General features: G+C 42.8%; 48 protein-coding genes (2 of these 48 running past the window's edge). 31 read left to right on the top strand and 17 right to left on the bottom strand.

Annotated elements, in window-relative coordinates:
- A protein-coding gene (locus tag HUW51_RS20045) for a GNAT family N-acetyltransferase (protein ID WP_185271397.1) crosses the window boundary here: on the bottom strand, nucleotides 1-914 show its 5' portion. It extends 25 nt beyond the left edge of the window; only the first 914 of its 939 coding nucleotides appear in the window; it begins with the start codon at nucleotides 912-914; its stop codon lies beyond the left edge, outside the window.
- A gap of 173 nt (nucleotides 915-1,087) precedes the next feature.
- On the opposite strand from HUW51_RS20045, the gene HUW51_RS20040 reads away from it, so the two are divergent.
- Nucleotides 1,088-1,903, top strand: a complete 816-nt coding sequence (locus HUW51_RS20040) for a 2OG-Fe(II) oxygenase family protein (protein ID WP_185271396.1) — start codon at nucleotides 1,088-1,090, stop codon at nucleotides 1,901-1,903.
- A 7-nt stretch (nucleotides 1,904-1,910) separates the two neighbouring features.
- Here the strand turns inward: HUW51_RS20040 and HUW51_RS20035 are convergent, their stop codons facing one another.
- From HUW51_RS20035 to HUW51_RS20020, 4 genes are read right to left on the bottom strand one after another with little or no spacing between them, the layout of a single operon-like run.
- Nucleotides 1,911-2,873, bottom strand: coding sequence for a glycosyltransferase family 2 protein (locus HUW51_RS20035; RefSeq protein ID WP_185271395.1), 963 nt, complete (start codon nucleotides 2,871-2,873; stop codon nucleotides 1,911-1,913).
- The gene (locus HUW51_RS20030; protein WP_185271394.1) at nucleotides 2,870-4,111 is read right to left on the bottom strand and encodes an MATE family efflux transporter; all 1,242 of its coding nucleotides are present in this window, start codon (nucleotides 4,109-4,111) and stop codon (nucleotides 2,870-2,872) included. Before HUW51_RS20030 ends, HUW51_RS20035 begins: the two co-directional genes overlap by 4 nt.
- 31 nt (nucleotides 4,112-4,142) lie before the next feature.
- Nucleotides 4,143-5,102 (bottom strand): hypothetical protein, encoded by a 960-nt coding sequence (locus HUW51_RS20025; RefSeq protein ID WP_185271393.1) that lies wholly within the window; start codon nucleotides 5,100-5,102, stop codon nucleotides 4,143-4,145.
- A 2-nt stretch (nucleotides 5,103-5,104) separates the two neighbouring features.
- Nucleotides 5,105-5,533, bottom strand: coding sequence for a sugar 3,4-ketoisomerase (locus HUW51_RS20020; protein WP_185271392.1), 429 nt, complete (start codon nucleotides 5,531-5,533; stop codon nucleotides 5,105-5,107).
- A 147-nt stretch (nucleotides 5,534-5,680) separates the two neighbouring features.
- On the opposite strand from HUW51_RS20020, the gene HUW51_RS20015 reads away from it, so the two are divergent.
- Nucleotides 5,681-6,793 carry a DegT/DnrJ/EryC1/StrS family aminotransferase gene (locus tag HUW51_RS20015; protein ID WP_185271391.1) on the top strand — a complete coding sequence of 371 codons (1,113 nt, stop codon included), beginning with the start codon at nucleotides 5,681-5,683 and terminating at the stop codon, nucleotides 6,791-6,793.
- Between the two features lie 100 nt (nucleotides 6,794-6,893).
- Here the strand turns inward: HUW51_RS20015 and HUW51_RS20010 are convergent, their stop codons facing one another.
- Nucleotides 6,894-8,552 (bottom strand): LIC_10190 family membrane protein, encoded by a 1,659-nt coding sequence (locus HUW51_RS20010; RefSeq protein WP_185271390.1) that lies wholly within the window; start codon nucleotides 8,550-8,552, stop codon nucleotides 6,894-6,896.
- A gap of 68 nt (nucleotides 8,553-8,620) precedes the next feature.
- On the opposite strand from HUW51_RS20010, the gene HUW51_RS20005 reads away from it, so the two are divergent.
- Complete coding sequence (locus HUW51_RS20005) at nucleotides 8,621-9,223, top strand: YigZ family protein (RefSeq protein ID WP_185271389.1); 603 nt, start codon at nucleotides 8,621-8,623, stop codon at nucleotides 9,221-9,223.
- Between the two features lie 89 nt (nucleotides 9,224-9,312).
- Nucleotides 9,313-10,446: a magnesium/cobalt transporter CorA gene (gene corA, locus HUW51_RS20000; protein WP_185271388.1), complete on the top strand. Its 1,134-nt coding sequence runs from the start codon at nucleotides 9,313-9,315 to the stop codon at nucleotides 10,444-10,446.
- 3 nt (nucleotides 10,447-10,449) lie between these two features.
- Here the strand turns inward: corA and HUW51_RS19995 are convergent, their stop codons facing one another.
- The gene (locus HUW51_RS19995) at nucleotides 10,450-13,173 is read right to left on the bottom strand and encodes a hypothetical protein (RefSeq protein WP_185271387.1); all 2,724 of its coding nucleotides are present in this window, start codon (nucleotides 13,171-13,173) and stop codon (nucleotides 10,450-10,452) included.
- 215 nt (nucleotides 13,174-13,388) lie between these two features.
- Between HUW51_RS19995 and dtd the strand changes: the two genes are divergently transcribed.
- Nucleotides 13,389-13,841, top strand: a complete 453-nt coding sequence (gene dtd, locus HUW51_RS19990) for a D-aminoacyl-tRNA deacylase (protein ID WP_185271386.1) — start codon at nucleotides 13,389-13,391, stop codon at nucleotides 13,839-13,841.
- 117 nt (nucleotides 13,842-13,958) lie between these two features.
- Nucleotides 13,959-14,285 carry a nucleotide pyrophosphohydrolase gene (locus HUW51_RS19985; RefSeq protein WP_185271385.1) on the top strand — a complete coding sequence of 109 codons (327 nt, stop codon included), beginning with the start codon at nucleotides 13,959-13,961 and terminating at the stop codon, nucleotides 14,283-14,285.
- A 383-nt stretch (nucleotides 14,286-14,668) separates the two neighbouring features.
- Here the strand turns inward: HUW51_RS19985 and HUW51_RS19980 are convergent, their stop codons facing one another.
- Complete coding sequence (locus HUW51_RS19980) at nucleotides 14,669-15,400, bottom strand: 2-phosphosulfolactate phosphatase (protein ID WP_185271384.1); 732 nt, start codon at nucleotides 15,398-15,400, stop codon at nucleotides 14,669-14,671.
- An 84-nt stretch (nucleotides 15,401-15,484) separates the two neighbouring features.
- Entirely contained in the window at nucleotides 15,485-16,579 is a 1,095-nt protein-coding gene (gene gcvT, locus HUW51_RS19975) for a glycine cleavage system aminomethyltransferase GcvT (RefSeq protein WP_185271383.1), read from the bottom strand.
- 268 nt (nucleotides 16,580-16,847) lie between these two features.
- On the opposite strand from gcvT, the gene HUW51_RS19970 reads away from it, so the two are divergent.
- Together HUW51_RS19970 and HUW51_RS19965 are read left to right on the top strand one after the other, a co-directional pair.
- Entirely contained in the window at nucleotides 16,848-18,362 is a 1,515-nt protein-coding gene (locus tag HUW51_RS19970) for a sensor histidine kinase (RefSeq protein ID WP_185271382.1), read from the top strand.
- Nucleotides 18,363-18,413: 51 nt separating this feature from the next.
- Nucleotides 18,414-18,836 (top strand): response regulator, encoded by a 423-nt coding sequence (locus HUW51_RS19965; RefSeq protein WP_185271381.1) that lies wholly within the window; start codon nucleotides 18,414-18,416, stop codon nucleotides 18,834-18,836.
- 101 nt (nucleotides 18,837-18,937) lie between these two features.
- Here the strand turns inward: HUW51_RS19965 and HUW51_RS19960 are convergent, their stop codons facing one another.
- Nucleotides 18,938-19,525 (bottom strand): ribonuclease HII, encoded by a 588-nt coding sequence (locus tag HUW51_RS19960; RefSeq protein ID WP_185274602.1) that lies wholly within the window; start codon nucleotides 19,523-19,525, stop codon nucleotides 18,938-18,940.
- 223 nt (nucleotides 19,526-19,748) lie between these two features.
- Here HUW51_RS19960 and HUW51_RS19955 point away from each other — a divergent pair, with 223 nt between their 5' ends.
- The 13 genes from HUW51_RS19955 (at nucleotide 19,749) to HUW51_RS19895 (ending at nucleotide 31,970) form a co-directional block, all read left to right on the top strand.
- A complete protein-coding gene (locus HUW51_RS19955) occupies nucleotides 19,749-20,063 on the top strand; it encodes a DUF485 domain-containing protein (RefSeq protein WP_185271380.1) in 315 nt (104 codons plus the stop codon).
- A 7-nt stretch (nucleotides 20,064-20,070) separates the two neighbouring features.
- Nucleotides 20,071-21,651 (top strand): sodium:solute symporter family transporter, encoded by a 1,581-nt coding sequence (locus tag HUW51_RS19950; RefSeq protein ID WP_185271379.1) that lies wholly within the window; start codon nucleotides 20,071-20,073, stop codon nucleotides 21,649-21,651.
- A 171-nt stretch (nucleotides 21,652-21,822) separates the two neighbouring features.
- Nucleotides 21,823-22,587: a DUF2321 domain-containing protein gene (locus HUW51_RS19945; protein ID WP_228466775.1), complete on the top strand. Its 765-nt coding sequence runs from the start codon at nucleotides 21,823-21,825 to the stop codon at nucleotides 22,585-22,587.
- 595 nt (nucleotides 22,588-23,182) lie between these two features.
- Complete coding sequence (locus HUW51_RS19940) at nucleotides 23,183-23,485, top strand: hypothetical protein (protein WP_185271378.1); 303 nt, start codon at nucleotides 23,183-23,185, stop codon at nucleotides 23,483-23,485.
- Between the two features lies 1 nt (nucleotide 23,486).
- Nucleotides 23,487-24,020: a DUF1003 domain-containing protein gene (locus HUW51_RS19935; protein ID WP_185271377.1), complete on the top strand. Its 534-nt coding sequence runs from the start codon at nucleotides 23,487-23,489 to the stop codon at nucleotides 24,018-24,020.
- Between the two features lie 304 nt (nucleotides 24,021-24,324).
- Nucleotides 24,325-24,897, top strand: a complete 573-nt coding sequence (locus HUW51_RS19930; protein WP_185271376.1) for a dihydrofolate reductase family protein — start codon at nucleotides 24,325-24,327, stop codon at nucleotides 24,895-24,897.
- A gap of 70 nt (nucleotides 24,898-24,967) precedes the next feature.
- Nucleotides 24,968-25,435 carry an SRPBCC family protein gene (locus HUW51_RS19925; protein ID WP_185271375.1) on the top strand — a complete coding sequence of 156 codons (468 nt, stop codon included), beginning with the start codon at nucleotides 24,968-24,970 and terminating at the stop codon, nucleotides 25,433-25,435.
- Between the two features lie 195 nt (nucleotides 25,436-25,630).
- Nucleotides 25,631-25,903: a hypothetical protein gene (locus tag HUW51_RS19920; RefSeq protein WP_228466773.1), complete on the top strand. Its 273-nt coding sequence runs from the start codon at nucleotides 25,631-25,633 to the stop codon at nucleotides 25,901-25,903.
- A gap of 610 nt (nucleotides 25,904-26,513) precedes the next feature.
- Nucleotides 26,514-28,412 (top strand): acetate--CoA ligase, encoded by a 1,899-nt coding sequence (gene acs / locus HUW51_RS19915; protein WP_185271373.1) that lies wholly within the window; start codon nucleotides 26,514-26,516, stop codon nucleotides 28,410-28,412.
- Nucleotides 28,413-29,121: 709 nt separating this feature from the next.
- Nucleotides 29,122-29,364, top strand: coding sequence for a hypothetical protein (locus HUW51_RS19910; RefSeq protein WP_228466771.1), 243 nt, complete (start codon nucleotides 29,122-29,124; stop codon nucleotides 29,362-29,364).
- Nucleotides 29,365-29,481: 117 nt separating this feature from the next.
- Nucleotides 29,482-30,135 (top strand): hypothetical protein, encoded by a 654-nt coding sequence (locus HUW51_RS19905; RefSeq protein ID WP_185271372.1) that lies wholly within the window; start codon nucleotides 29,482-29,484, stop codon nucleotides 30,133-30,135.
- 346 nt (nucleotides 30,136-30,481) lie between these two features.
- On the top strand, nucleotides 30,482-31,360 hold the full coding sequence (locus tag HUW51_RS19900) for a sensor histidine kinase (protein ID WP_185271371.1): 879 nt from the start codon (nucleotides 30,482-30,484) through the stop codon (nucleotides 31,358-31,360).
- Nucleotides 31,329-31,970, top strand: coding sequence for a response regulator transcription factor (locus HUW51_RS19895; RefSeq protein WP_185271370.1), 642 nt, complete (start codon nucleotides 31,329-31,331; stop codon nucleotides 31,968-31,970). The genes HUW51_RS19900 and HUW51_RS19895 overlap by 32 nt, the downstream gene beginning before the upstream one ends.
- 266 nt (nucleotides 31,971-32,236) lie before the next feature.
- Here HUW51_RS19895 and HUW51_RS19890 read toward each other — a convergent pair whose 3' ends face one another.
- Together HUW51_RS19890 and HUW51_RS19885 are read right to left on the bottom strand one after the other, a co-directional pair.
- A complete protein-coding gene (locus HUW51_RS19890; RefSeq protein WP_185271369.1) occupies nucleotides 32,237-33,967 on the bottom strand; it encodes a M3 family oligoendopeptidase in 1,731 nt (576 codons plus the stop codon).
- Between the two features lie 318 nt (nucleotides 33,968-34,285).
- A complete protein-coding gene (locus HUW51_RS19885; protein ID WP_185271368.1) occupies nucleotides 34,286-35,461 on the bottom strand; it encodes a ferredoxin--NADP reductase in 1,176 nt (391 codons plus the stop codon).
- 118 nt (nucleotides 35,462-35,579) lie between these two features.
- Here HUW51_RS19885 and HUW51_RS19880 point away from each other — a divergent pair, with 118 nt between their 5' ends.
- Complete coding sequence (locus tag HUW51_RS19880; protein WP_185271367.1) at nucleotides 35,580-36,278, top strand: peptidoglycan DD-metalloendopeptidase family protein; 699 nt, start codon at nucleotides 35,580-35,582, stop codon at nucleotides 36,276-36,278.
- 64 nt (nucleotides 36,279-36,342) lie between these two features.
- The gene (locus HUW51_RS19875) at nucleotides 36,343-37,158 is read left to right on the top strand and encodes a mechanosensitive ion channel family protein (protein WP_185271366.1); all 816 of its coding nucleotides are present in this window, start codon (nucleotides 36,343-36,345) and stop codon (nucleotides 37,156-37,158) included.
- Between the two features lie 323 nt (nucleotides 37,159-37,481).
- On the opposite strand, the gene HUW51_RS19870 is transcribed toward HUW51_RS19875, so the two are convergent.
- Nucleotides 37,482-38,696, bottom strand: coding sequence for an ABC transporter permease (locus HUW51_RS19870; RefSeq protein WP_185271365.1), 1,215 nt, complete (start codon nucleotides 38,694-38,696; stop codon nucleotides 37,482-37,484).
- Nucleotides 38,697-39,219: 523 nt separating this feature from the next.
- Between HUW51_RS19870 and fmt the strand changes: the two genes are divergently transcribed.
- The 4 genes from fmt to HUW51_RS24985 all read left to right on the top strand — a co-directional run bounded on the left by fmt (nucleotide 39,220) and on the right by HUW51_RS24985 (nucleotide 42,674).
- Nucleotides 39,220-40,152, top strand: coding sequence for a methionyl-tRNA formyltransferase (fmt, locus tag HUW51_RS19865; protein ID WP_185271364.1), 933 nt, complete (start codon nucleotides 39,220-39,222; stop codon nucleotides 40,150-40,152).
- A 145-nt stretch (nucleotides 40,153-40,297) separates the two neighbouring features.
- The gene (locus HUW51_RS19860; RefSeq protein ID WP_185271363.1) at nucleotides 40,298-40,783 is read left to right on the top strand and encodes a dihydrofolate reductase; all 486 of its coding nucleotides are present in this window, start codon (nucleotides 40,298-40,300) and stop codon (nucleotides 40,781-40,783) included.
- Nucleotides 40,784-41,337: 554 nt separating this feature from the next.
- Nucleotides 41,338-41,769: a YsnF/AvaK domain-containing protein gene (locus tag HUW51_RS19855; RefSeq protein ID WP_185271362.1), complete on the top strand. Its 432-nt coding sequence runs from the start codon at nucleotides 41,338-41,340 to the stop codon at nucleotides 41,767-41,769.
- Between the two features lie 50 nt (nucleotides 41,770-41,819).
- The gene (locus HUW51_RS24985; RefSeq protein ID WP_185271361.1) at nucleotides 41,820-42,674 is read left to right on the top strand and encodes a YsnF/AvaK domain-containing protein; all 855 of its coding nucleotides are present in this window, start codon (nucleotides 41,820-41,822) and stop codon (nucleotides 42,672-42,674) included.
- 94 nt (nucleotides 42,675-42,768) lie between these two features.
- Here HUW51_RS24985 and porU2 read toward each other — a convergent pair whose 3' ends face one another.
- Together porU2 and HUW51_RS19840 are read right to left on the bottom strand one after the other, a co-directional pair.
- Nucleotides 42,769-47,784: a putative type IX secretion system sortase PorU2 gene (gene porU2, locus HUW51_RS19845; RefSeq protein WP_185271360.1), complete on the bottom strand. Its 5,016-nt coding sequence runs from the start codon at nucleotides 47,782-47,784 to the stop codon at nucleotides 42,769-42,771.
- Between the two features lie 19 nt (nucleotides 47,785-47,803).
- Entirely contained in the window at nucleotides 47,804-48,889 is a 1,086-nt protein-coding gene (locus HUW51_RS19840; protein WP_185271359.1) for a putative type IX sorting system protein PorV2, read from the bottom strand.
- A gap of 268 nt (nucleotides 48,890-49,157) precedes the next feature.
- Here HUW51_RS19840 and HUW51_RS19835 point away from each other — a divergent pair, with 268 nt between their 5' ends.
- From HUW51_RS19835 to HUW51_RS19825, 3 genes are all read left to right on the top strand, one after another.
- The gene (locus HUW51_RS19835; protein ID WP_185271358.1) at nucleotides 49,158-49,499 is read left to right on the top strand and encodes a PadR family transcriptional regulator; all 342 of its coding nucleotides are present in this window, start codon (nucleotides 49,158-49,160) and stop codon (nucleotides 49,497-49,499) included.
- Entirely contained in the window at nucleotides 49,496-52,072 is a 2,577-nt protein-coding gene (locus HUW51_RS19830) for a GIN domain-containing protein (protein ID WP_185271357.1), read from the top strand. The genes HUW51_RS19835 and HUW51_RS19830 overlap by 4 nt, the downstream gene beginning before the upstream one ends.
- A 226-nt stretch (nucleotides 52,073-52,298) precedes the next feature.
- Nucleotides 52,299-53,909 (top strand): ArnT family glycosyltransferase, encoded by a 1,611-nt coding sequence (locus HUW51_RS19825; protein ID WP_185271356.1) that lies wholly within the window; start codon nucleotides 52,299-52,301, stop codon nucleotides 53,907-53,909.
- 33 nt (nucleotides 53,910-53,942) lie between these two features.
- On the opposite strand, the gene HUW51_RS19820 is transcribed toward HUW51_RS19825, so the two are convergent.
- Together HUW51_RS19820 and HUW51_RS19815 are read right to left on the bottom strand one after the other, a co-directional pair.
- Nucleotides 53,943-55,361, bottom strand: coding sequence for a CCA tRNA nucleotidyltransferase (locus HUW51_RS19820; RefSeq protein WP_185271355.1), 1,419 nt, complete (start codon nucleotides 55,359-55,361; stop codon nucleotides 53,943-53,945).
- A gap of 1,290 nt (nucleotides 55,362-56,651) precedes the next feature.
- Nucleotides 56,652-56,969, bottom strand: a complete 318-nt coding sequence (locus tag HUW51_RS19815; protein WP_185271354.1) for a hypothetical protein — start codon at nucleotides 56,967-56,969, stop codon at nucleotides 56,652-56,654.
- 211 nt (nucleotides 56,970-57,180) lie between these two features.
- Here HUW51_RS19815 and HUW51_RS19810 point away from each other — a divergent pair, with 211 nt between their 5' ends.
- Nucleotides 57,181-57,671 carry the 5' portion of an Ig-like domain-containing protein gene (locus HUW51_RS19810; RefSeq protein ID WP_185271353.1) on the top strand. The gene runs 3,850 nt beyond the window's last position, so 491 of the gene's 4,341 nt are visible here — the first part of the coding sequence; it begins with the start codon at nucleotides 57,181-57,183; its stop codon lies beyond the right edge, outside the window.

Below are 57,671 nucleotides of genomic sequence, written 5' to 3'. Positions count from 1 at the left end.
TGTACTACGCCCCTGGCTCCGTAACTGCTTTTATTTTGTACTAAGCTTGTATTTAAATGATATGGTTCTCTTTCATCGTGCGAAGAGCCAAAGCTAAGGTATTTTACTTGGTTCTGGTATTTGGTAATAACGGCATGTACCAGTAAATCTAAAGCGTGTTTTTGTTTACCCACTGCCGACGAAGCAATGTATTGTAAATTTACTACCTGCCGGTGCTTAAAGAGCAACACCCCTCCTACCAATTCCTGCTCTGCGTAGGCCGCCATTAAACCTATGTTTTCCGGAAAAGCCTGCATTAAATATTTGATTTCGGCAACCGAGTGCGTAGGTGATTTAAGTTTAGACCGTTTGTGAACTTGCTGCACTAAGTGCATGAATGCTTCAATATCTTCTGAAAAACAAATAGTTAAATTTAATTCTTTAGCTCGCTTTAAACACCGTTGACGCAATTTAGAATAAGCAATTGGTTCCTTTAAATTTAACACCGAAATTAAATTCCGGTGCTGGAGTACTGCCTGGTGCTGGTACAAAGCAAATAAATCGTCCTGAGTAGGTTGGCCCAGATATACGGAGGGTGGCGCTTTATAAATTAAAGTAGTAAAGCCGTGTTGCACCGCATAAATTTTTAGATTTTCAAAAAGCTGCAACATCAAAAGCACATCTACCTTGGCCGAAATGATAAATCCGCCAAAACTCAGCCCTTGGTGCGACGAAATTACCGTGTTATCCTCGTGTAAAGGCAGCAAGGCAATTAACGAATTTTTATGATAAAATAGCAGGGAATGATCTGTGAAACGGGAGCCATGATATTCGATAAAAGTACGATTGAAGAAGAAAGTGCCGTTTACCGCTTGGCTATTAAACGCATTCCATATTTCTTTTAATCCCCGATGGTACCTTTGTACTTGAATCATTAGCTAACGTATTCTGCTAATTATTAAAAAATCGTTTCGTAAAATTAAACGGTTTATAGCGTAAGCCGAGCTACATTTGGTATAAATTAAAACTAGCAGCGAAGAATTATTTTAAACTTTTTATTCCGTATAGTTATACCAATAGCTTAAGCGAAAGCATTAATTTTTAAAAAATGAAATACCGGATTGATAATCAGGATGTACAAATGGAAGTAAACGGCGCGCGTTCCTTTGGAGAAGATGCCGTACTTTTTTTAGAAGATGATAATTTAATTGCGCATACTACCTGGAAAAAACAAGGATTTAGTTTAATTCCGCTATTAAAGCCAGTGGAGTTCGCCGCTTTGAATGCTGGTTTGCAAAGCTATTTAACGCATATAATTGGTAAATACGCCAGCAACTTGCCGCCTGATTTCACCATCGAAAAATACCACACGCTCATTGCCGGAAACCAAGCCTTGCACCTGGCCATAACCAACGAAGCAAAGCAAGTCGATTACCAGAACTTTCCCGTTCCCATTCAAACATTAATCGAACGGATTGAGCAGGAAGTTAAAATTCCATTAACAGTTTTAAACCCAAACACCCAGGAATATCATTTTAGTTACCGCATTGTGCGCCCCGGATTGTCGGATTTTAACCCTTTGCACCGCGATGCCTGGCACCCCGAACTGAAACATTGTTTAAATTTATATTTGCCGGTAGTAGGCAGTAACGAGCTATCGTCTTTAGGTTTAATTCCAGGAAGTCATTTCTGGCCCGAAAAAACGGTAGAACGCACGCTGGTCGGCGCGGTGATGAATGGCAGCCAATACACGGTGCCGGGCCTTACCGCCACCAGCAACGCGTTACAGCTTATGCGGCCTAACCCCATAAACCACCAGGCCTTGCTTTTTACACCGTATTTAATTCATGGGGGCGCAGCTAATTTAAACCCAGATACAACGCGGGTGTCCGTCGAAATTCGTTTTTGGCGACGGGCAGATTAGGCTGGAATTAAGGCTGGCGGTGCACTAACCAATAGTAAAACCGATGGATAAAGCTTAAGTTGACCCGGTAATTAATTAAAATTTTAAAAAATTTATTTTTTAGCGAAAATGGTTTTACTTGTTTTAAAAGCGCCAGTAAAGCTTCGGCTTCGGGATAATTCTGAGTAAAAAAAGCTTGCTGAGTTTCCCATTCTACGCGTTGAATTAAGGCTTGTTTATCTTGTTCGGTGCGGTTTAGCTTTAAAGCTTTGTAGCAAACCTGGATGGTAGATAATAATTGCTTATCTCCTACTTTATACCAACCAGCCGAAAGGGATTGCGAATGTTTTCGGCGTTTAGTAAGTATTTTATCCTGGAAGTAAAATTTGTACTCGCGGGCCGCCCGTACTAAAAAATCATAATCTTCGTAAGCCAGGCTGGAGTCGTAACCATTTAATCTATCCAGAACTACTTTCCGGAACATTAACGTTGGCGTACAAATAAAATAACGCGCCAATACATCAGCGTAAATCTCTCCGCTTACGGCTTTGGGCTTTAACGCACCAGCTTGGTTGCGACGGTAAAAATTACGGATATGCTGCGAGTCTTCATCGATCAATTCGGCATCGCTGTAAATAACCCCGTACTCCGGACTTAATTTTTCAAAACAAGTTACCTGTTCCGTTATTCTTTCGGGCAGCATAACATCGTCGGTGGCAAAATCAATGATATATGTTCCGGTAGCTTGTTTTAGGGCCAGGTTAAAAGCTGTGCAGTTGCCTACATTCTGCGTATTCCGGACAAACTTTATCTGGGGGTAGCGCTGGCAGTAATTTAAAATAATAGCTACACTTTGGTCGGTACTGGCATCATCCGCCACAATAATCTCGAGGTTGGGGTAGGTTTGCGCCAAAACCGAATCCAGTGCTTCCACCAAAAACTGTTCGTGGTTATAACATAAACAAATAACAGTTACTGAAGGATAGGTCATGCGGTAAACAGTTTTCGGAAATAAAACAGGTTTAACGCTAAAAACAGCCCGTAATGCCCGCAATGCGCCATGGTAGTACCCACTAAGCCATGTTTATCCGTGAAAAAGTAAAAACTACCCAGGTAAAATAAAGCGCTCACGGCCTCGAACACGAATATAATTTTAAAGTTAGCCTGCGCCACCAAAATGTTAGCGAGCAACCACGAAAGCAGTTTGCAAAAATCGCCGGCTAGTTGATAAGGTAAAAACTCTTGGGCCGCTTTAAAACGGCTGCTCAAAAGCCAGGTAAACAAATAATCTTGAGTAAGATAAATGAAAGTCAAACCCAGGATAATAACCGGAACCAGCAGTTTAAAAGCTTGTTGCACAAAGTTTTTTAATTTTTGAGCATCCGGGAGCATAACGGCTACTTTCGGGTAAAAAGCATAAGCCAGAACCGCCGTGTACAGCGCCGTGTAACTATCCGAAACCCGTACTACCCCCTGCCATAAACCGGTTTGCTCTACGGAATAATGCCGGAACAGATAATCGCGGATGTAGTATTCCAAGCCTTTAGAAAACAGCAAAACACTCGTGGCCATTAAAATAAATTTACATAAATGCCCCCAGGCGGTGGTAGAAATGCGCGGCGTAAACAGCTTGATTTTAGGCAAACCTTGTAAACTAAACGGCAACGCCACAATTCCCAATACTCCCATAACCAACAAATAACCGTTTAAAAAATCACTGATCGGCAATTTTACAGTGGCCAGCGCTACATAACTAATTACTCCCACAGCTACCAGGGTATTTACTAAAACCAGCAGCCCGTTTTTATGCCGAGCCATAAGTACCGCATTAAAAAAGCTTTGCAGTACCAGCAACAACGCGCCCCCTAAAAAAAGAACGAACCAGCTAAGCTGCGGCGGAAAGTAAGTTAAAAGGTACGAACGAGCCGCAAAGAGCAATCCGGCTGTTACTAAAAACACAAGCAGCGTTAAATAAAAACCCGATCTAAAATAAGAGCGAAAAGTAAAGGAGTCTTTATTACTCCCCGCCAGGTATTTAATCACGCCGCGGCTGACGCCATCATTCGGAACTAGCGTGAAAAAGGTAAGTAAATTTTGAAAGTGAGCCAATTGCGCAATACCTGCCGGTCCGAAGTAAAGTGCCACCATTTTGTTTAAAAAGAAACTGCTTACCAGCCGGGCCCCCACCGAAAACACACCCAAAAGAGAATTTTTTAAAAATGAAAACATGGCTGGTTGTAAATAAAGCTCTTGGGCGGCGTTACTTCTTATATTTTTTTAAAGCATAAAAGATTTTTAAAATTAGCGAAAAGTTATAGTTTTCCAGTATCCCATACACTTCCGGCTGGGCCCCGAAAGATTGATAGAAACGCGCTAAGCCTGGTTTAGAACTGCCTTCGAAATCCAATACTACCTCGGAGCCGGCAAATTGCTGGCAAACCTGGTCAATCAAGTACGTACTAGCACCTACTTTTTTACCTGATTTGGAGGCTGCGGGCAACAGGTAGGTGAGCCGGTTTTTGTAACAAATAAAAATGGCACCGGCTACTACTTGTTTGTTGGGTAACAAAACCACATACGTATAAGCTAAACCTTGTTTTATGGCCGCCTCTATTAATTGGGGAATAATTTTTAATAGAATAGTTTGCTGATTGGGTTTTAACCGCGGCAAAATGGTTTCCTGGTACAAACGGAATACATCGGGCCAGCAATTATTACCCCTTTGAAGTTGTAGCTTCGCCAGAGTGGCTTTATGTAAATCCCGGATGCGGTTGGAGTGGTAAGCCGTTTTTATTTCCCGATAACTTAGATGTAGCGGTAATACTAAATTTGTTTTTTGTATTACGGGTAGTAAATTTTTTAAAATTTTAAAATCCGAAGGCTTCAAACAATATTGCTCCACGGCGCTGCCCGGTTTAAAAATCTTCAGAAGTAGTTCCTGCCAAAGTTTAGTTAAATCTATCGATGGCTTTAGCCTGAAAAGTCCAAATTGTTGCGTTAATAAAGGTTGCGTAATTACCGGTTTACCAGCTATCCTTCGTTTTACAATTGGCAAGACGGCTACATATTCGTTGTTTTGTTCTTTTGCCCAACCTTCCCAATTAGGCGCTACTGCATCCAGATACCACGATAAAGCATAAACTAAACCAGATGAGTCGCTGATTACGCAAGCATCCCATTGGTTTTTATTAATGCCGGCAGCTGGTAACCGCTTCCACATACTTATTGGTTCGTTGATTGACGCAGTTGCTTAAATTCGTCGTAGTTATAAATATAATCCTGTTCCACAAAATCCGTGGACGATAAGGCCAACAAAATACTTCCCGGCGAATACCGCAGTTTAATCCAGCACAGAGCCGGTACGTAGAGCGCCTGAAACGGCGAGTTTAATCTAAATTGTTTTATTTGATCGGTTTCGGTTTCAATGGTAATCTGGCCCTGTAAAGCCACCAATATTTTGCGGTCCAGCCGATGCGCGTGGTCGCCTTTTAGCTGATCTTCAGGTATGCCAAACGACCAAAAAACCCGCCGGATCGCAAACGGCAAATTGGCGGCTCGTTGCGTAGATACAATATAACCCCGGTGCGCATCACCCGTAAAATCAGCAGCAAAAAGAGCCGGCTCCGGCCCCCCAATTAGTGGTTCCAACATGTAAGCAATACAACAGCTTTAAAAGCAGATTTTTTAAATTTTATTCAATAATCCGGCAAAGATACCAGGAATATAAAATTCCCTTGCCTATTCCGAAGATTTAAGCCACCCAACTATATGGTTTAAATTTTAACTGTACTTTTGCTTATGTACGTACCCTTTTTATCTTTTTCCTGGCAAAACGCGCAAATACAAGAAGCATTTAAAGAAAAAAGCACCTGTTTTTTCGAATCCGAAAAGTATATTCTTGGCCCGGAAGTAGCGGCCTTCGAACAAGCTTACGCGGCGTTTAATCAAACGAACTACTGTATTGGTGTAGCCAATGGTCTGGATGCTTTAATTATTAGCTTGGAAATAGCTGGGGTACAGCCGGGCGATGAAGTAATCGTACCCGCCAACACGTACATTGCCAGTTGGTTAGCCGTGTCGCAGGTGGGCGCCGTACCCGTACCCGTTGAACCCGATGTATTTACGTATAATCTGGACCCAACTGAAATTGAAGCAGCGCTAACCAATAAAACCCGGGCTATAATGCCGGTGCATTTATACGGCCAACCGTGTAACATGTCGGCCATAATGGCGATAGCCCAGAAATACGATTTAGCGGTGGTGGAAGATAATGCCCAGGCGCACGGCGCCCATTGGTCGGGGCAATTAACCGGTAGTTTCGGCAAAGCAAACGCCACCAGTTTTTACCCAACTAAAAATCTAGGGGCTTTCGGCGACGCTGGTGCCATTACTACCAATAGTCCGGAATTTAATTATAAGGCTCGATTACGGCGCAATTACGGTTCTGAAGTTAAAAATGTAAATACTATTATCGGCCACAATTCGCGGCTAGATGAGTTGCAGGCAGCTTACCTGAACCTGAAACTGCCGTTTTTACCATCCTGGAACCAAGCTCGCCGGCAACTGGCTGCTTCTTATTTTACTTACTTAAAAGAGGTTCCTGAAATTATTTTACCCGCTGTTTTGCCCGAAGCCGAGCCGGTCTACCACTTGTTTGTAATCCGGACCGAGCAACGCGATGCTTTGCAGCAGTATTTACAATCGCACCACGTAGAAACGGCCATTCATTACCCAATACCGCCGCATTTACAAAATGCTTATGCGCATTTAGGATTTGCCATGGGCGCTTTCCCGATTACCGAAAAACTAGCGCAAACCTGCTTAAGTTTACCCATCTGGCCCGGCATGACCCAAGACATGGTTTATTGCGTTTGTGATCACATTCAAACCTTCTTTGCCAATCAGAAATAATCTGTTTTTTATATTTAGTCGAAGGTTATCAAAATCATCCAGGTAGATTTTTAAAATTTTGCTGGATTGCTGATTTGATATTGGTTAATCAACCGCGCAACTAATCAATCTTTCTTCGAAAGCCTTCTTCTACGGTTGGGCCGCGCATTTCTAAGTTGGGTTCCCATTCAGGAACCGTGCAGGGCAATAAACTCCAGCATCTGCCAATACCGGGTGCCACGTGTATAGCCGTATTATTTATTTGCTTAACTTCCGTAACTGGAATAGGATAATCGGCGGGCCAGAACACCGAAAAATTTTGTCGGGCAATTTGTTTGTAAATGCCATTGATGCCGTACAAACCCATCAATAAACCCATACAAAGACTAACCTGATACGTAATTTTATTCCGGACTAACAGCAGTATGCCTAAAAGTAAAGTGGGTACTAAATAACCGTAGCCAAACCGGAATGCCGGCGCCGTATAGAACCAGGCTAAACTGGCCAGAAAAGCGCTCAACCATAAAGCAGTTAACTCATGGTTTCTTTTTTGCTTATAATTTTTAAAAAATTGCCAGATCATTACGGGCAACAATAACATCAAGATAATGGAAAATAACTTATCCGGTCTATTTTGTTGTTCCCACCAAACGGGTACCCATTGCATGAAAGACTTATTTTGGTAAAAACTCCAATTAGCCACCGGGGCGCGGGAGTAAGCCGAAATTCCCTCCTGGTAGCTGTTAATCCAGTTTTCTGGCACGGCCCAATCCAGGTGAAATAAATCAAGCCCCATTACCGGATAAAATAAATGCCCGGTTAAAATGACGTTCCGGAGGCAATAAGGAATCAATACCAGTAAACCTTGCCCTATTAAAAGTTTTACCCACTCCACAGGAACTGTTTTTTTTAAAATTATAAGCCAGACCACGCCGATAATGCCCCCGTAAACGGCCGAAAGTTTAAAAGTGAGGAGCACCGGCAGCAAGAAAAATAAAAAAGCTACTTCCCACCCTAATTCCTTGTTATTGAAGCTCAGAAGTACGCCAAATAGAAAAAAGAAAAAGAACATTACTGCGGTATCCGGCGTTGGCGACGAAATCCAATCCCGGAAAAAAACCAAACCCCAGAACAGCGAACCAAAATAATAAACAGCATAACCAGGTTTCGATTTTAAAAAAATAAACCCCTGGCGCAAAGCGTACGAACAGTAAAGCAAAAAGATAAAACTTACCCAGGTTTGATTAAAAACTTTGGCGCTAAAAAACCAAAAATTAAAAAAACTCATTAACAAATGCGCGTGCGAATTCAAAGCCAACGGCCCGTATAAGTTTCCTAAACCCGGCACAATCCGGTATTTACTAAACCATTGAATGGTTTGGGCATGGTACAAGCCGGTATCCGGATTAATAACCGGTTGGGCCGCGTGCATTAAAACCAGGATAGCCAGCAAAAACAAGATACCGGAATAAAGCTTATTATAACCGCCACTAATTTTAAGCGGTTGCCAAAACCACCGCAGGCTGTTTTTCCAGAACCAAAGTATTACGAAACTACCCGCCAGAATGAAAACGTGTAACGTAATGGCTACCGGCAGGCATAAATGCAGAATACCTAAAATTACCGAAAGTACGCCGCTCCCCGCTACCAATACAACCTCGATGGGCACCTGTGCTTCTCGGGTTAGGTAGCCCGCTTTTGCCAGCAGCCTAAACCAGAGTACGCCGTAAGTAAAAGTGATAAACGCGATGTAAAACCAAATAAGTAATGTTGCCAGCATGATTAAAAGTAGTGAATAAAAATAGTTCGGAGCAATGAGTACCTTTGCCACGAAAATAAAACTTGTTCATGAGTCAGTACCTTACCATAGCGGCTCCCAGCACCGGGTTGTACAAAGAAAAAAACAGCAAGTTTCTGGCTTTTGCTTACCCGGTAAATTCGGAAGCCGAGATTAAAGAAATTTTAAATAATTTAAAAAAGGAGTATTTCGATGCGCGCCATTATTGTTATGCCTACCGCTTAGCCGCCGACGGCAGCGTTTACCGGGCCAACGACGATGGCGAACCTAACCACTCGGCCGGCGATCCTATTTTGGGGCAGCTAAAATCGGTGAACTTAACTTATGTGTTGGTAGTGGTGGTTCGTTATTTTGGCGGTACCAAGCTAGGTGTAAGCGGTTTAATTCAGGCGTATAAAACGGCGGCACAGGAAGCTTTGGCGGCCGCCACCATTGTGCAAAAAACAGAACAAAGCCAGTTAACGTTACACTTTAGCTACGAGCAATTAAGCGATGTAATGAATCTGGTAAAAGAAGCCGCCTTAAAAATTATAGATCAGGATTTTGCCGAAAATTGTACCTTAACCGTTCAGGTTGCTAAAACCGAAGAATCTTTGCTCCGAGCCCGGTTGCAGAAATTAAGAAAAGTAGAAGTCCGTACGGAACAGCCTTAACTTATTAAAATTCGTACTAGCTTGGGTGCCCGGTAATTGCTGCTGCCACTCTAAACAGGAGTAAATTCTGGGTTGTTAAATTTGTTTGTATGAAAGTTTTCCGTTCGTTTTCAAAATCCAAAGCTTTAAAAGAAAATACCTTTGCCAAAAAAGTAGGTCAAAGGCCCGGCTACCTGTATGTACCCGATGATGCGCTGCAACCCCGTTTGTTTTTAATTTCTTTTGATGAAGAGAATTTTCAGGAAAAGGAATACACCGATTACGACCAACTACTGCATTATTTCCAGGCGCACTCCCATCAACAGCATTGGATTGATGTCCGGGGTTATGGCAATATTGCCTTACTGGAAAAAATAATGGCCGACTTTGCCATCCATCCTTTGCAAATGGAAGATGTAATCAGCGATTACCAACGACCCAAGATGGACACCGAAGGGAAAAACTTATTCTTTATTTCCCGCATGATCTTATTCCTGCCCAACCATTGCCTCGACGATGATCAGATTTCCATTTTTACGGGAAGAAATTATATTATTACTTTCCAGAGCGATTACGAAGATTGCCTGGATGTTTTACGCGCCCGCATCCGGTCAGGCCGGGGCGTTATTCGCAAACGTCCAGTGCATTACATGGCTTACGCCATCATGGATGTTACCATCGATAATTATTTTCCGGTGTTATCGCAAGTGGGCGAATACCTCGAAGACCTGGAAGATGCCCTGTTTCAGCAGCCGCACAAAAAGCAGTTGAATGATATTTTAAACATGAAGCGGGAGCTGTTAAAAGTTCGCCGGATAGCCTGGTCGGAGCGCGACAAACTCAACGAAATTTTACGCAGCGACAACCAAACCATTCCGGACGAAATAAAAATCTACTTTAAAGATGTGTACGACCATATTGTGCAAGTGCTGGATATTGTGGAGAATTACCGCGAGTTAATGGGCAATTTAACGGAATTATACCTCGCAAATGTGAGCAACCGCATGAACGAAATCATGAAAGTGCTAACCATTATTTCCAGTATTTTTATTCCATTAAGTTTTGTGGCCGGGGTTTACGGCATGAACTTCTCCCGCGAAAATCCGGATGGTAGCATTAATTACCTGAATATGCCGGAGTTGTACCACCCTTACGGCTACGTTATTTTGTTAGGAATTATGTTTTTGATATTGGTTGGGCAGTTATATTTTTTCTACCGGAAAGGCTGGCTGCGGTCTTTTTAAAATTTAAGGCTGGGTACTAAAAATGATTTTTTGCAAGGTATTGTCGTGGGATAAATACAACTGAAATTGTTGCAGCATCGAATTATAATCTAGCTGTATAGGCCATTGGTTGGTTACTGGTCCGGTGCCAATAAGTTTTATATTGATATCGTAGAAATACGTTTTCTCTGGTCCTTTTTCGGTAATCGCATAAATAATATTGGCCGGATCAAAGTAAAAATACTGAATCAGTTTAGGTGCCGAGGTTACGAAATTTTTTTCCATGATTAGTTTTTGTTCGGCATCGTACAAGGTTACCCGGCCTAAATCCTGCCGCGCAATTAAAAACGATTTACCGCTGTTTTCCGGAATTAAATGAAACGTAGTTCGGCGCGACGGTCGGGCAAAAGCCAGGCGTTTCTCTATTTCGCCGGCTAAATTAAACGTGATTAATTCGCCGTCCTGGGTTAAAGATACAAAGCGGGTATTCCGGAAACTGGAGCCGGGCTGGGCAATAAGCGGTTCCGAAAAACGGCCTTTTAAATTTATCGGGAAGCCGGGGTAATTGGCACCATTCCGGTCTACGGCGTAGGTGTAGCCGTTTTCTAAAATCAAAATAAACACCTCCCGGCCTTTAATCTGTAAGTAATACGGCGCCATTGCCAGTTTGCCCGGCATTTCTTTAGGCTCCCAACCGGGCAGCAAATTACCTTGCTGGTCGTAGAGGTAAACGTTACCTTGCACATCGTTCACCAGAAAATTTAAATTATTCGCGCCGCCGGGTTTAATTACCGTCAGGTTTTGAATAGTTGTGGAATCGCTTAAGTTAAAAGGGAAATTTTCTACATCGTTCCCTTCCTGGTTTAAGCAATAAATATGATTACGTGTCGAGAAAACGTATTTTGGCTGCGACCCCGCACCCAGCGTAACCGGATAAATAGGACTGGTAATTTTACTGTCTAAAGAATCGGCCCAAACCACTTTCCCATCATCGGCAATCTGGTATAAAACCTGCGCCGAATCCTGAACCAGAATTTTGTTACGCGTGGAGGAAGTACCAGTAAACAACGCAGGCCCCGAAACAAGCGGCGCTGCAAACGCAATTTCCTGTTCTTGCTGAAATATTTGTTTTAATTGTTGCGGAGCTTTGGTTTGCGGTTGGTGTTGCAGTAAAAAACGGGTAGTTAATTGTTGTTTATCTGCCAGGTATTGCAAACTAATTTGCCCGAAATTTTTAAAAAACCGTTCGTACCGCAGCAAGCCCAGCTTTTTATCTTCGAGCAAATACCGGTTCAGGATGTTCCAGGCGTAGTTGGTATTTACGTATAAACTGGCATTGGCCTGAGGTAAACTTTGTTGTATAAAGCTTTGGTGCCCGGTATTATTCGCCCACACTTTTTTATCCCGGATATTTTGCAGGTAGCCCCGTAAAACTTCTTCGCTGGGCGCAAACAACAAAAAGCTATCGGCCTGGGCCACAAACGTTTTAGTAAAACCCCAAAACCCTTTACCAAAAAGCTTTTGGGGCAGCTCCGGTACGCCCACTTCTTGAATTTGGTAGCGGCCCGCCCGCCGGGCAGCATTCCCCATTAAAGTAACCTGATTTAATTCCTGAATAAAGTTTCGGATTTTATCTGGTTGGGGCGTATACGCCAGCACCACCTTATCAGGAGTTGAGTTTTCGTTTGCCGCTGCTAAATAACAAATAGCTAATTCCTGCTTAAAAGAACCCCGGAGCGAATCTACAAGCGGTACCGCCGGGCTAGGTATAGCCTCCGCGGTTGCTTGCCCGTTGTGGTGCCAGGTAGTAAATTGCGCTTCCTCAAAATGAATAAAAATAGCAGTACGCTCCGGCACCAGCGGATATAAATGCGATGGCCGGGTAGTTTTATTTATAAATTGCTGATACAAAGAGCCCGGTAAAGTTTCAGGCAGCGACATACCATTTAAAGTAAACTTCTGATTATCTACCTGAAAGTTTAATAAACTGCTGCGGCATAAACTAGAAAAAAACTCTACCTCGGGGTATACTTCGGGTTTTAATAGTAGCGCCAGAAACGGTGGCAAATACCGGTAGTTAATAAAGAGTGCCCCCAGATTAGTCCTGTTTTTAAAAAAATTTACTTTGGTGTATTCCTGTATCGGCGATTGTAAGTTGGTGCGGTTAATTTTCCGGATTACCTGGTGCAATAAACTTACTGTGGGGCTGATAATTAAATTATTGCGGTAAGTAAAAAAGTAAAAAGTGCCCTGCGAGCGATTGTTCCGGACCGAGGTAATGCTATATCCCTGGTAATCTTGTTCTTCTGAAGACAGTAAATTGCTTTTGGTTATATTATCAATTACATTGCGCACGTACCGGTGCTCACTTACCGTGCTAATAGGCAAGTACAAAACCAAATCAAAATCGGTTTTGCTGGTTACGTGTAAAGAAGTAATTATTCTTTTGCGGCTTAAAAACTCCCGCAGTGTCAGCCGCCGGGTAGCGGCGCTATCCAGTAAAGCAATGTTTTCCTGTAAGCTGGTAAAAAAAGGCAGGCGCGAAAAGTTATCGTAAACCCCGGTATTTTTTAATTGCTGCAGAAACCGGTTGGTTCGCTTGGTTTCGGCTACAAAAACGGCATCGTCGGGTACTAAAGTCCAGAGATTTACCTTTTCCTGGGCTTTTTGCCATTTATAATAGCCATACAAACCGGCCGAAGCAAGCAAAACCAACCCTAACAGGTAAGCATAATATCTTTTTGGCATTCAGTACAGGTGTTCTCGGTACAAAAATAAACATTTAACTTTATCGTACCAATCTAACGAGGTTTGCGCTAATTTAGATTTTTAACAACAACGGTGGTAGCAAGTAACAAAGCTTTAATTGGAACACGCTTGAAAAATATTTCGGCGGCGTAAACTCTTTTTTCGTCCGGAATTAAAGTAATTTTCCATCAGAAAACTTAAATTTTAAAAATTTCATGCGTTTCGTAATTCAACGGGTAAGTGAGGCCAGCGTTAAAATAGAAGGGAATATAGCGGGGCAAATTGGTGCCGGCTTGCTGGTTATGGCCGGTATTACCGCCGATGACACCACCGATGATATAACCTGGGTGAGTAAAAAAACGGTGCAGATGCGCATTTTCGGCGACGACGAAGGAAAAATGAACCGGAGCGTAACGGATATAAACGGCGGTATCTTGCTGATTAGCCAATTTACCTTAATGGCCAGCACCAAAAAAGGCAACCGTCCCTCGTTTATCGAAGCCGCTCCCCCTCCTATTGCCATTCCCCTGTACGAACAGTTAATTAAACAACTGGAAGCAGACCTGGGCCGGAAAATTCAAACCGGCCAGTTCGGTGCCGACATGAAAGTTGCCCTCACAAACGACGGCCCCGTTACCATTATCCTGGATTCTAAAAACCGATGTTAAATTTTGGATGTTGGATGTTGGATGTTAGACTATAAAGGCTCTAACGTTAAACCTTCTAACCGTCTAACTTTAAAACCTTCCAACTTTCAAACTTCCCAACCTTTCAACTAAAAAGACATGACCTTAACTGAAGCGCAAAAAACCGTAGATGATTGGATAAAGACCAACGGTGTTCGTTATTTTAACGAGCTTACCAATATGGCTATTTTAACCGAAGAAGTGGGCGAAGTTGCTCGCATAATTTGCCGGCAATACGGCGAGCAATCTTTTAAAAAGTCCGACGAAGGCAAGAATCTGGGCGATGAGCTGGCCGATGTTTTATTCGTGCTTATATGTTTGGCCAACCAAACCGGCGTAGATTTAACGAGTGCCTTAGCCAGCAACCTAGCCAAAAAAACTAACCGCGACCACGACCGCCATCATCAAAACGAAAAGCTGAAGTAATCTAAAATTTAAGTACCAGAGTCGGATTAATAGTAGTACCTGTTCCGGGTTTTAGATAAATCTGCTGGTTATCTCGCGAGCGTCTTCGCTCGTGAGGAGTATTGTCCGGCCTCTGGCCGGATGGAACTGCTTACAGTTTGGCTTCTTAGATAAGCTTATCGGTTTGCCCGGCCAGAGGCCTACCAGATAATTAGACACGAGCGAAGACGCTCGCGCCAGGTTTATTTTTCGCTTCAGATTTTATTTTTTAAAAAAGTTAAAATCTGAAGCGAGTTTTAATAAGGCTTCCGGCGTATATCTTTCCAGAAAATTTTCGATAAAAATAATTTTTAAACCTGGGTTATTATGAATAAGAATAGCTTCATTTTATCCTGGTTTGCAACTTAAACCACACTCTTCACCGACTCGGGAGTATAGGGCACCAGATAGTCTCCTTCCAAAACGGGCACTATATCATACACATCTTGTTGCAAACAGAAGGTAATATCTTTAGTGATGTTTAAATTTTTAAGGCGTTGCACGTGCGAGGCTTTACTTAAATATAAAGGCAAATCGCTTTTGGCAGTTTCGTACAAATGGTAAGCAGCCAGGGTCGCATCATTTTCCGATTCAAATAATCCCTGCAGCTTGTGCGCCAGGGCGCCAGCAAACAAGGTGTCTTCTAAATTAAACTTACCTTTCCAGCCCGCACAAACTACCAATACGTCTTTTTGTTGCTCCACCAGGTAAGCGGCTACGCTGCTTACATTTAAAAAAGCGCCCACCACCACTTTATCGGCAGCCAAAGATAAACGGATGGCGTGCGTGCCATTGGTGGTGGTCATGGCCAGGGTTTTGCCTTTTACAAAATCTTCCATGTAACTAAACGGCGAATTGCCTAAGTCAAAATCTTCGGCTTTTTTACCATCCCGCTCCGCGGCAGTTAAATATCCTTTGCTGGCAAATTGCTGGCATTCCGCTAAAGTACTTACCGGAATAATCTTTTCTAAACCATGAGCTAAACCGGTTACCATCGAAGATGTAGCCCGTAAAATATCCACCACTACCACTACCCGGCCTTTTAAATCATACAAATGAATTAACTCCGGCGAAAAACAAACATCCAGTAAAGGCATTTTAAAAAATATTTAGCAGCAATCTCCAGATGGCTGCAGGTTAAAATTTAAAAAATTTAAAAATTCAGAGATCTTATAAAGGGATTACGCTTGTTTTACGAAAGGCAGTTTTACCACTTTGGCGCGCAACAATTTATTCCGGACTTTAATAAATAACTCCTGACCGGGCTGGCTAAAAGCTACCGGCACGTAACCCAGGCCAATGCCTCTGCTTAAAGTAGGCGACTGCGTACCCGAGGTTACCTCGCCAATTATCTCGCCTTGCGCGTTGGCAATTTCGTAGTGCGCCCGCGGGATGCCTTGCTCCTGCATCTCAAAACCTACCAGTTTTTTGGTTACACCTTTTTCTTTTTGTTTCCTTAAAAAGTCGGCGTTCGTAAAATCTTTGGTTAATTTGGTAATCCAGCCCAGACCACCTTCTAACGGCGAAGTGGTATCGTTAATATCATTACCGTATAAGCAATACCCCATTTCTAAGCGCAATGTATCGCGGGCTCCCAGGCCAATAGGTTTAATACCAAAAGCAGCGCCGGCTTCCATTATTTCGTTCCAGACGGTTAAAGCATGTTTGTTGGGTACGTAAATTTCAAAACCGCCGGCGCCAGTATAGCCCGTAGCCGAAATAATTACCTCCGACACTCCCGCAAATTCGGCCACTGCAAACGTATAGTACACCATCTCGGAGAGGTTTACCGCAGTCAGCGATTGCAAAGCCGCCGTGGCTTTTGGGCCTTGCACGGCAAACAAAGAAAGTTTATTTGAAATATTTTCCAGTGTAACGCCCTGGGTATTGTATTGATTAATCCAGGCCCAATCTTTCTCGATGTTGGAAGCATTTACCACCAGCATGTATTTTTCGGCGCTGAAACGGTAAACCAGCAAATCATCCACAATGCCGCCCTGCTCGTTCGGGAAGCAGGAATACTGCACTTTGCCATCTGTTAGTTTGCCCGCATCGTTGGTAGTTACCCGCTGAATTAAGTCTAAAGCCTGTGGCCCTTCCACCATAAACTCGCCCATGTGCGATACATCAAAAATACCCACATGCTGGCGCACGGTATGGTGTTCGTCTAAATCCGAAGAATAACGAACCGGCATGTTATAACCCGCAAAAGGCACCATTTTGGCCCCCAGTGCTACGTGCACATCATTCAGGGCAACTTTTTTTAATTCTTCCATAATCAAGAAATATCCGGCGAACCGTTGCGCAAAAGTAGTATTTTTAAACAGGTTCTAAAAACAGTTTTTCCCGCCCGCTATTTTCCGGTCAGCTCCCTCCCGAAAATGAAAAATTTTAAAAAATTGTAATTATACAAATTAAAGGCTGTTACTAAGAACGGTAAGTTACGCCAAAGTTGCTCTGCCCCTGTTTGCCTTGCTGGTTTTACCGGATTTCAGGAATTAAAGCGTAATTTAGCCGCTGCGTGCTTCGTTGTTGTTTGTTGCCATGAAATTATCTGCCCGAATTTTTGCCGGCTTTGCTATCTTCTCGCTCATTATTACGGCGGTTACCATTATTAACTTTCAACTTTCGGAAGAAGTGCTGGCCAACAGCCAATGGGTAACCCGCTCGCAAACCGTAGTAAGAACATCCACGGCTTTGCAGCGCCACATCGTAGATATGGAAACCGGCATGCGCGGTTTCCTGCTGACCGGTAACGAAGTTTTGCTGGAACCTTACCGGGTAGCTAAAACGCAAATTCCGGGCTTATTTACCCAATTAGAAACTTTGGTGAAAGACTCGCCGGTGCAAAAAAGGCAATTGCAGCAAATTAAAATCACGCACGCCCGCTGGGTAAACACGTTTGCCGAAAACCTGATTGCGGATAAAAAAAGCCAGAACCGGACCAACCAGGAACTAAAAACTTCGGGTATTTTAAATTTAAAAAATGCCGACAATGCGGTAAACTCCCGCGGCGAAGCCATGATGGAATCCATGCGGCAAATGTTTCAGGGTATCAATGCCATCGAAAACCAGATCAGCGAATCCCGCCAAATGCAACTTCGGAACAGCATTAACGATACCCGCCTGGTTTCCGGGGTAATTACGGTTTTAACTATTTTAATTGGCCTGGGCTGGACTTATTACATTGCCCGGCTAATCACGTTCCGGATTGGTTCGATGGTGGATTTGGCCGAAAAAATATCGTCCGGCGAATACAAAACCCAGATCCTGGATACCTCCCGGGACGAGTTGAGCAAGCTGTCGGCCAGTTTAAATGTGATGGCAAATAAAATTGACCAAACCATTACCGAACTGGAAATTAAAAACAAAGAACTCGACCAGTTTGCTTACGTGGTATCGCATGATTTAAAAGCCCCGCTGCGGGGCATCGAAAATGCCTCGCGTTGGATTACCGAAGATTTAGGCAGCAACCTAACCCCGCACATGCAGGAATATTTAAATTTAATGCGCCTGCGGGTTCACCGCATGGATCATTTAATAAACGGCATTCTGGCCCTGGCCCGCATTGGCCGCCAAAAAGTAATTCCCGAAAAAGTAGAGGTAAATCAATTACTAACTGAGGTAATACAAATGCTGGAAATACCAACCGGAATTAAAGTGCAGGTAGCCGCTAATATGCCGCAATTTATTACTATTCGGGTATATCTGGAGCAGGTATTTGTAAATTTAATCAGCAATGCCATCAAATACCATCATCAAAAAACCGGTTTAATACAAATAAAATACGCGGAATTGTCGGATGCGCATCAGTTTACCGTTACCGACGATGGCCCCGGCATTGACCCGGCTTACCACGACCGGATTTTTGTTATATTTCAGACGTTGCAAGAACGGGATGCGGTGGAAAGTACCGGCGTGGGACTGGCCATCGTTAAAAAAATTATTGAACAGCAGGGCGGCCGCATAACCGTGAAGTCGGCGCCGGGCCAAGGCTCTGCTTTTGTATTTACCTGGCCCAAAAACGAAAAATTTGGCTCGGAATTTGAAATTAGCTAAAAATAGTACTATTACCTTATCATTTCTGTCTTACTTGGTTGACTGTAATTTATGAAAGAAACCCTACCCAGTATTCTGCTCGTGGAAGATGATTACATGGACGTTATTAACGTGGAGCGTGAGTTGCGAAAGCTGAATATTAACTTACCCCTGCATGTAGCCCGTAACGGTCAGGAAGCTTTAGATTTATTAAAAAGCGAGCAAGCTTTACCCAGTGTGGTGATGTTGGATATTAATATGCCCAAAATGAACGGCTTAGAATTGCTTGCGAAAATCCGGAACGATGCGGAGTTGGAACATTTAAATGTATTTATTACCACCACTTCCATGGAAGAATGCGACAGAACCGAAGCTGCCGATTTAAGCGTGAGCGGGTACATCGAAAAACCATTAACTTTTGATACGTTCGGCGACCGGTCCAGCTCCCGGATTGATTCTTTTAGCTTATTTTTAGAATTATTGAAATTGAAATAAGCAAATCAGTTCTTTTATAAAACGCAGAAAGCCGGCCACGTAGCCGGCTTTCTGCGTTTTGAGTTACCTGATAAAATGAAAGATTACGTTTTTTAAATTTTCTAAATTTCAGGCAACAGTTTAAAGCTTAGGCGATGGTGTGGGGTAATCCCTTGTTCCTTAATGGCTTGCCGGTGGCGTATGGTGGGATAACCTACATTTTGCTCCCAGCCATATTCCGGGAATTGTTGGCTTAGTTCTGCCATTAAATCGTCGCGGTACGTTTTGGCCAGCACCGAAGCCGCCGCAATAGAAAAATATTTAGTATCGCCTTTTACTACGCAGGCGTGCTCCAAGCCGGGGTAAGGCATAAACTGGTTGCCATCTACAATTAAAAATTCCGGGGCAATTTGTAGCTCGTTTACCGCCTGGTGCATGGCCCGGAAAGATGCTTTAGAAATATTAATCTGGTCAATTACTTCCGGCGAAACTTCCGCAATGGCCCAGGCTAAGGCATCCTGGCAAATCTGGTCGCGCAATTTTTCGCGCTGTTTCCGGGACAACAGTTTAGAATCGGTTAATACCGGATGAAAATAATCGGTGGGCAAAATAACGGCGGCGGCTACCACCGGTCCGGCCAAACAACCGCGGCCTACTTCGTCGAGCCCGGCTTCCAGCAAATTGCCGCTGTAGTTGGCCTGTAAATCTATTTTCACGCGCTTCACTGCTTTACTCTCTGTTTTAATTTTATAAGCTCCTGCTGTTGACAGAATACCGGTAAAGGTAAAATTTAAAATTTTTAGCTGCTAAACCACTAGGAAATTACCGCTGTAATTTCCCATATTTAGGGCAGTGTATTTACTATAAAGCCAGTTTATTAGCTCTATTTTTTAGTTTTTTTAAAAATTTAATCAAAAACTTAAATCAAACGCAATGCACCCCCACAACAAACCGCACCTGGAAGTAATCGATAGTCCGGAGTTTAAACATTTAGTGAAAAAAAGATGGTCCGTTTCTTTAATACTAACGCTTACCATCCTGGTGATTTACATTGGTTTTTTATTGGTGGTGGCTTTCGATAAAAGTTTACTGGCGCAAAAGTTAGGCTCTTATGTAACCTGGGCATTACCCGTTGGCTTCAGCATTATTGTGGCCGCCTGGCTGCTCACCGGCATTTATGTGTACTGGGCCAATAATTCCTACGACCCCGAGGTAGAAGCTTTAAAAAATAAAATCAACGCGAACTAAAATTAACATGCATCTAACTTCTTTGTTTCTGCAAGCGCCGGCTATGCCCGCCGCTTCTACCCTGGGTACGGCTAACCCGGTGTCCATCATCATGTTTTTTTTATTCGTGGCCATTACCTTGTACATCACCTACTGGGCCGCCAAGAAAACCAAAACCGGCTCCGAATTTTATGCCGCAGGCCGCAATATTTCGGGCTTTCAAAACGGACTGGCTCTGGCCGGCGATTACATGAGTGCGGCTTCTTTTCTGGGGATAGCGGGCATGGTGGCTACCAAAGGCTACGACGGCCTGATTTACTCCATCGGTTTTTTGGTGGGATGGCCTTTAATTATGTTTTTAATTGCCGAACCCCTGCGCAACTTAGGCAAATACACCTTTGCCGACGTAGTGGCCTACCGTTTACAGCAGCGCCCCATCCGGATAGTTTCTTCTGTAGGTTCGTTGCTAACTATTGCTTTTTACCTGATTGCACAAATGGTAGGTGCCGGCGGTTTAATTAAAACTTTATTTGGTTTGCAGTACGAAATAGCCGTAGTAGTGGTGGGTGTGGTAATGACGGCCTACGTGCTTTTTGGCGGCATGCTGGCTACCACTTGGGTGCAAATTATTAAAGCAGTTTTGCTGTTGAGCGGGGCTACCGTATTGGTTATTTTGTCTTTGTCTTACTTTAATTACAGTCCGGGCGCATTGTTTCAAGCGGTTTCGGAGAAATACGGCGATGCCATGCTGGCGCCGGGTGGGTTTATTACCAATCCTTTCGATGCCTTATCGCTGGGTTTGGCTTTAATGTTGGGTACGGCGGGCTTACCGCATATTCTCATGCGTTTTTACACCGTGCCCGATGCCAAAGCTGCGCGTAAATCGGTGTTTGTGGCAACCGGCTTTATCGGTTATTTTTATATTCTTACCTTTTTTATCGGCTTTTCGGCCATGGTGCTGGTGGGCAAACCCATTATCGAGGGCATTGATAAAGGCGGCAACATGGCAGCTTTACTGCTGGCCGAGCAAACCGGCGGTACCGCTTTCCTGGGCTTTATTGCGGCCGTTGCTTTTGCCACCATCCTGGCGGTAGTAGCGGGCTTAACATTGTCGGGCGCCAGTAGCATTTCGCACGATCTGTACGTGCACGTTTTTAAAAAAGGCGTTTCGAACGAGCAAGGCGAAATGAAAGTAGCCCGCCGGGCGACTCTGGCTTTGGGCATTCTTTCTATTGTGCTGGGGCTGGTGTTTAAAGGTCAGAACGTGGCCTTTATGGTGGGGCTGGCTTTTTCCATTGCAGCAAGCGCTAACTTTCCGGCTTTGCTCATGTCTATTATTTGGAAGAAATTCACCACTCAAGGCGCGGTATGGAGCATTGCCACCGGCGCTTCTCTTTCGCTAGTATTGATTGTACTAAGCCCCACCATTTGGGTGGATATCCTGCATAACCCCGAAGCGATTTTCCCGCTCAAAAATCCAGCCTTAGTTTCCATGTCAGGTGCATTTTTGGTAGGCATAGTAATATCCCTGCTCAATCCCGAGACCGAAGCCGCCCAAAAGTTTGAATCCGAAAAACTCCGGACGTATTTAGGTATTGGGGCAGAGTAAGGTTTGGTTTTGAAAGGTAAATTTTTAAAATTTCCTGTTACCGGAATGGAGCTGTTCCGGTTATCTTATGTTTTTGGGTGGATAAACGGAGTAAAAAAGTAAAATATAATGCAGATAACCGGATAGTTCCGTTTATCTGCGAGTTGGGCAAAATAAAATTAAAAGTATCAAATGAGAAATGGTTGTTCCTATCATGATGTAATGCAAGTTTGTCTAAATGGACATCTCATTACAGATAATTATTATACAAGCCCAGAGTTTAGAAAAGCTTATTGCGCAAAATGTGGAGAAAAAACAATTACAAAATGTCCAAATTGTAATAAGGAAATAAAAGGAGATTATCATGTACCAGGTATTGTAGTATTAAGTAGTTCTTCAACTCCCGTTCCAGATATATGTGAATACTGTGGACAGGATTTTCCGTGGCGAGATAAAAGGAAAAAACTTAAAGAGGTCGTTCAGGAAAAAGATTTGAATCCTGTTCTACTTATCAAACAAATTTGTGACCGCTTTCATTTAGTGACAAAACAAATAAGGCAAAGGCATAGTGATAGGAATACTATTGATGTAAAGGATGAATATGATGTTCAGGATTTACTTCATTCATTACTTGTAATATTTTTCGATGATGTTAGAGCTGAGGAATGGTGTCCATGTTACGCAGGAGGTAGCAAAAGGACTGATTTCCTACTAAAAAATGAGAAGATAGTTATTGAGGTAAAAAAGACGCGAAGCAACCTTAAAGCAAAGGATTTAGGAGAGCAATTAATAATTGATATAGCTAATTACCAAAAACATCCGGATTGCAAAATTTTATATTGCTTTGTTTATGACCCCGATGGCTATATAAATAATCCAAAAGGCATTGAGAATGACTTACATAAAGATGAAAAAGAATTTAAGGTCATTGTAAACATTATTCCCAAAGGGCATTAAAAAATTACTTTGCCCAACAAAACCTATAAGCAATACTTTGCTTGCACTTCGTACTGCTCATAGCCCAGCCGTTGGGTGTTATTATAATCTAAAAAGTCAGCAAATGGAGGCAAGATATTGAAAGGATATAGAAAATTATTACCTTGATTTAAACAATCATGGCTGGAAACACGACAAGATTATTGAGCTAGTTAGATATATACAAACCACTGAACTCTCAAACAAACTTAACGCAACTACTTCACTCGACAGATTAATAATATCGAATAACAATCAAATTGACTTCGACTAAGATTCCTTGCACGTAGAATTTGATAGGTAAAAACAGTAATAGTTATTTAGATATTTCGGAGGACAAGTATATAATCAGAATCAACCTGAATTTGAAAGAATTTACAAACCAAACGACGGAACAGCAAAGCTAACCAACTTTGTCAAAATGATTAACTGGTAATGTAAAAGTAGGTACTAAAAAACAACATCACACAATATTTTGCATAAGCCATGCTTCGGCCGACGGCCTTACATGTCTTTTACAAGATGCTGTTAGTTGTAACTTTAGCGAAACTCGTAACAACATACAGACTAAAAGTAAATGGCAAATAAAACTTCGCAACATATAATAGGAACATCTGCAAATTTATTGGGATTTTGTCTTTTTGTAATTACATCAATTCATTTAACAAACAGGATAGAGAATACTTTAGCAGACGAACTTACATCAATTGTTGCTTTGTTTTTGACAGTTTCTTCTGTATTTTCATTTATATCCATTAGAACAGAAAATACAAATCGAGGGTACAAACTTGAACAAATAGCAGATTATTTATTTATCATTTCTCTGATCGGCATATTTGGAATAATTGTTTTTATCATCATAAATTTTTGGAATAAGTAATATGGATAAAGACGTCAATAATTTATTAGAATCGGAAAAAGCTCAAATACAAAAACTACAAGACATTGTAAGAAAAACCCTGGAAGATGAAAACTTAATTAGCGATAATCTTTTACATCCACCAAAAGAAATTCTTACAAGAGGGCAAAAAATTTCAGACAAAGTTGCCAGGTTTGGAGGTAGTTGGTTATTCATTATTTCTTTTTTTATCATTCTTACATTTTGGATTTTATTCAACACACTTGCTCCACATAAAGATGAGTTTGACCCATATCCATTTATTTTAATGAATTTAGTTTTGTCTTGCATAGCAGCATTACAAGCACCTATTATAATGATGAGCCAAAACAGACAAGAAGAAAAAGACAGAAAGCGAAGTGAAAATGATTATTTAATAAACTTAAAAGCAGAATTAGAAATTAGGGCCTTGCACCAAAAAATAGATTTGCTTTTAGAAGAGCAAATAAAAATTCTGTTTGAAAGCCAAGCTAAACAATTAGAAATTTTAAAGCGAATTGAAGGAAAACTAAAATAAAACTGCCACTTACCTCGTATTGGCAATAGTGGAACTGACTGTTGTACATTCAATATTTGGAATTTTATTTGGTATTTGTGCAAATGTTAAAAATATAGATTGTGGTGATAATGTGGATTGTGATTAAACACCCACCATTAAAGCACAGAAAAGGAAGCCTTGAACAGTAAGCAAAAGACTTATTTATTTGTAATATAATCAACTATATACACTTTGCCGCAAAAGCCCCTGCAAAATGCCGCATCTACCCTTCCGCTCAACCATAGAAACCAGCAACTTTGCAACAAAACTAAATTTTTAAAAAATGAGAAAGATTATTGCGTTTATGCACATCTCGCTGGATGGTTTTGTTGCCGGACCGAACGGGGAAATGGACTGGATTACCGTGGATGAGGAAATTTTTGATTATGTTGGTCAGCGAATCAGCCAAGGAGATACCGCCCTGTATGGCCGGGTTACTTACCAGATGATGGAAAGCTACTGGCCCACTGCCGCCGACCAGCCCAAGGCCAGCAAGCACGACCGGGAACATTCTGAGTGGTACAAAAAAGTGCACAAGGTGGTTTTATCCCGAACCATGCCAGCTACAGGATTAACCAACACCACCATTATACCGGATAATCTTTCGGCCAGCATCAATGCGATAAAGCAACAACCCGGGGCCGACATCCTGGTTTTTGGCAGCCCCACCGCTACCCACTCCCTGATACAACAGAACTTAATTGACGGCTTTTGGCTCTTCGTTAATCCCATTGTTCTGGGGCAAGGCATTCCCTTGTTTATCAACATCAAAGACCAGATAAAACTAAAACTTTTAAATGTGCATCCATTTACTTCCGGCGTAACCGAACTGAATTACCTGGTGAATCCATGGTAGCCAAGAACCAATAAAGCAACTAACCTGAAGCATTTTTAAGATCAGAATATTAAAAATTTAAAAAATATACATGAATCCCTCTGTTCCACCAATCCAAACCGACCGGGAAATAATAACCAGAAGAACAATACACTTTCCGCGCCGCCTGGTTTTTCAGGCCTGGTCTGATCCGCAGCATTTAAAAAACTGGTGGGGCCCGCAGGGTTTTACTAACACTTTTGAAGAGTTTGATTTTAGAGTAGGTGGAAAATGGAAATTCGTGATGCACGGCCCGGACAAAGGCAATTACCCCAATGCGTGTGAGTTTATCGCCATGCAAGAACCACACTTTATTTACTGGCAACGAATTTCGAAGCCGCTTTTCCGGGTAGCCGCTATTTTTGAGGGTACTCCGGATGCCAACACCCTGCTAACTTTCCGGATGATTTTTGACTCTCCGGAAGAATGTGCAAGGCTGCAGAAGTTTGTAGTAGATAAGAACGAGGAAAACTTTGACCGGCTGGAACAGGAGTTACTTATAATGCATAGCTCAATTTAAGGCGTACGACTATCAATCATAATTTAAAAAATTTTAAGCTATCCGCTGCAAATTAATCTGGTAAAATGAATACGAAGTTTATAATGGCAGGGAGCGCTATTATCCTGGGTGCGGGCAGCTTGCTCCTAAGTTTTATGCCCGATGAAATTTTATTTATTTTTTTTTATAATAGAACAGAATTACCTTAGCTTACTGGTGATGCAAACCCTGGGTGCCTTGTATTTTGCCTTCGGTATGCTAAACTGGATGACCAAGTCGGGATTAATCGGGGGTATTTATAATCGCCCCATCGCTGTTGCTAATTTTACTCATTTTACGGTTGTAGCCATTGCCATCCTAAAAGCATTAATTGCGCATTCTGCTATCTCTATAAGTATCTGGATTATTGGCGCCCTATATCTGGTATTTGCCTTAGCCTTCACTCTGATCCTTCTCCGGCATCCGCTAAAAGAAAATAGTTTTGTTTAATCAATTACTCGCTAATGCCAAACTCGGCATCAAGCACAACGGCATCATAATATTTAATAATAGAACATAGGACGATTAACTTCATAAATATCAGGCACCAAGTAACTTCTTAAATTTAAAATCCCCTCATCTACTATGCAACAGATAGCCTTAGCCAGGTGCAAAAGTTGAAGCTAAACTGTTCTGTTGTTCAGCGAGTTTTTAGCGTCTTGACTTTTTTGGTTCTTTTTGTGTCAAGACAAAAAGAACAAGACCCAAGCAATAAAACAACTCCACTTAGATATTACAATTAATAAAGCAGCTATGCGAACGAGAATTGTTAAACTAATCTGCCTTAGTTCGAAAGTCACGGAAGTAAATCCGCGCCATAGTAGAGGCGCGAAACGCAAGGCGCGAAAGTAAATCCACGCCCTAGTGCAAGAAAAAAACTTGTATAGTCAAAAACCAACCCCGGTAAAATAAACCAAAAACTTACATAATCACGGTACTTACGTTTAACTCCAGATTAAAGCAGTAAAATCTTTCCGGCATTTTTTTAAAAATTATTATTGCGAAATCCGCGGCAAAGTCGCAATTTTCATTTTTTAAAAATCTACCACTTTCTTAAACTATGAGTTCACGCATTCAAACATTCGACGAGTACCAAGCTGCCTACCAAAAAAGCGTTCAGGATCCGGAAGGATTCTGGTCCGAACAAGCCGAAACATTTACCTGGCGAAAACCTTGGGACAAAGTGCTTGAATGGAATTTTGAAGAGCCCCGCGTTAAATGGTTCGTCAACGGCAAACTAAATATCACCGAAAACTGCCTGGACCGGCATTTAAAAACCCGCGGGAACAAGCTGGCTTTAATCTGGGAACCCAACGACCCCAAAGAACGGTTTGTGCGCTATACCTACCGCGAACTGCACGAGAAAGTATGCCAGATTGCCAATGTGTTGCGCAACAACGGCGTTAAAAAAGGCGATCGGGTATGTATTTACATGCCCATGATTCCGGAATTGGCTTTTAGCGTATTGGCCTGTGCCCGGGTAGGCGCCATTCACTCGGTAATTTTTGCTGGCTTTTCGGCCAACTCCATGGCCGACCGCATCAACGATGCCCAAGCCAGCGTAGTTTTAACTTCCGATGGTTTAAACCGGGGCACCAAACAAATTCCGGTGAAACGGGTGGTAGACGAAGCGCTGGAAGATTGCCCCAGCGTGAAAAAAGTAATTGTGGTAGATCGTTTAGGTTGGGCCGTAAAAATGGTGCCGGGCCGCGACGTGTATTTGCACGACGAGCTGCAAAAAGTAGATAAAAACTGCGAAGCCGAAGAAATGGATGCCGAAGACACGCTTTTTATCTTGTATACGTCGGGCTCCACGGGCAAACCCAAAGGCGTGGTGCATACCTGCGGCGGCTACATGGTATACGCCGATTATACCTTCCGCAACGTATTTCAGTACGAAGAAAGCGATGTGTACTGGTGTACCGCCGATGTGGGCTGGATTACCGGACACACGTATTTATTATACGGTCCCTTGTTATCCGGGGCTACTACCGTAATGTTTGAAGGCGTACCCAGCTACCCCGATGCCGGCCGTTTCTGGCAAGTAGTGGATAAGCACGGCGTGAACATTTTCTACACCGCTCCTACCGCTATCCGGTCGTTAATGGCCGCTGGCCTGGATCATGTTTTATCGTATAGCCTGGATTCATTAAAAGTGCTGGGTTCGGTAGGCGAGCCAATTAATGAAGAAGCCTGGCATTGGTACCACATCCACGTGGGAAAAGAACGCTGCCCCGTGGTAGATACCTGGTGGCAAACTGAAACCGGCGGCATTATGCTCTCGTCGATGGCTGGCGTTACCCCCATGAAACCCAGCCACGCGGGCTTGCCATTACCGGGCGTACAACCTATTCTGGTAAATTCGGATGGCGAAGAAATAACCGAAAATGAAGTAGAAGGCCATCTATGCTTGAAGTTTCCGTGGCCCGGCATTATCCGGACTACCTACGGCGACCATGAACGCTGCCGCCTGAGTTATTTTAGCACATACAAAAACCTGTACTTTACCGGCGATGGTGCCCGGCGTGATAAGGATGGTTTGTACCGGATTATTGGCCGCGTAGACGATGTAATTAATGTGTCGGGGCACCGCTTTGGCACCGCCGAAATTGAAAATGCCATTAACCAAAACAAGCACATTGTAGAAAGCGCCGTGGTGGGCTATCCGCACGCCATTAAAGGCCAGGGCATTTACGCGTTTGTCGTATGCGGCGACGAAGCACCAACTAACGCAGAGAATTTACGCGCCGAAGTAATTGAAACCGTAGTGGAACACATTGGCAAAATTGCCAAACCCGACAAGATTCAAATTGTAAGTGGCTTGCCGAAAACCCGATCCGGTAAAATCATGCGCCGGATCTTACGCAAAGTAGCCGAAGGCGAAACCAGCAACCTCGGCGACACCAGCACCTTACTCGACCCCTTGGTAGTAGACGAAATTATCCAGGGAGCATTGTAATTTTTTAATTTTTTAATTTTAAGGGGCATTAAAGCCCCTTTTTTTATGCAGTCGAAATTTTTGTTGCCGGGTAAGTACCACCATGTTTACCTTACCATTATTCTTTTTTTTGCATTTAGTCTCCTGCCAGTCCTGTATTGTACTTAGCGCAAAGTACATGTCCCCTTTGTTGTACTTAGAGTTGGTGAAGCGCTCTAAGTACTTTTGGAATAGCCAATCTCTGATTGGCGTAACCAGGCATTCTGATAAACGCCAATCAGAGATTGGCTGCACAAAAATGTGTAGAGAACGCTAACGCGAACTCTACACATAACCTAATCTTTTATAAAATTTACTGTTAGATTATATTGTTTAATAAAGATACGCTCCCTGCATTTTAAATTATTACCTATCTCCTACTCCTTTTAACTGTTAAAATATGTGTTGTTATTAGACCGCTTTCGCGAAGTCTACCCATAACTTAAAAATAGCCCAATCAACTATACCTCAAAACTGAACATAAACCCCCGCATCTCTAAACGCACATCTTACCTGATTTTACCACAATAAATTTGGGCAGTACTGCTTACAAAAATTGAGTACTACTACTTATTCTTTAGGGTAGGTGCGTGCCTTAATTTTGTATCAATCAAACCAGGAAATGTTGATCTATTTTAAGAACCAGTATTTAAACCAAACCATCTAACCCTAACCTAACCCGAGTAAAATCATGAAAAAAATTGCCAAAGCTTCTGTATTGTTTGCCTTAACCTTATCTATGTCGAGCTGCGCAACTTTGTTTGGCGGCAAAGTAACCGAGTACCAGAAAACCCGGCCTGCTGCAGGTCAGCCGCAACGCGAAATCCGGGTGGGCGCTTTAGTAGCCGATGTGCTGTTGTTCTGGCCCAGTTTAGCTGTAGATTTTGCTACCGGCGCAATTTACAAGCCGCAACAAAAAGCGGCTTCCAACTAAATAGTATCTGCTCCCGCTGCCTAATACCGCAGCGGGAGTTTTTCTTTCCCACTCTCTTACTTGCTGTTCCCCATCCATTTAAACTCTAAATCCAAACCGCCAAAGACCTACCCAACTATGAAATTTCTTTTTGTTTTAACCTTGTTCGTGTGGAGTGTTACTTTATGTAAAGCCCAGACTTTTGTTAGCGAGGGTTCAAAACAAATCTTCAGCAGCCCGCATTTGCCGCAGCAAATCCGGAAGCACCACGCAGTAGCTATTTTGCCGGTAACTGCCAAAGTTAATTACGCCAAACCACCCAAAGGATTTAACCGGCAAGCTCATTTTATGCTAGAAGTAGAACTTGGTAATAATGTGCAGCAACGTTTATACACTTTCCTGGTCCGGAAAGCCAAACTCTACACAGTTACTTTCCAGAACGTGGAGCAAACCAATGCTATTCTGCAAAAAGCTGGCATGTACGATCATTTAAAAGATTTTTCGCCGGCCGAAATTGCCCAGGTGCTGGGTGTAGACGCGGTATTAACCGGCCAATTTGAACTGGATCAAAACCAACCCAACCTTGAAGCTGGAACCACAGCCGTAACTTTAAAAGATATACCCGGCAATTCGGCATTGGGTACTTTAACTTTAATGCTGCATAGCGGCACCACTGGCGAGTTACTCTGGCGCTTTTTTAAAATAATGGACGATGATTTTACGTCAGCTAACCCGGAAATAATACAACGCTTAATGCGCAAAGTTTCCCGCAATTTGCCTTATTCTATTTAGTTGCCTGTAAGTAAATAAACTGTCCAAAAAGAAGCAGTAAATTAGAAATTTTAAAATTTTCTTTTTTCATCATCTATTTTTCTCTTCTAAAAGATTGTAAGGATTTGTTATCAAAACTATCATACGCAGTAATTTAAGCTGCTGCACTTGCAGCTAGCAAAATTTAAATCCAACTACCGACAACCGGATCTGGGTAGTACTGCCTATAAAAATGAGCGGCATTGCCTATTTCACTCCGCTTTACGAGGTTATACTTTTGTTTATCCGGAGAAGCATAACTGGTTTATGCTTTTTTAAACAAATGTGAAATGCGGCTTACCTGTGCAAGCCCTGAAAATAAAATAACATGGCGGCCCCAACTAATATTTACTTTTCGTGTTTACCCCAGACCAATGCCAGTAGCGTTTTTGGCAAGAGCAATTATACCCCAACGTACGAGCCGCCATCTGTTAAACGCCTGAATCTGGTTATGTCGGAGGCAGCAAATACCTCCCATACCGCTAATGGCCACGATATTGTAAATAAAACCACCTCTGCCAATACCTTTACGCAGGTATTATTACGCGATCAGGAACAGGAACGCCAGCAACTGGCCAGCGAACTGCACGATAACCTGGGTCAAAGCTTAATATTGATTAAAAACGGTGCTTTAAAATTGAAAAACAAGCCCGGTGATGCGGCCGATACTTTAGCAGAGTTAAATTCATTAGTGGAGATTGTAACAGCAGCTTTGCAAAAAATCCGAAACCTAACCTACGAACTGCACCCCTACGAACTCAGCTTGCTAGGCTTAACCCCAGCCTTGCAATGCTTAGCTGAGCAAACATCAACTAAAGTATCGTGGCCGTTCGTGGCCGAAATACCTAATCTGGATCAGCTTTTTGCCAAAGACCAGGAAATTTTTATTTACCGGATTTTACAGGAATGTTTAGCCATTATTCAAAAGCAACCTGATGTTACCGGTGTTTGGTTAGGAGCCCAGCAACGGCAAACCGTTGTGCTATTTGAGTTACAGGTGCAGGGCGCGGCTACTTTTTTTTCGTATCTGGCAGCAAATTTTTTAAAAAATTACGATCTTTTGCGCTTGCAGGAGTTGCTGGAGTTAGTAGCGGGTACGCTTACCTTCCGGGCTTCGGGTAACCGGCATACCACTTTCGAAATTAAGATTCCACTAAAACAAATACCTACTTCCCATGACCAAACTAAACCTGATAATTGCCGATGATCATCCGATTTTTTTAAAAGGGCTGCGGGAAGGCTTGGAAATGGAAGAAGATTTTAACGTGGTAGCCCAGGCTACTAACGGCTGGGAAGCTTTGGTGGCCATGCAAACCTATCGCGCCGACGTTGTAGTGCTGGATATTGATATGCCCCGCATGAACGGGTTAGAAGCAGCCGAAAAAATGCTGGAAATAAACCCCAAGCTGCCCATTATTTTGCTTACCATGCACAAAGAAAAAGCGCCCTTACTTAAAGCCCTGGAACTGGGAATTTGCGGTTATGTTTTAAAAGAAAATGCCGTTACCGATATTATGCACGCCATCCGGATAGTAGCCGAGGGTAACCCTTACATTAGCCCGGAAATGTCGTTGTTTTTACTGCGCCGACCCCAAAACACCCCCAAGCAGAAAACGCAGGAAATTTTAGATTTATTAACGCCCGCCGAACGGCAGATTATTCAACTGGTAGCCCAATATAAAACCAGCAAAGAAATTGCCGATGAGTTATTTATCAGTGAGAAAACGGTGTTTAACCATCGCATGAACATGGCGAAAAAGCTAAATTTAACTGGCAAAAACAGCTTGCTCCGCTTTGCATTGGAACACTTTGCCTGAGTTTACAACTAATAATGTTAAACCTCAAAATCAGGTTTACACCAAATATTATTATAAAGTTAACATTGATTTTGCTCGATAGTAAGCATTTTCTTTGGAGTCGGTTCCTGCCTTGGTGCTATCTAACTTTTTAACCCCTTCGCCAACGGGAAGCTAAACAACCTGAGGGCTTGAAAAGGCTCCAAAGAAAAACGGATCTTATAATTGAAAAATTTTAACTGGTGTTCAGCGGAGAAACACAACCGCTGAACACCAGTTAAAAGCTTTTACAAATCTGCCATTTCCTGCCGTACAAAGTCGGTGAGGCTTTGGATGTATTCGCCCGAAAAATCGAATTTAATACCGGCGGCGGCATACACCTCGCCGATGGAAGCAGTATAACCCAAAGCAAGTGCATTTTTATAACCTGCTAAGCCGGCCTGCGGATTTTCTTTGTAGTTTTTCCAGACGGCAATAGCGCCTAGTTGCGCCATGGCGTACTCGATGTAGTAAAAAGGCACTTCGTAGAGGTGCAATTGCTTTTGCCATATAAAGGGTTTTATATGCTCCTGACCTTGCCAGTTTACTTCATGCTGGTTAAAAGCATCAAATATGTCGACCCACTTTTGCTGGCGTTCTGCTACAGTATGGTTCGGGTTTTCGTAAACCCAGTGCTGAAACTGATCAATGGTTGCTACCCACGGGAAAGTTTCGAGCACGCCTTCCAGGTGAATTTTCTTGGCCCGGCGCAATTCTTCCGGATCCGGGAAAAACAAGTGCCATTGATCCATGGAAATTAATTCCATCGACATAGAAGCCAGTTCAGCAACTTCGGAAGGGGTTTGTTTAAAGGCATTTAAAGCTAAATTGCGCGTTAAGAAAGAATGTACCGCGTGCCCGCCCTCGTGCAGCAAAGTAACCACATCGCGCAACGACGAGGTGGCATTCATAAAAATAAAAGGTACGCCAATTTCTTCCAGGGGATAATTGTAACCACCCGGCGCTTTTCCTTTCCGCGATTCTAAGTCCAGGTGGCCCATTTGCTGCATAATGGCTAAGCAATCGCCCAGATAGGGATCAATGGCGTAAAAACACTGTATGGTTTTTTGGAGTAATTCGTCGCCGGTTTTAAACGGTTCTAGTGGGGGCTTGCCGGTTTCGTCTACGTCTAAATCCCAGGGTTTCAGTTCGGGTAATTGCAAGGCTTTTTTCCGCTGCCGATCCAGTTCGGTGTTTAAAGGTACCACGTATTCCCGGATCGCCGCGTGAAAATCAAAACAATCCTGGGGGGTATAATCAAACCGACCTAAAGCGGCAAACATGTAATCGCGGAAATTAGCAAAACCGGCATTTACGGCAACCTGGTGGCGTAATTGAATTAACTCCGTGAACAAGGCATCCAGTTGGTCTTTGTCCTGCAAACGGCGGTTTTGAATGGCCTCATAGGTTTCCTGGCGTATGTTCCGGTCCAGGCTTTTCAAGCGATCGGCAGCCCGGGGCAAGGTCATTTCTTCGCCATCCAGGGTTACGGTCATGGCGCCGGTAATGGCGGCGTATTGTTGTTGTTTGGTGGTAATTTCGGTTTTTAAGGGAATGTTTTCTTCCCGGAAAATTTCCAGTTGGCGCCGCACCGAACGTAAATAAATGCGGTATTTTTCCTGATCCAGTTCGGGCAAGTATGGTGATTCTAGCAGCTTCTGGTTCAGGGCATGGTCGTAGGGCGCTACTTTGGGCTCTATTTCGGTTACAAAATACTGAAAAGATTCGGTAGCTGCTTCGTCCTGGGTATTTATGGTCATCCGGATGTAACGCCAGCCAATTTCTTCGCCAAAGGCACTTTCGAGTTCGCTGCGGTCCAGCATCCATTTTTCTAAATCCTCTGCCGATTGAATTGGCCGGTCTTGTAATTCCTGCAAATAAGGTTCTAGAGTAGCCCAATCATTTACCTCAAATTGTTGCGGCAAAAAACGGCGGGTGGGCCGCTGCGGTATTTGTATGTTCGTGGTGACGTTGTTCATTTTTAGATTTTGTTAAATTTTAAAAAATCGGTTTAAACCGAAAATTTTAGTTGAGAATACTTGGTTAAACTGCCTAAGGGTAAAATTTTTAATTATTTACATTTCCATTCTTTGTTTTAAAAGCAGTTTTTTGAATTTCCTGATTTCTAAATCAAAACACCTTTCAGCAATTTTAATCCAGGTGAGTCAGATGGTAGTACGGACATCAGCACCGGTAACTGGCATCGCGTAAATGCTAATCTTAAGCAGTTTTCAAGTTAATACCCAACTAAATTAATTCGCTTAAAACTTTTATATAATAACAATTAACAATTCGAACTAGCCAATTTCAATAACGACATCGCTGGTTAATGGATGCCCGACGCAGGTTAAGACGTAACCTTGCGCCACCTCCGCATCAGATAAACCTTCGCGTTCGTCCATGTGTACTTTGCCGGATAAACACTTACCCATGCAAGCGGTACATAAACCAGCCTGGCACGAAAAAGGCAAATCAATGTCCTGGCTTAGGGCGGCTTCCAAGATAGTTTCGTTTTTAGTAACAGCTACCTGGTAGATTTGACCTTCAAACTTTATCGTTACCTCCTGATCCTGGATCGCATGCGCACCTTCTTCTATAACCGGGGAACTAACCCCGGCATCGGCGCTATTATTACCCGAACTCACAAAACTTTCTTTAAAAATTTGGGTGGTGGGCACTTGCAACATTTGTAAAGCCGTTTTGGCTTCGGCCATTAAACCTTCGGGCCCGCATAAATAAAACTCCGTTGCGGGAGAGTTTTTTTCGTTTAAATCTTCCAGAATTTTTAGCAGCAAATTCCGGTTTATTCGTCCGGAGTAAGTGTTTGTATTATTCACCGCTGGAGTGTTTACTACTTCTGGTTCTTTGCTTTTACCAAACAAACGGCTGAAAAACGAACCGCCGGATTTAACCGGTTTATCGCTTGCAACCGCTTGGCTATAAACGTGGGTTACGCGCAAGCGCTCCGGAAATTGTTGTTCTAAGGTTTGCAGTTGATTTTTAAAAATTACCGAATCAGCGTGGCGGTTGCCGTAAATCAGGCGCACCTGGCTGTTGGGCTCGTGGTGCAATACCGATTTAGCCATGGCCATTAACGGCGTAATGCCGCTGCCCGCCGCAATTAAAACCACCGTGCGGTTTTTGGTAGCTTCGGGAGTTAAATTAAAATGGCCCATGGGCGGTAAAACCTCCAGGGTATCGCCCACTTTTAAATTTTTTACTAAGTAAGAAGATAATAATCCGTTTTTTACTTGCTTCACCGTAACGGAAAGCCGGGGATGCTCGGCCGGTGAACTACACAAAGAATAAGCCCGGCGTTCTTTTTTGCCGTTTATGGGTACAATTAAAGTTAAAAACTGACCGGCCAGGTACGGAATAGCTTTTTGTTCGGGATGTTCTAAATGAATGGTAATGGCATCGGCGGTTTCCCGGGTAATATCCACTACTTTCAGTTGCAGGTTTGCTTGACTCATAGGTAAAACTTTGCGCAAAGGTAATTTTAAGCGGCGCAATTAACAATTAACGTTTGGAAAACCCCATTTTGGTTTAAAGGTTTCCTTTTTTTTAATTTTAACTCTTAATCACACTAATATGAATACTTTGCCTGATGCTGTGTTGGCGGAACTTTCTTCTTTGGCCGGGCCGGTGGTGCCCATTGATTTAAACTCTGATCTGGTTTGCCGCTTAGATTTTACGGCCCAAAATACATTATTATCGGATTATAACCTGGAAAATACGGTTTCGTTTGATGCCTTAATTGAGCAAATGTTGCAGCAAAAAAATGCCCGCGTGGGTATTGGCGGCTACCTGGAGAACCGAGTAATTTATCGCCGCAGCCGCCTTTTTGACCAAACAAATACCAATCGCAGCATTCACCTGGGCGTAGATATCTGGGCCGAAGCAGGCACGCCGGTATTAGCTCCTTTGGCGGCCACCGTGCACTCCTTTCAGGATAATGCGCAATTCGGCGATTACGGACCTACCATTATTCTGGAACATCAACTCCCGGATTTTAAATTTTTTACTTTGTACGGCCATCTTAGCCGGTCTTCTTTACATGATTTACACGTTGGTAAAATTTTTAATAAAGGAGAACAAGTAGGTTTTATTGGTGATTTTCCGGAAAATGGCGATTGGCCGCCGCACCTTCATTTTCAATTAATTACCGATATGATGAGCCAGACAGGCGATTTTCCGGGAGTATGTAGTCCGAATGAGAAAACTATGTATGCGCAACTTTGCCCCGATCCGAATCTGCTATTACAATGCCGCCATTTAACAGCTTTTTAAAAACATTTGCGTACAACTCTGGATTCTGGAAAATCTGAAAAATTTAAAAATAATTAAGAAGCCGATGAACCACGATTTCTTTGACTTTAACCGGTACCGCGAAACCCTGACTACCTTTTTTGTAACCTACGGCGCCCGCTTTTTGGTAGCCATGCTGCTTTTGTTTATTGGCTTATGGGTGATAAACCGGATTGTAAAGTTTATTAACCGGGAAATGATAACCCACAACGTAGACCCATCGTTGCGGCCTTTTTTGCGCAATGTGTTAAACGTGGCATTAAAAATCCTGCTCATTATTGCGGTAATATCCCAACTGGGTATGGAAATGACCTCGGTGTTTGCCGTATTGGGTTCGGCGGGCTTGGCCATTGGTTTAGCTTTGCAGGGCAGCTTGGCGAATTTTGCCGGTGGAGTGCTGATACTGGCTTTAAAGCCGTTCCGGGTAGGCGATTACATTGAGGCGCAAGGCGTAAGCGGTACCGTAAACCTGATTAATATTTTAAATACGGTTATTAAAACTCCCGAAAATAAAACGATTTACATCCCTAATGGTCCGTTAGCCTCCAGCACCATCGTGAACTACGATGTAGAATCTAACCGGCGGGCCGATATCCGGATTTTGATTCATTATGGCAACGATGTAGCATTAGCAAAAAATTTGATTCGCCAGCTAATTGCCCAAGATAACCGCATTCTGCCGGAACCAGCGCCGCAGGTAGTTTCCGAAAACACCGATATGGGAGTAAATATCTATACCCGGGTTTGGGCTGCCAAAGGCAATGTGGGTGGCATCACCAACGACTTTCACGATTGGATTCGCTCAGCCTTCGAGAAAAACGGCATTACCATCGCCTACCGCGATCCCAACGCATCCCGGTAATCGGTTTAGTTGTATTCTAATAAATTTTAAAAATTTTAGCTTTTCTACTCTGTCTAGCTTGTAGAATCAATTAGCAGAATTAACCAAGACAACAAGAAGAAAATCCAACCAATGGTTACGTGCAGAGTTCGCGTTAGCGGTCTCTGTACATTTCTAGACAACCAATCACTGATTAGCGTTTATCAGAATGCTTAGTTACGCCAATCAGAGATTGGCTATCCCAAAATTACTTAGAGCGCTTCGCTAACTCTAAGTACAACAATGCTTTTTAAATACAAACTCTATTGATTTTAAAATCCATGGACTATGGACCATCGACTAAATCAATCAAACTTAATAGCAGTTACGGGTTTAATTTTGGCAATCATGTACGTGGGGATCATAATGGCTAGCATGGTAAGCCCCAGGGTAACTAAGTTCAAGATAATGATAATGCCCGGGTTCCAGGCAATGGGTACAGTATCCATGTAGTAGTTTTCGGGATCGAGGGGAATAGCTTTGGTAAAATACTGAAACGCGCAAAAACCCAGGCCAATTAAATTGCCATACACCAAACCGCGCAAAGTTAACTGTACCCCTTTGTAAAAAAATACTTTCCGGATTTGCGGGTCGGTGGCGCCAAGGGCTTTTAGTAAACCAATCATGTTGGTGCGCTCCAGAATCATGATAAACACCGACGAAACCATGTTAAAAGTGGCCACAAAAATAATCAGAATTAAAAAAATGATCACGTTCTGGTTCAGCAGTTTCATCCAGTCAAATAACTGGGCGTACTGATCGGTTACTTTTTCCAGTTGCAAATCATAATTCATGCGGTTAAAAACGGTGGTGGCTACCGTATCAATTTTGTTAAAATCCTTCAACATAATTTCGTAGCCTGTTACTAAGGTATCATTCCACTTATTTAAATCCCGGATATGCTGCATGTCGGCTAAAACGTAAACCTGGTCGAACTCTTCCAGGCCGGTTTTAAAAATTCCTTTTACCGTAAACCGCCGCGCCCGGGGCGGGTTCTGAATAAAAAAGAAACTAACCTTATCGCCCAATTTGATTCGTAATTTGCTGGCAACCTGACTACTGATCATGATATCGTTAGAGGCCGCAGTATCCGAAAAAGTAATTACTTTACCACCCACCAGGTTCTGTTGCATGGGTTTAAAATCATAATCTTTATCGATTCCTTTTAAAATAACCCCGTATACCTCATCGTCGGTTTTAATAATAGCGGTTTTAAAAGCAAAAGGCTGGTAATGTTTGATTTCCGGAATTCCTTTTAAGTTTTTCACCACCTTATTGGCGCTAATGGGTTTGCGTTCGAAGGAATTGTTGGTGTCGTATTTACTGATTTGCAGGTGCGCCCCGAAGGAAAAAATTTTACGTTGTATTTCGTTGCGGAAACCTTGCAGAATGGCAAAGGAAACAATCATGATGGCCAAACCCACGGCAATGCTGATAATGGCAATTTTAGTAACCGAGGAGGTAAAAGAATCACCTCCGGCTGCACCTATTTTACTGGATATATATCTCGAAATATTCACGCGGTCGTATTATAAAGCAAATATAGGCACGAAATTGAACTTACAACTAAATGGTTTAGGAGCGGTTTCTGAAAAGTAGTTTCAGTGTTAATTTTGTATGGTTAAAAAACAGATTAGCCTGTACGGTTTTACTTTCAATTATGGTAAGCTATCCCGTTCAGGATTTTAAATTACCTGCTCAAACCCTTAATCAATTTAACTAATTTGGGTATTTGTACGCAAAAGCCGGTGAAAGTTGCCAATCTGTATTTAGGTAAGTACTTAAAGTCAGAATTTTAAATATAACCAGGAATTACTTTATACGTGGCGCCAGCAAACTACCCGCACATGCCGTCAAGTTATCATATACAGTAAAAGATTTTTTAAAATTTTTAAATTCTAAGCGGCTCCCCCATATTGCAGCGGTAAACGCAGGAGGTTTAAAAAAAAGCGCCCGACCCAACTTTGGTAACGTATATTTACCTGGTTTACTTAAATAGAATAATTTTGCTGAAAGGCTTTATTAACTGTTCTGATTAAAACAATGGCTCAGGAACTTAGAATTATATTTATGGGTACTCCAGATTTTGCCGTACCTACTTTGCAAAAGCTAATCGAAAATAAGTACCCAGTGGTAGCGGTAATTACCGCCCCCGATAAACCCGCCGGCCGGGGTTTAAAGTTAACGCCTTCGCCGGTGAAAGAATATGCAGTTAGCCAGAATATTCCGGTACTGCAGCCTACTAATCTAAAATCCGAAGCCTTTATTCAGGAACTACGCAGCTACCAGGCTAACCTGCAAATAATTGTGGCCTTTCGAATGCTGCCCGAGGTAGTTTGGAGCATGCCGGCCATTGGCACGTTTAATATTCACGGTTCGTTGCTACCCGATTACCGCGGCGCCGCCCCCATAAATTGGGCTTTGATTAACGGTGAAAAAGAAACCGGCGTCACCTCGTTTTTTCTGCGGCACCAAATTGATACCGGCGATATTTTGTTGCAGGAAAAAATAAGTATTGCGGATGATGATGATTTTGGCTCGCTGTACGAAAAGCTGAAACACTTGGGCGCAGATTTAGCTTTAAAAACGGTGCAAGCCATCGAAAACAACCAGGTACAGCCGCTACCGCAACCCAAGCACGCCGAGCTAAAAGAAGCGCCTAAAATTTCGAAAGAATTTTGTGAGATCAACTGGCAGCAATCCGCGGTTCAAATCCACAACTTTATCCGGGGTTTAGCGCCTTATCCGGGCGCCTGGACCAAGGTAAATAACAAAATTTTAAAAATTTACCGTTCCGTAGTTTTGCCCGAGGCACCTACTACCCACGAGCAACCCCAGCCCGGCACCTTACAAACCGATAATAAAACTTATTTACATTTTGCCACCACCCAAGGAACTTTAAAAGTAATTGATCTGCAACTGGAAGGTAAAAAACGGATGAGCACAGAAGAGTTGCTGCGCGGGTATAAGTTTTGATAATAAACCATGCCTGTCTGAATCAAATAAATTTTCTGGCACCGAGCTAATTACTGTCATTAAAGCAGTACAGTTTCTAACATTAAAACAATACTTTCGTCGGCCAGTTTAACTAACATTACCACCAACGCGTAACCACCACCACATGATTGCTTCTGTATTTGCAATGTCGGAGAACCGGGTAATTGGCAAAAACAACCAATTACCCTGGCATTTGCCCGCCGATTTAAAATTTTTTAAAAATTTAACGACGGGCCACCCCATCATCATGGGTCGAAAAACCTTTGAGTCCATCGGCAAGCCTTTACCAAATCGCACCAGCATTATTATAACGCGCCAGCCGGAATATCACCAACCCGGTTGCCTGGTTGTAAATAATGTTAGCAGTGCCATTACAAAAGCCCAGCAAATTAATTCGGATGTATTTATTATTGGCGGCGCCGAAATACTGCAGCAGGCCTTGCCATACATCGACACCATGTTTCTAACCTTGATTCACGAAAATTTTGCGGGTGATACTTTTTACCCGGAAATAAACCCGAAGGAATGGCAAGAAGTAAGCCGCCAGGATTTTACCGCCGACGAGAAAAATAAATACAATTACAGCTTTATTCAACTAAAACGAAGCTAAATCTATTTCTTAGCTGAAGCAACTTCTGGAACCCCGCTGATTTTTAAATTTTTTGTTTTTGTAGCAATAGTTTTAAGCTATTATCTTGTTTTCCCCGGCAAGTTTATAAACGGCTATTTCCAATCAGCATCCATCCCCTTTTACTTTAATTCGAGTAATCCTACTTTTGTTAAAGGCAATTTTAAGCCGGTAATTTAGCGTAAAATCAGAATTGAGTTTGCAAACCCCGGCTGAACATTAGTCAATAAAAATATAACTTTTTTGCCATTAAAAATTTTATATAATAATTTATTAGTAGATAAAAATTTATTATTAAACCTCGTTTGTTTCTATTGCAATTCATTAAAATTATATTTTTCAGCAATTTACCTTTCTTTTTGCAACCTTTTTAATTGGCTCGAAGAGTAATTAGATTACCGGATTGTTAACTCTTGTGTTATTTAAAATAATAAATTTCCGATACGAAGTTAAACAATAAATTATAAGTACCGTATGAGCCTTTACCAACTTACTTATTAGGAGTAAGTGATTTTTTAAATTTTTATAAAAATACAATGGACGAAATCCGGAACAATAACTGGCGGAATGAAACAGACAAAACGGTTCATTCTATTCCGGTAATTGAGGAAACAATAAAGCTTGACAAGAAAGTAGTAGAAACCGGCAAAGTACGAATTACTAAAAAAGTAAACGAGGAAGAAGCCTTGGTAGAAGCTGCTTTATTGCAAGAACACGTACAGGTAGACCGGGTACCCATTAACCAATACATCGATGCTGCCCCCGCGATACGTTACGAAGGCGATGTAATGGTAATACCGGTGGTGCAAGAAGTAGTAGTAATTGAAAAACGCCTCATGTTGGTGGAAGAAATACGGGTGCAAAAACAGCAAACAGAAACCAAAGTATCAGAAACGGTAACGCTCCGGAAAGAAGAAGTAAATATTGAAAGAACAACAACGGATTTTAAAAGCAACGATTTGACGTAAAGCCTTACTTTTTTTAATACCAATACCTTAAACCTTAAATAAATAAAACTATGTCACAAACAGTAATAGGAATATTCGACAATGCGTCTGAAGCGCAACAAGCCTTACAACACTTAATGAACGCAGGCATTTCACAAGATAGAATTGATATTTCCACTCCCGGAACTGCCAGCGTTACCACCACCAACGATTATAACACCAGCAGCACTTATAATAACGACGATGACGACAGCGTAAGTAGATTCTTCCGGAATTTGTTTGGCTCCGACGATGATGACACCGTTAGAACTTACAGCGAAGTAGGTCGTCGGGGCTCTATTCTTACAGTACACGCCAATTCGGCTACTGAGGCCGATGAGGCTGCCCGGATTTTAGATCAATACGGAGCTGTAGATGTTGATGAGCGAGCTTCCCAATACCGGAGCGGAAACTACAATACCGATACCAACTTTAATACTGCCGATACTACTAACTCTACTGCTATTCCGATTATTGAAGAAGAATTGCAGGTTGGTAAACGCGTAGTGGAAACCGGTGGCGCCCGGATCAGAAGCCGGATTATTGAACGCCCCGTAGAAGAAAGCGTACGTTTGCGCGTAGAACACGTTCGTGTGGAGCGTAACCCGGTAAACCGTCCGGCTACCGAAGCCGATTTAGCTAATTTCCGCGAAGGCGAAATTGAATTAAGAGAGCAAGCCGAAGTGCCGGTAGTGGGCAAAGAAGCCCGCGTGGTAGAAGAAGTACGCTTGGGTAAAGACGTAGAAGAACGTCAGGAAACCATTCACGAAACCGTTCGCCGGACCGATGTAGAAGTGGAAAACCTGAGTGGTGATGTAGATAGTACCACCACCCATACCAACCGCACTACCAATAACCTAGACATGGACCGTAATCCTAATTTATAATATCCAATATAAATAAAGTAAAAAAGCAGCTACCGCAAATAGCTGCTTTTTTATTGGTAAAAATTAAAATTTTTTAAAATTTAAAAATATTGCTTTAACGCAAAATATACAATTTACCGTAGCCCTTCTTAAACGATTTATCGGCGGCCGTTTTGCGGTGCGAGAACAAATCTGTATCCATTGCTACCCGGTACAAATAAACGCCATTAGCCAGTTTATCGCCAAATTCATCGGTGCCATCCCAGGCGTATTCGCTGGTATTATTGCCGATCTTTATCGGGCCTAATTCTTCTTTGGTAATTTCCCGGATAACTTTACCCGTAACCGTTAATATCTGCACCTTTAAATTTTGCGGAACTTCGGTGCCGGTAACCGTAAATACAAACCGGGTTTTACTAGATAAAGGATTTGGATAAGGATAAAAATTAGTAATGGTGGATTCGTTAATTACATTAAAACTGATTTCGTAAGGCTCAAAACCAGCCTGGTTGTTACTGGCATCCCGCGCCTGAACCCGCAGTTTATAAATTCCGTTTTCCAGGTTTTCCGGCCGGTACTCCACCCGAAAATCACTTTTCTTATCTGCCGGAAATACTTTTACGTTGCTGCCGCTTAAGTTTATTTGCTCGTAGTTGGCGCTGTTTGGCCGCAGCAAGAGCATCTCCATACCCTCAGTATCTTTTATAAACGAGTACTTGTCTTCATCTTTTACCAAAACCGTTATTTGTGGGTTGGGCGATACAATGTCGCCATCCAGGATATGTTGCCCATCAAAAGCTACATCTAGCAATGGCGGGGTATTGGTGCCCACCGTAAAAGGTATTTCAAAAACGTTATTGATATAATTTAATTCGGGTTGCAGGTAAGGGTTTACAAACAAGCGCAAAATGTACTTCCCGCTTAAATTACGGGTAGCAAACGTAACCGGGATTGCCGTGGCTTCTCCTTTGGCCAGCGGCTTTACTTTAATATCCCGGGTAAAGCCATTGGTACCTTGTAAAGTAAACCGGGCCACCAAAGAATCCGGAAAGTTATAATCCGAAATATTCTGAAAAACAAAGCTGGTGCTGATGCTGCCCGAAGCTGCCTGAACGCCTAAATCCTTGTACTTGTCCGAGCCTAAAGTATCTACGCGCACGACTCCTTCGGGGGTGCCTTCGTATAAAACCAACCATTGATTAAGTTGCGGGGCGGTCCGGTCTAAAGTATCCGAAACGGTTAATTGCAGCCGGAGATATGGATACCGGCTAGCCGACAATTTAGATAAATCTAATTCTTTTACCGTTATATTATTGTAAAGTAGCGTATCCCGGTTCCGTTGTTCGTTGTAGGCGCGCACGGTTAAAGCAAAACGGTCAGGGCCGGCTCCATTTTTTTTCACGGCACAATTTACTTTGCGCCACGCGGTAGCCGGTCCCACAAAAGTAGATGTTATCTGACCCTGCACTCCCCGGGATTGCATGTTGGTATTTAATTCGGCCACTTGCAAAGCTGCTTCGGTAGCATTGCTGCGCAGGTAGGTAGCTTCCTGCGCCGAGCCCACCGCCTGGCCTTTGCGCCCCAAGAGCGCAAAAGGATAACCGGTTTGTAAACTATCGATTAAACGGGAGCCTACCTGGTGAAAAGCTTCTTTTAAGGCCGGCGAAAAGGTTGAAAACGCTACGTTGTTTACCGAAATAAGCGCTACGTAATACCCTACCGGCACGGCCTGCAGAAAACGGCGTAGGTTTTCCTGGTTCGTGGCATTATTAATATTACCAAAGTGGTACATCGACTTAGGAGGACTTCCGCAGAGAACCGCTCCCAAATCACTGGGCATGAGGTGCTGCTCCAGCGTTTTGTCGTTAAATACCACGGCCAAAACGTTCGGCTGCCCCAACCCGCAACTACCATCAAACCGGATGCGGTCATCAATAAAAATACCATTCGGGGGAAATGCGCTGGTTAACTTACCGCCGCTGGCCCGTAAATTTAAATTTTTAAAATTTGGCGTAAACTCCCATTTCTGACTGCTTGGTTCAAAGGCAATGCCGTTACGCATGGCCCGATCCAGTTGTGCCGGCTGACTCTGCGACCACCCACGGGGACTACCCGGAATATACCGGAAGGAACTGGTACCCCACACGATCGAATCCTGACCCGGTGCCAGTTCACTGGTCCGGAACCGCCAATAATAGACCACACTATCTTCGGGCGCCTGGCTGGGCGGCAAAGAAACCCGCCAGATGGGCAAAGCACCAGCCCCACTTATGGTGGTTGATTGCTTGCGACTGGAATTAAATTCGGGAGAAGTATCTAATTCAAAATAATAGTCCTGGGTACGGGTTTGTTCTTGCAGCGATTGCCCTACCAGTTTAACCGTATTTTCCGGCACAATGGCGTATTCTGGTGGATAAAGTGCCTGCACCGTATTGGCCGGAAAGTAATATTCAAAGGTGTAGGTATTGTTGGTTTCATCCATTTCACTAACCTGGTTTAGATGATCCAGCACAATGGTAAACCGATTAACTCCCGAGAAATGCCCCGTTTTATCAACAAATTTAAAAAATAAGGTATCCTGGTTATATACCGCCGGAAACATTACCGAATCAATAACGGTGGCGTTATTTCGGGTAACAGAAACGTAAAAGGAATCGGTTAGGGCTTTGCCTAAGTTTTTAACCGGTATGGCAATGGTAAAAGAATCGGAGGCGGCGGTAAGCCGTTCGTTGTTGAAAGGCTGCAGAAAAGGCCCGTTTTCCTGCACTACGTAATCCGGTTTAGGTGGAGCAAAAAACCGTAAGGCCGGATCGCCTTGCAACAGCATCTGCATGGCTTGGGCGGTGGCATTAGGGCTTTGCGCCACATTTAAAAACCGCTTAATTACTTCTTGCTGAATATGCCCCACGGATTTGCCGTAAAAAGTAGAATCGGTAAAAGCCACTTCGTAAAACTTTTCGGAATAAATTTGCAGCAAATTAGCGTAACCGATGCTGGTATTAGCCAAATACAATATAATCCCTTTTTGGGGCGCTAATAACCAATTTACGCCAAAGGTATTGTCCAGAAAAGGGTTACCGGTGGCGCAGCCGTTCATAATCATCATGGGGTATTTGCCGGTATTATTATAGCCATTTACCGGGTCGGTTACCAGCCCAATATCTATATCGTTGTTGGTGGGCGAAGAATGGCCGAAGAAAGTAACTAAACCTAATCCTGCATTAATATCGGCGCTAACGTTTAACCGTTCTACACCGGCCGTATTGTTTAACCGGTAAATACTTTTAACCTTGGCGCCCAAATACGTTTTTTCTGCCATATTCTTCCAGCGGGTTAAAGCACTTTGAATGTAAGATTTAAGCTGCTCGGTATCGCCGCCACCTAAATGCAAGATATTTTTTCGCCAGTCCAGGTTGTTGGGTAAAGCTTCGTGTTCTTTAACTTTATCAAAATAAGCCGCCAATTCATCCGGCGTTTGGGCTACAACTCTACCCGTCGCAATTTTGGGAAAGTATACATCTTTATCCCAGTCCGAAGTTAAAAATATATCGGAAGCAGGATAGCCGGTAGGTACCATGTCGCGCTGAATAGCCGCGGGAGAAGGAGCCGTTCGGGAGCGGCCAAAATTTTCGTAATCAGCCAGTAGGGCCTGGCCCAGCAACAGCATATACTCGGGTTTACCTTGATTACTTAGGTATTGCACCAGTTGCCGCACGGCCATCGCTGACTTTTCGCCGTAATGAAACTGATCGTAAATCTGCTGGATTTCTAAGGACAAAGTATCGTGCTTGCCCCCGGGGGTAGAGGCCCGGTAGTCAGCGTAAGCTTTTACCGGATCCGGGTAAGTTGCGGCTGGTTTTCTTAATCGCCGATGATACAAAATAATGTAATTGGCCCGGCTGTTAGCCAGATTCCGGAAAATGATTTTTTTGGCCGGGGTCGGAATCAAAAAATTATTATCGGCCAGTAAAAAATATTTTTGTTGGCGATTATTAGGTTCCGGGCTCACAAAACCAGCCTGGTTTGCCTGATTGTTTACTACTATTTTACGAGTACTATATGGATTGGTAATTTCGTAAGCGTTTAAGTTTTGCGTGGTACTTTTTTGAAAAACAACATACGAAGAGGTGGCTTTTACGGAGTCGGGGGGTAATAACGTTAAGCGTTGATCGCTGAATAAATTTTTATGGGCGTATTGCACTTTTAAATACCTGACCCGCACGATATCGGCGACACCTTTGGGGTTTACAGTAAAGCGGATTTTTAATTTACCTGCCGGTGAGATATCGCCGGGCTGCAAGGTATATATCTTATGAATTCCGGCTGCTGGCCCAAAAACAATATCCTCTTCCAGGTTACGCACGGATCCGGCAGGCGTAACTACCGCAATGGTTACATTATGCGGGTCCCGCAAAACTCCTTCCAGTACTAGTTCGATGGTAGGCGGAGTACCGCTGGGTTCCAGGTTGAGCAAAGAATCTACTTCAAAATCTTTAATGCGTGCCCTGGCTCCGCTTCCAATCGTTCCGAACCACATATCACCGTACCCTTCGCTGGCATCGCCCCACGACATCTGATTTTCGCCGTAAAAAGCCCCGCCCTGGTACTCTTGGGTATATAATTTTAATCGTTCGGCTTTATGCCAGTTTTCGGGAGTTAAGTTGGTGTTTGGTAAATCCACGATAGGCATGCGTTTACCCGGGGAGGGCGCTACGGTTAAAAAATATGCGGCGGTATCGGTGTATAAGCTGAAGTAAGGGTTAGAATGGTGCTGCGGATTTTTATAAACTTCACGGTCTAATCGCCCATCGTTGCGCTCGCCATAAAATTCCAGGTAATCCCCGGGGTTTATCTTTCCGTCAGCTTCCCCGGCAACGTGTACAGCTACTTCCTGGCCCCGTCGCCATAATTGCAGATTTTGCGGATTTACTCCCCCCAGACCAGCATTATTCAAATACGTATGATCTAAGCGGTAAATACCCGTTTTGCTAACGTTTATTTTATAATACGTTTGCGAGAAATTAATCCACTCGTTACCCACCGGCACCTGGCCATGGGCTACCAGCACCCAAAGCAAACCAATGGTGGTAAAGAAAACGGATTTTTTAAAAAATGTAGAAAATAGAACCATCTGTAAATTGCGCGATCTACTATTTATCAAAAGCATAACCCAACGAAACAATAATTGAAGAAACTTCGACATTATCGGCTACTTTCGACAAAGCCAAATCTAATTGCAAGCCGTTGGTGGCAATACCTACTCCAAAGTTTGGTTGAAACTGCCAGGATTTTTGATTATTAAATTCTTTTATCTGTTGCAAATTATTCATCCCGGCCCGGATAAATACCAGGTGGTTGTAGTTTAGCTCCAAAGCAATTTTCGGATCGAGGGAAAAAACCGGGGTTTTGACTAACACATTACGTTTGCCATCAAAAGTAAAATCTACATCGGCAGCAACTAACAAACCTAAATTCTTGGGCAAGTCTATCGTTCGGGCAGCCCCGAGTATCAGGCGGGGTAAAGTGATTTCAATAGTATTTTTGGGCAAAGTAGCCGTAGAATCTACCAAAAGCTGCGAGTAGCGCATTTCATCGGGGTTGTGGCTCCAGGCATTAAAAGTAGTGGTTATGTCGCGGGCCATTACTCCGAACTGCCATTTTTTGTACTGTAATTGCGCCCCGGCATCTAAGCCAAAGCCCCAGGCTGTAGCAAAAGCCCCCACGTTGCGGTAAATAATTTTAGCGTTAGCGCCTAATTGCAAACCTTTAATTAAATTACTCTTGCGAGCGTACGAAACTAAAAAGGCGTAATCGGCTACCGAGAAAAAACGGATGCTGTCGTACTGGTAATAGCCGTATTCGTGATTTTTTAAGCGACGGGTATCAGCAATATCGTCCACGCCGGAGCGGGTAATGGAAAAACCCAGTGCACTGCTGGAATCCAGAGGCAGGGCAAACGCCCCAAAATCGTTTTTAACAATACCTGCAAACAGCTCGGAATGCATTAAGCTAACGTTGTATTTATGCGGCAATTGCAGCAAACCGGCCGGGTTCCAGTAACCGGCGGTAGCATCGCTTACAAAACCCACCTGCACGTTGCCCATACCCAGGGCCCGCCCTCCTACACCAATGTTTAAAAATTCGTTGCTGTATTTAGGCGCCGAAATCTGGCTTAATGCAGTAAGTGGAAGTAAAAAAATTAAAAATAGTAGAATGGATAAAATTTTTTTTTGCATAGAAAACGTACTGCTTAACTCCTATTTACAAAATGCATAGCGTAACAATAAAACTTATTATAGTGCAATGTATTCTTCTGTTACAAGCAAGATAATAATTTAATTCTTCTAATTTTTATAGTTGCTCTCAAATATTCCGGGGTAAAACAATCTATTTTTTAAAAAAATTTATTTCCGGAGCTGCGCAACAAAAAATAAATTTGTCAAGTACCTTGTTTTACATAGTACCTTATAATATCTTTGTATCGAACATTAAACCTAAACCATCATGAAAGTAGAAAACACACAAGTGCAGATGCGGAAGGGAATTCTGGAGTTCTGCATTTTGGAAATTATCTCTCGTGGTGAAGTCTACGCATCGGATATGCTCGATGAGCTAACCGCTGCTAAAATGATTGTGGTAGAGGGCACGCTTTACCCGCTGCTTACCCGCCTCAAAAATGCCGGACTTCTCGACTACTCCTGGGTGGAGTCCACGGCCGGACCACCCCGTAAGTATTATACCTTAACCGAAACCGGCAAAGAGTTTTTAGAGCAATTGCGCCAAACCTGGCTGGAAGTAGTGTCCTCTATCGAGTTCATAACGAAGCATAAAAAACAAGCATCATGAAAAAGAATATAAGTATCAACTTGCAAGGCCTTATCTTCCATATCGAAGAAGATGGTTACGAGCAACTGCGGCAATATTTAGCCGCGATAAAAACATACTTTTCTAATTATGCGGGTCACGAGGAGATTGTTGCGGATATTGAAGGCAGAATAGCAGAAGTATTTTCGGGCAAGTTAAACCCGGGTAAACAAGTAATTACCCAGGAAGACGTACAAGCTTTAATTACCCAAATGGGCAGCGTACAAGACTTTGCCAGTATTGAGGAAGAAGAAGACTTAAACCAGGCTTACAGCGCTACCAATCAGTCGGCCAATGCTTCTGGTTCCACTTCAAATCAATCGTATACGCATACCCAAACCCAAAGCGACAATAGCCAAAGCAGCTCTTCGGTTAATGCCGGCCCTAGACGCTTATACCGCGACGTAAACCGCAAAGTAATTGGCGGCGTATCGGCCGGTATAGCAAACTATCTGGGCATCGATTCTATCTGGGTTCGTTTGGTGTTTGTTTTTCTTTTCTTATTGGGCGTATTTACCGCCGGGATTTCTGCCGGGTTAATTGGTTTTATTTACGCACTGTGCTGGATTGCTTTGCCAAAAAGCTATACTCTGGCCGAAGTAAACGCCCGTAAACTTTTCCGCGACCCCTTAGATAAAAAACTTGGCGGGGTGTGCAGCGGCTTGGGATTGTATTTTGGAATGGACGTCGGGATTGTGCGGTTGCTCTTTTTACTTTCGGTGTTATTCGGCGGTTTAGGTGTTCCCATTTACATTGTATTGTGGCTAGTGGTTCCGCTAGCCACCACCATTACCGACCGGGTGCAGATGCAAGGTAATCCGGTAACTTTATCGGGTATTGAAGAGTCGCTGAAAAATAATTTGCGCATGCAAGACGAAACCGGCCAGGAAAGTACTTTAGCCCGCGTGCTTTTGTTTCCGGTGCGTTTAGTGGCCCAGGTGCTGGAAGTTATTGCCCGTACGTTAAAACCTTTCTTTAATTTTCTTGGCTCGGCCATCCGCATTTTTGCCGGTATTATCTTATTAGTTATTTCCTTAGGGTTTATTTTTGCTTTATTCGTTGGTTTAGGTGCCGGCACCGGACTGATTGGCGAAGAATACTTTAACGGTTTTGATGGCCCCATGCAATTATTTGCCCGCGACTTTCCGGGTTACGGTATGGTGGCCGGCTTTCTGGCTGGTTTTATCCCGAGTTTGTTTTTATTAATGATTGCCATTGGTTTATTAACCAAGCGCTTTTTCTTAAAACCTTCGGTGGGCTGGTCGATGTTTGCGGTATGGGTAGTAAGTTTATTTACCATGGGCAGCGCTATTTTTGTGTTCCAGCAAAACTTTAACGAACGCGGCGAATACATCACCGAAAAAACGTTTACCATTGAAACTATTCCTACAGTACAATTAAACGCCCGCAATGCCAGCATGCCCATGCAACGCTGGGTTAACGAAGTAGAATTTGGCAGCGTAAAAACCCCTAACATGCGGGTAGTGCAGGAATTCCGGGCCAAGGGCCGTACCGAAGAAGAAGCCATTCGCAATGCCCAAATGTTGGACTACCGCATTCAGCAACGCGACTCTACGTTGATTTTCGACCGGCAGGCGCGAATAAACAAAGGCGGCGCTTTCCGGGATCAGGACTTAAGTTTGAAAATTTACCTGCCGCAGAATAAAAAATTCCGCCTGAACCAGGAGTTTGTGTACATGGCGTCTAATTACTTCGACAAAGACTATGATTTTGAAAAAATAAACCTGCGCCGCAGCATTTGGGAATTCCGCGACGATAAGTTTACCTGCGCTACCTGCCCCGAAAAAGTAGTGGAAGAAAACCACGACGAAAATCAGGAAGAACAAAACGACTTTGATATTGCCGATGTAGATATTAATGTACTGGATAATGATTTACTCGGAGCTTGGGAAGATTACGGATCAGAAGAAAAAACCTTTGATATCCGGGATTTTGAAAACGTAGAAGCTGGTGGCGCTTACCACGTCCGGATTAAAAAAGGCGATAACTTTGAGGTGCGGGCCCGGGGCGACAACGAAGTGATGAAAAATTTAAAAGTGAATAAAAACGGCAGTACCCTGCAAATCAAATCCGAGGTAAATTTCTGGGATTTCACCAAAAATAACCGCGAAAACGTGCTTGTGGAAGTTACCTTACCGCATTTAAAAAGCGTAGATTTATCGGGGGCTGTGAAATCAGATATTTCCGGATTTGACGAAGATAAATGTGAAATAACCCAGTCCGGGGCAGCTCAAACCAATATTGGAATAAATGCTAACAAACTGGAAATAGATTTATCCGGTGCGGCCAAAACGAATATTGCGGGCCGGGCTGATGAGTTACAACTTACGGCTTCCGGTGCTTGTAATGTGCAGGCTGGCAGCTTAAGAAGCCGAGTAGCAGACTTAAATTTATCCGGTGCATCTAAAGCCAACATTTACGTTACCGAAAAACTGACCGCCGATGCTTCGGGCGTTAGTAATATTACTTACCGCGGCAATCCGAGCAACGTGGATAGCGATGTTTCCGGCGCATCTAAAGTTCGAAAAAATTAAAAATTTCCTTTGTTGTTTAAGAAAAGACTAAAGTTACTGACTTTAGTCTTTTTTTGTTTTGAGCCACTTAAACGGAATTTAACGAAATTTTAAAAATTTACTTTTTCCTAAATAAACCCTTAAACCGGCAAAGCAACCAATCTTTTGAATTCACTGGCTGGTAAAATCCGAGGAAAACCGCAACTTGCGCCGCAAAAGATAAACCATTATTTAGCGACCCGATAGAGTGAAGCTTTTAACTTTAAACAAACCCACCAGCGTACTTTTTTTACTTTGGCTATTGGCCACCAGTTTAAATTTAACCAAAGCTTTTCATATTGATGATGCTTTCCATCTAGCGGCGGCGCAATGGATCGAACATCACCCCTTCCGGCCCATGTCGGGCAAAGTTCTCTGGGATTTTGGCTACGTACCCATTAGTCAATACAACCAACCGCCCTTGTATTTTTATTTTGTTTCCTGGGTAGGCCATGTGCTGGGTTACCGCGAAGTGCCGCTGCACCTGATGCAAGCGGTATTTACCCTGCTGGCTATTTATTTTTTTTATAAAATTGCCCGTTTATTAATTCCGGCTTATGCCTTACTCAGCACTGCGTTTTTGGTGTTAAATCCGGCTTTTCTGATTAACCAAAACCTGATGGTGGATATGCCATTGCTTAGTTTGCATTTGCTCTTTATCTATTTATTGATTAATCCAGAATTTAAATCAGATTGGCTCCGGTATGGCTTAGCGGGCTTTGTTTTAAGTTTAGCTTTATTGATTAAGTATACGTCTTTGCCCCTTCTGGTATTATTCAGTATTCATCTGGTTTTAAATAAGAAGTTTAAGTTTTTGATTACCGTGCTTATTCCCGTTGGGGTGTTGGCACTTTGGTCTTTAGCTAATTACTACGAGTTTAATTCCTTCCATCTTTTCCGGCCGACAGCGGGTTTTAACTTAAGGCACGTTGGTTCACAGTTATTAGCCTATGTGCTTACTTTAGGAGCAATAGTGCCTTTTAGTTTGGTTTATGTAGCCGGTTATTTTAAAGAACGCCGCCGGCTAGTTGCATCCGCAGTTGGGTTAACCATTAGCTTTTTAGTCCTGCTGATTTTAATTACCTACACTGGCTGGATTACCGAAAAAATTTCCCGGAAAGCATTATGGGTTTTGCACCTTTTAAATGGGGTAACCTTCCTTTTTTTAATAATCCGGGGCTGCTTACAAAACCTAAATTTCAAAAATTTAAAAAAATTTCTTACCTCCAGTTCCGGGTTGTTGATTTTATGGGCAGCAGGAATGGCAGGGTTTATTATATTATTTGCTCCTTTTATGGCCACCCGGCACGTGTTGTTGGTTTTACCCGTATTTCTGATTTTCGGGGCTAAATGGTTAGCTTACGCCAGCCAGAAAATAAAAATTATAACCTTATTATTTACCACGTGCCTCAGCTTAATTTTAGGTATTTCGGATTGGTTTTTTGCTGATTTGTACCGGCAAGAAGCCGCCACAGCCAGAAATAAAATTAAATCGAATGCTGTTGTGTGGACGGTAGGTTACTGGGGATGGCACTGGTACAGTCAGCAAGCCGGCATGCAACCTTATGTAGCCAGCCAGTCGCAACCAAACCAAAACGATTATTTTGTAATTCCGGCTAACTTACCGCATCAGGAATTTAAACAAAAAAACAAGTTGCGATTAATCGAGCAAAAAATCATTTACCGCAACTTTATAAGCTTTTTTGCCGGTTCCAACATTCCGGGCCTGTACTCCACCGATCGAAAAAATACTTCCTGGAAACTGACGCATTTACCCCTGGATACCATTCAGATTTACCAGGTACGGGAATCTTTTTAAAAATTCAGCAAAGCTTAAACAGTGGTGGGTTACTTAGCCATTTACCGGCACCAAGCCCATGGTTTGGCCTTTCTGGAGCATATAAGCAAATGCCTGATCGTATTCGTTTTTAATTTCGCCTTCCAGAATGGCTTCGGTTAAGCTTTCTTTAATTATACCAACCTCGCGGGAAGGTTTTAACCCAAAAGTAGCCATGATAATTTCGCCCGTAATAACCGGCTGAAAATTCCGCAGTTTATCGGTTTCTTCTACCTGCTTCATTTTCTGGTCTACTTTTTTAAAATTTTGCAAGTACTTCTTAACCTTATTATGGTCTTTAGAGGTAATATCGGCGTTGCACAGCACCATTAAATCATCAATATCGTCGCCGGCTTCGTACAGCAAGCGCCGCACCGCCGAGTCGGTGACGGAATCTTTTACTAAGGCAATAGGCCGCAAATGAAGCTTTACCAGCTTTTGCACGTAACGCATGTGCTCGTTTAAAGGCAATTTAAGCTCCGCAAAAATCTTGGGTACCTGGCGGGCGCCCCGGTCTTCGTGCCCGTGAAAAGTCCAGCCTACTTTCTCGGAATAACGTTTGGTTTCGGGCTTGGCAATGTCGTGCAGAATGGCGGCCCAGCGCAGCCACAAATTATCTGAAGTTTTGGCTACATTATCCAGCACCTGCAAAGTGTGGTAAAAATTATCTTTGTGGGTATTGCCATTAATGGTTTCTACGCCTTGTAAAGCGGTCATTTTCGGAAAAATTAATTCCAGCAAACCGCATTGATACAGTAACTTAAAACCATAAGAGGGCGTTTTAGCCAGAATTATTTTATTTAGCTCATCGGCAATCCGCTCTTTCGAGATAATTTGAATGCGTTCTTTGTTGCGGCTAAGGGCGTCGTAGGTATCCGGATCAATATCAAAATCTAACTGCGTAGCAAACCGGATGGCCCGCATCATGCGCAAAGGATCGTCGGTGAAGGTAATATCGGGGTCTAGCGGCGTTTTCATTATCTTCCGCCGAATGTCCCCCACCCCGTTGAAAGCATCGATTAAAGCACCAAAATTATCTTGGTTTAACGATATGCCTAAAGCATTGATGGTAAAATCGCGGCGGTTTAAATCGTCCTGCAAAGTGCCGGCCTCTACTTCGGGTTTCCGGGAATTGCTGCGGTACGACTCCCGCCGGGCGCCCACAAATTCTACTTCCCAGTCATCGGTGCGCAACATGGCCGTACCAAAATTTTTAAAAATGGTAACTGACGGCTTTTCCGGTAACAGATTAGCTACCTTTTGCGCCAGCGCAGGGCCATCGCCTACGCAAACCACATCAATATCTTTCGAAGGCCTTTTTAAAATTAAGTCACGCACAAAACCGCCAATAACGTAAGTTTCTACTTGCAATTGGGCGGCTGCTTCGGCAATTATTTTAAAAATGCGATGTTCCGGTAACGAGATGGTTTGCATAAATTAATCCAGGTTGAGCCTGCAAAAATATACATTTATCATTGGCTGACATTATTTGTGAAGATTCCACCTAGTAAAAAGATGTTTTGTGGTTTTATTATCCGCAATGTTTTAAAATTATGGTGATATTATTTCAATTTTTAATTGGTAAATAGCCGATTTATGTTTTTCATATGCCTTGATTATAAAATGCTTTAGTCGAAATTAACAGATGATGGTGGTTAATTGATGAAAATTCCTTTAATTTCTTTTAAGCAATCTCTTCTGAATACTTCAAATGAGGTTATAAATTGTTGCATGATAAACTATAAGATTGATACCACCATTATATAAAAGTGCAATTTAAGTTATAATAAAAGATGTATTCTTAAAGCCTTTAATTTATTTTTAATAAAATTTTAATTTAATTATTCTTATAAATATTTAAATTTAAATTATTTAAAAATTTAGTAATATAAAAGGCCAGTATTAATTTGCCTTAATTTTAAAGTAGGTTTAACGAGTAAAATAAGGTGTTTATCGACATTTTTTTTAAGTTCAACTAAAATTTAATTCCCCTCCTTTATAGCAAATGCTGGTATATAACAATTGTAAATATATTTGTTAAGTATCACCAATATAGTACTTTTTTTATATGGTTGTTGCTAATACAAAATTTTCCAGAATTTGGAAGATAAATACAATTTTCGTTTTATTTTTATTATTTATAAATCAAGCCTGGGGCCAAACGCCAGGTCTTATTTTTAAAAAATCCACAGCTGCTACTCCTCAGGTTTTAGATCCGAATGGGGATGGATATGTTTCTAAAACAACCGCCGGATTTAGTGGAACGGATGTGGGCAGTACCGCCAGTGAGATTCCTTATAGATCCTTACCTTTGTTTGGTTCAGAACCTTTAGGAGATATTTCTACCGGAGCAAATGGTGGTCAAACAGATTTAGCCCAGCCGCCCTGGGGGATGTATTTTGATGATAAAGGAAATATTTTATGCCGGGTTCGGGTGGGGAGCACCTCTACTGCTTCCAAAGGTTTTAGTATTCTATTAGATACGGATAATACCTTTGCCACTCCTGCCAATCCAACCAACCCCACCGGGTACGCTGCCGCTAATCCGGGTTTTGAGTTTGAATTATTACTGGCTACTAACTTTAATGTTCGATTAATTGATCATCGGCCAGTAAATGGGGTCGCATCCTCCATTATTGTTTTTAATGGTGACGTTAACCAATATTCCCAAAGAAGTGTTGCTCTTACGAGAAACGGAGACGATGCAGATTATTTTTACGATTTTTATATACCACTTTCTGCCTTTAATGGTGCCATTACTGCCAGTACACCGTTGCGTATGTCGGGTACTACTATAACCAGTGCGCAAAGCGGTATTTCGGGAACGGCTGCTGATGTTGGGGGCGTAGACGACCGTTTATATGGCAACAACCCCCAAACCATCTGGCGCAACGTGATTAACAGCTTTCCACCTACCACTTTATCCCAGTTACAAGCTGGAGAATTTTGTAGAGGAACTCCAACCGCACCCGTACTGAACAATCCACCTATCCGGGTTAATGCTACCTCTTTTACCGGTACCTCTTCAGAAATAGGAGGCATTGTAAAGCTTTATAAAGCTGCTTCTGCCTCTGCCACGCCAACAGAAATTATATCCACCACTACTGTTACAGTGGCAAGTGACAGAACCTGGTCTTTTCCGGTACCCTCCGGAACAACCTTGGCCGCGGGTGAAGTAATTACCGCTAAAATTTTCTACGCCAATACAGCGGGTTGTGCGGAAGTATATTCACCAGCTTCGAATGCGGTTACAGTGGCTAATTTACAGGCTGGTACCTGTACCACCACGGCGCCTTCCAGTATTGCTCTTGAGAGTGGTTCTAAAACATTACTTATAACCTCCGCCTATGCCGGTTTAACTACCAGCACTTTAAAAATTTACCGGGATGGTGTTGTATTTACAGGAACAGTTGCTCCGGTTAGCACTACCAGTCCTTATACTTATAGGTTTACCCCTTCTAATTCATGTACTCAATTTGCTTTCAGTTATGATTGTAGTAGTACTGGTAAAGGCTCAGGAGCCTCAAGTTACGTGACTCTTTCTGCAACGGCAACTGTTAACGGCTGTGAATCGCCGCGATCTACTCAATATTACCTCACCGGTAACACATTAAATCCTACGCCTAATGCTACAACCACAGCTACACCAACCATTTCTACTTCCAATATATGTCCTAGTACTATAACTATAACTGGTACATCTGTAGCGAATGCTTTAATTTATTTATTTTCTAATGGTCAATC

Origin of the sequence: Adhaeribacter swui (assembly GCF_014217805.1) — a bacterium.
Taxonomy (GTDB): domain Bacteria; phylum Bacteroidota; class Bacteroidia; order Cytophagales; family Hymenobacteraceae; genus Adhaeribacter; species Adhaeribacter swui.
The sequence above is the reverse complement of the archived record's forward strand: the minus strand, read 5'-3'. Positions and strand labels throughout refer to the sequence as shown.

Excerpts from the sequence above, each read along its gene's own strand:
- HUW51_RS19895 (WP_185271370.1), top strand. The coding sequence starts at position 31,329 with ATGACCAAACTAAACCTGATAATTGCCGATGATCATCCGATTTTTTTA.
- HUW51_RS24985 (WP_185271361.1), top strand. The coding sequence starts at position 41,820 with ATGTCACAAACAGTAATAGGAATATTCGACAATGCGTCTGAAGCGCAA.
- HUW51_RS19890 (WP_185271369.1), bottom strand. The coding sequence starts at position 33,967 with ATGAACAACGTCACCACGAACATACAAATACCGCAGCGGCCCACCCGC.
- corA (WP_185271388.1), top strand. The coding sequence starts at position 9,313 with ATGAAAGTTTTCCGTTCGTTTTCAAAATCCAAAGCTTTAAAAGAAAAT.
- HUW51_RS19985 (WP_185271385.1), top strand. The coding sequence starts at position 13,959 with ATGACCTTAACTGAAGCGCAAAAAACCGTAGATGATTGGATAAAGACC.
- HUW51_RS20015 (WP_185271391.1), top strand. The coding sequence starts at position 5,681 with ATGTACGTACCCTTTTTATCTTTTTCCTGGCAAAACGCGCAAATACAA.
- HUW51_RS19835 (WP_185271358.1), top strand. The coding sequence starts at position 49,158 with ATGAAAGTAGAAAACACACAAGTGCAGATGCGGAAGGGAATTCTGGAG.
- HUW51_RS19820 (WP_185271355.1), bottom strand. The coding sequence starts at position 55,361 with ATGCAAACCATCTCGTTACCGGAACATCGCATTTTTAAAATAATTGCC.
- HUW51_RS19995 (WP_185271387.1), bottom strand. The coding sequence starts at position 13,173 with ATGCCAAAAAGATATTATGCTTACCTGTTAGGGTTGGTTTTGCTTGCT.
- acs (WP_185271373.1), top strand. The coding sequence starts at position 26,514 with ATGAGTTCACGCATTCAAACATTCGACGAGTACCAAGCTGCCTACCAA.
- HUW51_RS20035 (WP_185271395.1), bottom strand. The coding sequence starts at position 2,873 with ATGACCTATCCTTCAGTAACTGTTATTTGTTTATGTTATAACCACGAA.
- HUW51_RS19980 (WP_185271384.1), bottom strand. The coding sequence starts at position 15,400 with ATGCCTTTACTGGATGTTTGTTTTTCGCCGGAGTTAATTCATTTGTAT.
- HUW51_RS19955 (WP_185271380.1), top strand. The coding sequence starts at position 19,749 with ATGCACCCCCACAACAAACCGCACCTGGAAGTAATCGATAGTCCGGAG.
- HUW51_RS20005 (WP_185271389.1), top strand. The coding sequence starts at position 8,621 with ATGAGTCAGTACCTTACCATAGCGGCTCCCAGCACCGGGTTGTACAAA.
- HUW51_RS19855 (WP_185271362.1), top strand. The coding sequence starts at position 41,338 with ATGGACGAAATCCGGAACAATAACTGGCGGAATGAAACAGACAAAACG.
- HUW51_RS19900 (WP_185271371.1), top strand. The coding sequence starts at position 30,482 with ATGGCGGCCCCAACTAATATTTACTTTTCGTGTTTACCCCAGACCAAT.
- HUW51_RS19930 (WP_185271376.1), top strand. The coding sequence starts at position 24,325 with ATGAGAAAGATTATTGCGTTTATGCACATCTCGCTGGATGGTTTTGTT.
- HUW51_RS19940 (WP_185271378.1), top strand. The coding sequence starts at position 23,183 with ATGGCAAATAAAACTTCGCAACATATAATAGGAACATCTGCAAATTTA.
- HUW51_RS19910 (WP_228466771.1), top strand. The coding sequence starts at position 29,122 with ATGAAAAAAATTGCCAAAGCTTCTGTATTGTTTGCCTTAACCTTATCT.
- HUW51_RS19830 (WP_185271357.1), top strand. The coding sequence starts at position 49,496 with ATGAAAAAGAATATAAGTATCAACTTGCAAGGCCTTATCTTCCATATC.
- fmt (WP_185271364.1), top strand. The coding sequence starts at position 39,220 with ATGGCTCAGGAACTTAGAATTATATTTATGGGTACTCCAGATTTTGCC.
- HUW51_RS19970 (WP_185271382.1), top strand. The coding sequence starts at position 16,848 with ATGAAATTATCTGCCCGAATTTTTGCCGGCTTTGCTATCTTCTCGCTC.
- HUW51_RS19945 (WP_228466775.1), top strand. The coding sequence starts at position 21,823 with ATGAGAAATGGTTGTTCCTATCATGATGTAATGCAAGTTTGTCTAAAT.
- HUW51_RS19965 (WP_185271381.1), top strand. The coding sequence starts at position 18,414 with ATGAAAGAAACCCTACCCAGTATTCTGCTCGTGGAAGATGATTACATG.
- HUW51_RS20025 (WP_185271393.1), bottom strand. The coding sequence starts at position 5,102 with ATGTGGAAGCGGTTACCAGCTGCCGGCATTAATAAAAACCAATGGGAT.
- HUW51_RS19875 (WP_185271366.1), top strand. The coding sequence starts at position 36,343 with ATGAACCACGATTTCTTTGACTTTAACCGGTACCGCGAAACCCTGACT.
- HUW51_RS19925 (WP_185271375.1), top strand. The coding sequence starts at position 24,968 with ATGAATCCCTCTGTTCCACCAATCCAAACCGACCGGGAAATAATAACC.
- HUW51_RS20010 (WP_185271390.1), bottom strand. The coding sequence starts at position 8,552 with ATGCTGGCAACATTACTTATTTGGTTTTACATCGCGTTTATCACTTTT.
- HUW51_RS19885 (WP_185271368.1), bottom strand. The coding sequence starts at position 35,461 with ATGAGTCAAGCAAACCTGCAACTGAAAGTAGTGGATATTACCCGGGAA.
- HUW51_RS19880 (WP_185271367.1), top strand. The coding sequence starts at position 35,580 with ATGAATACTTTGCCTGATGCTGTGTTGGCGGAACTTTCTTCTTTGGCC.
- gcvT (WP_185271383.1), bottom strand. The coding sequence starts at position 16,579 with ATGGAAGAATTAAAAAAAGTTGCCCTGAATGATGTGCACGTAGCACTG.
- dtd (WP_185271386.1), top strand. The coding sequence starts at position 13,389 with ATGCGTTTCGTAATTCAACGGGTAAGTGAGGCCAGCGTTAAAATAGAA.
- HUW51_RS20030 (WP_185271394.1), bottom strand. The coding sequence starts at position 4,111 with ATGTTTTCATTTTTAAAAAATTCTCTTTTGGGTGTGTTTTCGGTGGGG.
- HUW51_RS20020 (WP_185271392.1), bottom strand. The coding sequence starts at position 5,533 with ATGTTGGAACCACTAATTGGGGGGCCGGAGCCGGCTCTTTTTGCTGCT.
- HUW51_RS19815 (WP_185271354.1), bottom strand. The coding sequence starts at position 56,969 with ATGCCTCCTATTTCTGAAGAGGTACCGGTAAAAGAGGTAGCATTAACC.
- HUW51_RS19935 (WP_185271377.1), top strand. The coding sequence starts at position 23,487 with ATGGATAAAGACGTCAATAATTTATTAGAATCGGAAAAAGCTCAAATA.
- HUW51_RS19860 (WP_185271363.1), top strand. The coding sequence starts at position 40,298 with ATGATTGCTTCTGTATTTGCAATGTCGGAGAACCGGGTAATTGGCAAA.
- porU2 (WP_185271360.1), bottom strand. The coding sequence starts at position 47,784 with ATGGTTCTATTTTCTACATTTTTTAAAAAATCCGTTTTCTTTACCACC.
- HUW51_RS19905 (WP_185271372.1), top strand. The coding sequence starts at position 29,482 with ATGAAATTTCTTTTTGTTTTAACCTTGTTCGTGTGGAGTGTTACTTTA.
- HUW51_RS19950 (WP_185271379.1), top strand. The coding sequence starts at position 20,071 with ATGCATCTAACTTCTTTGTTTCTGCAAGCGCCGGCTATGCCCGCCGCT.
- HUW51_RS20040 (WP_185271396.1), top strand. The coding sequence starts at position 1,088 with ATGAAATACCGGATTGATAATCAGGATGTACAAATGGAAGTAAACGGC.
- HUW51_RS19840 (WP_185271359.1), bottom strand. The coding sequence starts at position 48,889 with ATGCAAAAAAAAATTTTATCCATTCTACTATTTTTAATTTTTTTACTT.